Origin of the sequence: Rhodococcus artemisiae (genome assembly GCF_036327795.1) — a bacterium.
Classification (GTDB): domain Bacteria; phylum Actinomycetota; class Actinomycetes; order Mycobacteriales; family Mycobacteriaceae; genus Rhodococcus; species Rhodococcus artemisiae.
This window is the reverse complement of the sequence record NZ_JAUTXY010000005.1, coordinates 56927-113578: the sequence shown is the minus strand read 5'-3', so window position 1 is coordinate 113578 and position 56652 is coordinate 56927. Positions and strand designations below refer to the sequence as shown.

The 56652-nt window shown below is 64.0% G+C and carries 53 protein-coding genes and 2 pseudogenes (2 of these 55 only partly in view); 26 read left to right on the top strand and 29 right to left on the bottom strand.

What is annotated here, in order from left to right; all coding sequences use genetic code 11:
• The 3 genes in view from Q7514_RS12965 to Q7514_RS12955 are tightly spaced (at most 53 nt apart) and all read left to right on the top strand, a layout consistent with a single transcriptional unit that may run on beyond the window.
• Positions 1-134, top strand: the 3' end of a protein-coding gene (locus tag Q7514_RS12965; protein ID WP_330133674.1) for an ABC transporter substrate-binding protein. It extends 913 nt beyond the left edge of the window; the window shows 134 of its 1047 coding nt (coding positions 914-1047); its start codon lies off the left edge, out of view; it ends in the stop codon at positions 132-134.
• 53 nt (positions 135-187) lie between these two features.
• Positions 188-1027, top strand: coding sequence for an ABC transporter ATP-binding protein (locus Q7514_RS12960; protein ID WP_330133673.1), 840 nt, complete (start codon positions 188-190; stop codon positions 1025-1027).
• Between the two features lie 49 nt (positions 1028-1076).
• Positions 1077-1925, top strand: coding sequence for an ABC transporter permease (locus tag Q7514_RS12955; protein WP_330133672.1), 849 nt, complete (start codon positions 1077-1079; stop codon positions 1923-1925).
• A gap of 237 nt (positions 1926-2162) precedes the next feature.
• Here the strand turns inward: Q7514_RS12955 and Q7514_RS12950 are convergent, their stop codons facing one another.
• The 4 genes from Q7514_RS12950 to Q7514_RS12935 all read right to left on the bottom strand — a co-directional run bounded on the left by Q7514_RS12950 (position 2163) and on the right by Q7514_RS12935 (position 6638).
• Positions 2163-3209, bottom strand: a complete 1047-nt coding sequence (locus tag Q7514_RS12950; protein ID WP_330133671.1) for an NAD(P)-dependent alcohol dehydrogenase — start codon at positions 3207-3209, stop codon at positions 2163-2165.
• A 65-nt stretch (positions 3210-3274) separates the two neighbouring features.
• Positions 3275-4303 (bottom strand): zinc-dependent alcohol dehydrogenase family protein, encoded by a 1029-nt coding sequence (locus Q7514_RS12945; RefSeq protein ID WP_330133670.1) that lies wholly within the window; start codon positions 4301-4303, stop codon positions 3275-3277.
• 45 nt (positions 4304-4348) lie between these two features.
• Positions 4349-5536 carry a CaiB/BaiF CoA transferase family protein gene (locus tag Q7514_RS12940; RefSeq protein ID WP_330133669.1) on the bottom strand — a complete coding sequence of 396 codons (1188 nt, stop codon included), beginning with the start codon at positions 5534-5536 and terminating at the stop codon, positions 4349-4351.
• Positions 5537-5612: 76 nt separating this feature from the next.
• Positions 5613-6638 carry an MBL fold metallo-hydrolase gene (locus Q7514_RS12935; RefSeq protein WP_330133668.1) on the bottom strand — a complete coding sequence of 342 codons (1026 nt, stop codon included), beginning with the start codon at positions 6636-6638 and terminating at the stop codon, positions 5613-5615.
• Between the two features lie 205 nt (positions 6639-6843).
• On the opposite strand from Q7514_RS12935, the gene Q7514_RS12930 reads away from it, so the two are divergent.
• Both Q7514_RS12930 and Q7514_RS12925 read left to right on the top strand, forming a co-directional pair.
• On the top strand, positions 6844-8217 hold the full coding sequence (locus Q7514_RS12930; protein ID WP_330133667.1) for an MFS transporter: 1374 nt from the start codon (positions 6844-6846) through the stop codon (positions 8215-8217).
• Positions 8214-8963 carry an N-acyl homoserine lactonase family protein gene (locus tag Q7514_RS12925; protein WP_330133665.1) on the top strand — a complete coding sequence of 250 codons (750 nt, stop codon included), beginning with the start codon at positions 8214-8216 and terminating at the stop codon, positions 8961-8963. Before Q7514_RS12930 ends, Q7514_RS12925 begins: the two co-directional genes overlap by 4 nt.
• A 2-nt stretch (positions 8964-8965) precedes the next feature.
• Here Q7514_RS12925 and Q7514_RS12920 read toward each other — a convergent pair whose 3' ends face one another.
• The 4 genes from Q7514_RS12920 to Q7514_RS12905 all read right to left on the bottom strand — a co-directional run bounded on the left by Q7514_RS12920 (position 8966) and on the right by Q7514_RS12905 (position 14722).
• Complete coding sequence (locus Q7514_RS12920; protein WP_330133664.1) at positions 8966-10714, bottom strand: ABC transporter ATP-binding protein; 1749 nt, start codon at positions 10712-10714, stop codon at positions 8966-8968.
• Entirely contained in the window at positions 10711-13296 is a 2586-nt protein-coding gene (locus tag Q7514_RS12915; protein ID WP_330133663.1) for an ABC transporter ATP-binding protein/permease, read from the bottom strand. The genes Q7514_RS12920 and Q7514_RS12915 overlap by 4 nt, the downstream gene beginning before the upstream one ends.
• Entirely contained in the window at positions 13296-13982 is a 687-nt protein-coding gene (locus tag Q7514_RS12910) for a TetR/AcrR family transcriptional regulator (RefSeq protein WP_330133662.1), read from the bottom strand. The genes Q7514_RS12915 and Q7514_RS12910 overlap by 1 nt, the downstream gene beginning before the upstream one ends.
• A 113-nt stretch (positions 13983-14095) precedes the next feature.
• Positions 14096-14722: a pyridoxamine 5'-phosphate oxidase family protein gene (locus tag Q7514_RS12905; protein ID WP_330133661.1), complete on the bottom strand. Its 627-nt coding sequence runs from the start codon at positions 14720-14722 to the stop codon at positions 14096-14098.
• Between the two features lie 56 nt (positions 14723-14778).
• On the opposite strand from Q7514_RS12905, the gene pdxR reads away from it, so the two are divergent.
• The 3 genes and pseudogenes from pdxR to Q7514_RS12890 form a co-directional block, all read left to right on the top strand.
• Positions 14779-16245: a MocR-like pyridoxine biosynthesis transcription factor PdxR gene (gene pdxR, locus Q7514_RS12900; RefSeq protein ID WP_330133660.1), complete on the top strand. Its 1467-nt coding sequence runs from the start codon at positions 14779-14781 to the stop codon at positions 16243-16245.
• A 198-nt stretch (positions 16246-16443) separates the two neighbouring features.
• Complete coding sequence (locus Q7514_RS12895; protein ID WP_330133659.1) at positions 16444-16773, top strand: hypothetical protein; 330 nt, start codon at positions 16444-16446, stop codon at positions 16771-16773.
• 335 nt (positions 16774-17108) lie between these two features.
• Positions 17109-17717: pseudogene (locus Q7514_RS12890) on the top strand (restriction endonuclease subunit S); the annotation flags it as partial.
• Between the two features lie 255 nt (positions 17718-17972).
• On the opposite strand, the gene Q7514_RS12885 reads toward Q7514_RS12890, so the two are convergent.
• Both Q7514_RS12885 and Q7514_RS12880 read right to left on the bottom strand, forming a co-directional pair.
• A complete protein-coding gene (locus Q7514_RS12885) occupies positions 17973-18419 on the bottom strand; it encodes a GNAT family N-acetyltransferase (RefSeq protein WP_330133928.1) in 447 nt (148 codons plus the stop codon).
• Between the two features lie 729 nt (positions 18420-19148).
• Positions 19149-20339: a Fic family protein gene (locus tag Q7514_RS12880; protein WP_330133658.1), complete on the bottom strand. Its 1191-nt coding sequence runs from the start codon at positions 20337-20339 to the stop codon at positions 19149-19151.
• 198 nt (positions 20340-20537) lie between these two features.
• Between Q7514_RS12880 and Q7514_RS12875 the strand changes: the two genes are divergently transcribed.
• The 3 genes from Q7514_RS12875 (at position 20538) to Q7514_RS12865 (ending at position 22522) form a co-directional block, all read left to right on the top strand.
• The gene (locus Q7514_RS12875; RefSeq protein WP_330133657.1) at positions 20538-21803 is read left to right on the top strand and encodes a vWA domain-containing protein; all 1266 of its coding nucleotides are present in this window, start codon (positions 20538-20540) and stop codon (positions 21801-21803) included.
• A 181-nt stretch (positions 21804-21984) separates the two neighbouring features.
• Positions 21985-22395: a transposase gene (locus Q7514_RS12870; RefSeq protein WP_330133656.1), complete on the top strand. Its 411-nt coding sequence runs from the start codon at positions 21985-21987 to the stop codon at positions 22393-22395.
• The gene (locus Q7514_RS12865) at positions 22382-22522 is read left to right on the top strand and encodes a hypothetical protein (protein WP_330133655.1); all 141 of its coding nucleotides are present in this window, start codon (positions 22382-22384) and stop codon (positions 22520-22522) included. Before Q7514_RS12870 ends, Q7514_RS12865 begins: the two co-directional genes overlap by 14 nt.
• Before the next feature lie 55 nt (positions 22523-22577).
• On the opposite strand, the gene Q7514_RS12860 is transcribed toward Q7514_RS12865, so the two are convergent.
• From Q7514_RS12860 to Q7514_RS12850, 3 genes are all read right to left on the bottom strand, one after another.
• Positions 22578-22964 carry a hypothetical protein gene (locus Q7514_RS12860; protein WP_330133654.1) on the bottom strand — a complete coding sequence of 129 codons (387 nt, stop codon included), beginning with the start codon at positions 22962-22964 and terminating at the stop codon, positions 22578-22580.
• Positions 22964-23605, bottom strand: coding sequence for a nucleotidyltransferase domain-containing protein (locus Q7514_RS12855; protein ID WP_330133653.1), 642 nt, complete (start codon positions 23603-23605; stop codon positions 22964-22966). The genes Q7514_RS12860 and Q7514_RS12855 overlap by 1 nt, the downstream gene beginning before the upstream one ends.
• 465 nt (positions 23606-24070) lie before the next feature.
• Complete coding sequence (locus tag Q7514_RS12850) at positions 24071-25177, bottom strand: ABC transporter permease (RefSeq protein WP_330133652.1); 1107 nt, start codon at positions 25175-25177, stop codon at positions 24071-24073.
• A 90-nt stretch (positions 25178-25267) separates the two neighbouring features.
• On the opposite strand from Q7514_RS12850, the gene Q7514_RS12845 reads away from it, so the two are divergent.
• A complete protein-coding gene (locus Q7514_RS12845) occupies positions 25268-25882 on the top strand; it encodes a TetR/AcrR family transcriptional regulator (protein WP_330133651.1) in 615 nt (204 codons plus the stop codon).
• An 816-nt stretch (positions 25883-26698) separates the two neighbouring features.
• Here the strand turns inward: Q7514_RS12845 and Q7514_RS12840 are convergent.
• Entirely contained in the window at positions 26699-28216 is a 1518-nt protein-coding gene (locus Q7514_RS12840; RefSeq protein WP_330133650.1) for a flavin-containing monooxygenase, read from the bottom strand.
• 276 nt (positions 28217-28492) lie between these two features.
• Between Q7514_RS12840 and Q7514_RS12835 the strand changes: the two genes are divergently transcribed.
• Positions 28493-29536 (top strand): LLM class F420-dependent oxidoreductase, encoded by a 1044-nt coding sequence (locus Q7514_RS12835; protein WP_330133649.1) that lies wholly within the window; start codon positions 28493-28495, stop codon positions 29534-29536.
• An 80-nt stretch (positions 29537-29616) separates the two neighbouring features.
• Positions 29617-30141: a hypothetical protein gene (locus Q7514_RS12830; protein WP_330133648.1), complete on the top strand. Its 525-nt coding sequence runs from the start codon at positions 29617-29619 to the stop codon at positions 30139-30141.
• Positions 30142-30218: 77 nt separating this feature from the next.
• Here Q7514_RS12830 and Q7514_RS12825 read toward each other — a convergent pair whose 3' ends face one another.
• On the bottom strand, positions 30219-31067 hold the full coding sequence (locus tag Q7514_RS12825; protein ID WP_330133647.1) for an aminoglycoside phosphotransferase family protein: 849 nt from the start codon (positions 31065-31067) through the stop codon (positions 30219-30221).
• 115 nt (positions 31068-31182) lie between these two features.
• On the opposite strand from Q7514_RS12825, the gene Q7514_RS12820 reads away from it, so the two are divergent.
• From Q7514_RS12820 to Q7514_RS12805, 4 genes and pseudogenes are all read left to right on the top strand, one after another.
• On the top strand, positions 31183-31767 hold the full coding sequence (locus Q7514_RS12820) for a molybdopterin-binding oxidoreductase (RefSeq protein WP_330133646.1): 585 nt from the start codon (positions 31183-31185) through the stop codon (positions 31765-31767).
• Between the two features lie 50 nt (positions 31768-31817).
• Entirely contained in the window at positions 31818-32612 is a 795-nt protein-coding gene (gene modA / locus Q7514_RS12815) for a molybdate ABC transporter substrate-binding protein (RefSeq protein ID WP_330133645.1), read from the top strand.
• A 174-nt stretch (positions 32613-32786) separates the two neighbouring features.
• Positions 32787-33251 (top strand): annotated as a pseudogene (locus Q7514_RS12810) (MBL fold metallo-hydrolase); the annotation flags it as partial.
• Positions 33234-33398, top strand: coding sequence for an alkyl sulfatase C-terminal domain-containing protein (locus Q7514_RS12805; protein ID WP_330133927.1), 165 nt, complete (start codon positions 33234-33236; stop codon positions 33396-33398). The pseudogene Q7514_RS12810 and the gene Q7514_RS12805, both read left to right, overlap by 18 nt.
• Before the next feature lie 51 nt (positions 33399-33449).
• On the opposite strand, the gene Q7514_RS12800 is transcribed toward Q7514_RS12805, so the two are convergent.
• The 4 genes from Q7514_RS12800 to Q7514_RS12785 form a co-directional block, all read right to left on the bottom strand.
• Positions 33450-34049 carry an Rv1733c family protein gene (locus tag Q7514_RS12800; protein ID WP_456239144.1) on the bottom strand — a complete coding sequence of 200 codons (600 nt, stop codon included), beginning with the start codon at positions 34047-34049 and terminating at the stop codon, positions 33450-33452.
• A gap of 208 nt (positions 34050-34257) precedes the next feature.
• Complete coding sequence (locus Q7514_RS12795) at positions 34258-37020, bottom strand: cation-translocating P-type ATPase (protein ID WP_330133643.1); 2763 nt, start codon at positions 37018-37020, stop codon at positions 34258-34260.
• Positions 37021-37048: 28 nt separating this feature from the next.
• Positions 37049-37912: a polyphosphate kinase 2 gene (gene ppk2, locus Q7514_RS12790; protein ID WP_408016080.1), complete on the bottom strand. Its 864-nt coding sequence runs from the start codon at positions 37910-37912 to the stop codon at positions 37049-37051.
• Positions 37913-37996: 84 nt separating this feature from the next.
• Positions 37997-38416, bottom strand: a complete 420-nt coding sequence (locus Q7514_RS12785; RefSeq protein WP_330133642.1) for a DUF7144 family membrane protein — start codon at positions 38414-38416, stop codon at positions 37997-37999.
• A 216-nt stretch (positions 38417-38632) separates the two neighbouring features.
• Here Q7514_RS12785 and Q7514_RS12780 point away from each other — a divergent pair, with 216 nt between their 5' ends.
• Positions 38633-38875 (top strand): three-helix bundle dimerization domain-containing protein, encoded by a 243-nt coding sequence (locus tag Q7514_RS12780; protein WP_330133641.1) that lies wholly within the window; start codon positions 38633-38635, stop codon positions 38873-38875.
• A gap of 174 nt (positions 38876-39049) precedes the next feature.
• The gene (locus Q7514_RS12775; RefSeq protein WP_330133925.1) at positions 39050-39859 is read left to right on the top strand and encodes an SGNH/GDSL hydrolase family protein; all 810 of its coding nucleotides are present in this window, start codon (positions 39050-39052) and stop codon (positions 39857-39859) included.
• Positions 39860-39877: 18 nt separating this feature from the next.
• Here the strand turns inward: Q7514_RS12775 and Q7514_RS12770 are convergent, their stop codons facing one another.
• From Q7514_RS12770 to Q7514_RS12760, 3 genes are all read right to left on the bottom strand, one after another.
• Positions 39878-40477 carry a DUF2510 domain-containing protein gene (locus tag Q7514_RS12770; RefSeq protein ID WP_330133640.1) on the bottom strand — a complete coding sequence of 200 codons (600 nt, stop codon included), beginning with the start codon at positions 40475-40477 and terminating at the stop codon, positions 39878-39880.
• 84 nt (positions 40478-40561) lie between these two features.
• Positions 40562-41269, bottom strand: a complete 708-nt coding sequence (locus Q7514_RS12765) for a DUF4352 domain-containing protein (RefSeq protein WP_330133639.1) — start codon at positions 41267-41269, stop codon at positions 40562-40564.
• A gap of 33 nt (positions 41270-41302) precedes the next feature.
• Positions 41303-41797, bottom strand: a complete 495-nt coding sequence (locus Q7514_RS12760) for a hypothetical protein (protein WP_330133638.1) — start codon at positions 41795-41797, stop codon at positions 41303-41305.
• Positions 41798-41932: 135 nt separating this feature from the next.
• Between Q7514_RS12760 and Q7514_RS12755 the strand changes: the two genes are divergently transcribed.
• Complete coding sequence (locus Q7514_RS12755) at positions 41933-45127, top strand: type I restriction endonuclease subunit R (protein ID WP_330133637.1); 3195 nt, start codon at positions 41933-41935, stop codon at positions 45125-45127.
• A gap of 113 nt (positions 45128-45240) precedes the next feature.
• On the opposite strand, the gene Q7514_RS12750 is transcribed toward Q7514_RS12755, so the two are convergent.
• Both Q7514_RS12750 and Q7514_RS12745 read right to left on the bottom strand, forming a co-directional pair.
• Positions 45241-46278: an alcohol dehydrogenase catalytic domain-containing protein gene (locus tag Q7514_RS12750; protein ID WP_330133636.1), complete on the bottom strand. Its 1038-nt coding sequence runs from the start codon at positions 46276-46278 to the stop codon at positions 45241-45243.
• A gap of 33 nt (positions 46279-46311) precedes the next feature.
• A complete protein-coding gene (locus tag Q7514_RS12745; RefSeq protein WP_330133635.1) occupies positions 46312-47205 on the bottom strand; it encodes an aldo/keto reductase in 894 nt (297 codons plus the stop codon).
• A 130-nt stretch (positions 47206-47335) separates the two neighbouring features.
• Between Q7514_RS12745 and Q7514_RS12740 the strand changes: the two genes are divergently transcribed.
• Positions 47336-48262, top strand: coding sequence for a helix-turn-helix transcriptional regulator (locus Q7514_RS12740; protein WP_330133634.1), 927 nt, complete (start codon positions 47336-47338; stop codon positions 48260-48262).
• A 198-nt stretch (positions 48263-48460) separates the two neighbouring features.
• A complete protein-coding gene (locus Q7514_RS12735) occupies positions 48461-49984 on the top strand; it encodes an FUSC family protein (RefSeq protein WP_408016090.1) in 1524 nt (507 codons plus the stop codon).
• On the opposite strand, the gene Q7514_RS12730 is transcribed toward Q7514_RS12735, so the two are convergent.
• Positions 49985-50992 carry an ABC transporter substrate-binding protein gene (locus tag Q7514_RS12730; RefSeq protein WP_330133632.1) on the bottom strand — a complete coding sequence of 336 codons (1008 nt, stop codon included), beginning with the start codon at positions 50990-50992 and terminating at the stop codon, positions 49985-49987. It lies immediately after the preceding gene.
• Positions 50993-51144: 152 nt separating this feature from the next.
• On the opposite strand from Q7514_RS12730, the gene Q7514_RS12725 reads away from it, so the two are divergent.
• A complete protein-coding gene (locus Q7514_RS12725; RefSeq protein WP_330133631.1) occupies positions 51145-51489 on the top strand; it encodes a CD225/dispanin family protein in 345 nt (114 codons plus the stop codon).
• On the opposite strand, the gene Q7514_RS12720 is transcribed toward Q7514_RS12725, so the two are convergent.
• The gene (locus tag Q7514_RS12720; RefSeq protein WP_330133630.1) at positions 51376-52557 is read right to left on the bottom strand and encodes a hypothetical protein; all 1182 of its coding nucleotides are present in this window, start codon (positions 52555-52557) and stop codon (positions 51376-51378) included. The genes Q7514_RS12725 and Q7514_RS12720 overlap by 114 nt on opposite strands.
• 83 nt (positions 52558-52640) lie before the next feature.
• Between Q7514_RS12720 and Q7514_RS12715 the strand changes: the two genes are divergently transcribed.
• Positions 52641-53099 carry a helix-turn-helix domain-containing protein gene (locus Q7514_RS12715; protein ID WP_330133629.1) on the top strand — a complete coding sequence of 153 codons (459 nt, stop codon included), beginning with the start codon at positions 52641-52643 and terminating at the stop codon, positions 53097-53099.
• Complete coding sequence (locus Q7514_RS12710; protein ID WP_330133628.1) at positions 53096-53455, top strand: HepT-like ribonuclease domain-containing protein; 360 nt, start codon at positions 53096-53098, stop codon at positions 53453-53455. Before Q7514_RS12715 ends, Q7514_RS12710 begins: the two co-directional genes overlap by 4 nt.
• A gap of 12 nt (positions 53456-53467) precedes the next feature.
• On the opposite strand, the gene Q7514_RS12705 is transcribed toward Q7514_RS12710, so the two are convergent.
• The 3 genes in view from Q7514_RS12705 to Q7514_RS12695 are tightly spaced (at most 42 nt apart) and all read right to left on the bottom strand, a layout consistent with a single transcriptional unit that may run on beyond the window.
• Positions 53468-54079, bottom strand: a complete 612-nt coding sequence (locus tag Q7514_RS12705; RefSeq protein ID WP_330133627.1) for a dihydrofolate reductase family protein — start codon at positions 54077-54079, stop codon at positions 53468-53470.
• A 42-nt stretch (positions 54080-54121) separates the two neighbouring features.
• The gene (locus Q7514_RS12700) at positions 54122-55528 is read right to left on the bottom strand and encodes an amino acid permease (protein WP_330133626.1); all 1407 of its coding nucleotides are present in this window, start codon (positions 55526-55528) and stop codon (positions 54122-54124) included.
• On the bottom strand, positions 55521-56652 hold the 3' portion of the coding sequence (locus Q7514_RS12695; protein WP_330133625.1) for a Glu/Leu/Phe/Val dehydrogenase dimerization domain-containing protein. The gene runs 122 nt beyond the window's last position; the window shows 1132 of its 1254 coding nt (coding positions 123-1254); the start codon falls outside the window, past its right edge; its stop codon occupies positions 55521-55523. The genes Q7514_RS12700 and Q7514_RS12695 overlap by 8 nt, the downstream gene beginning before the upstream one ends.

The window sequence follows — 56652 nt, the reverse complement described above, 5'->3', positions numbered from 1 at the left end:
ATCACGAAGGAAACCTGTACACCTCCGAGGACTGGGACTCGTTCGTCGAGATATTCGACGAGTTCTCTGAAAACGACTACACATCGGTCGAATACGAGAGCCTGGTCAATCCCGTGGCGCGCGGTCAGAGCTGACTGCGGTCACGTGAACGCCCCTCTTCCACACATGTACCCACAGGAGCCCGACCATGACAGATTTTGGACCTGACACAGTTTCGGCCGGTAGCGACGTATCCACCGGTGCCCCACGCAGACCGATCTTCGAGGTGCGAGACCTCGCTATAGGTTTCGACGACCGCGAGGATGTGCTTCACGATGTGACGATGCAGGTGCAGGCAGGGGAGTTCGTCGTTCTGCTCGGACCCAGTGGTTGCGGCAAGACTACGATCCTCAATCTCGCCGCCGGTCTGCTGCGCCCACGCAGTGGATACGTGCGATTCGACGGCGATGAAATCAACGGTGTCAATACCAATGTCGGCTATATGACGCAGGACGACACCCTCTTACCCTGGATGCCGGTCCATGCCAATGTCGGTCTGCCACTGCGTATGCGAGGCATGAGTAAGTCCGAGACCAAGGAGAAGGTCGAATACTATCTGTCGATTCTCGACCTGTCGGAGGCCGGAAGTCTGTTTCCGAGTCAGCTCAGCGGGGGAATGCGCCGCCGCGCCCTGCTCGCGCGAAGCATGATCTACGATCCGCGACTGCTCCTGATGGATGAGCCGTTCGCGGCGCTCGACGCCCAGCTTCGTCACCAGATGCACGTCGAGCTGCGCCGGACCGTGAAGAACCTCAACCAGACGGTCGTGTTCGTCACGCACGACATCGCCGAGGCCGCGAAGCTTGCCGATCGCGTCCTGATCGTCGGCGGAGGCCGCCCCGGCAGGTTGGTCGCCGAGTTCCAGGTCCCCTACGGCGACGACAGGGACCTCGAGAACATCACCTACACAGACGAATATGCCCGGTTCGAGCGTGAACTGAACGAAGGGCTCCGCGGCGCGCGCGGCCCACGCGCGTCAGCTGCGTGACCATCCCAGTTTTCTCGAGCACCGACTGAGACCAAGGCAGGTATCAACCATGACCACAGAAGTTCTCCAGGCGCCGGTAAACCCGGTGTCTCCCACATCGAAACGTAACGGCGCAGCGATCCAAGCACGGAGGGTGCGGCGGGTCAAGATCGTGGGTGTACAGATCGCGATCATCGCCGCCCTGCTCGTATGCTGGGAGTTCGTGTCGGGCCGGCTGATCAACGACATCATGATCAGTGCGCCGTCGAATGTGTTCCCGGTCTTCTGGCAATGGCTCACCGATGGCACCATTCTCGATGCCGCAACCACGACCTTCAGTAACGCGGCTCTGGGTCTGTTCTTCGGTGGTATCGCCGGTATCGCGGTCGGGGTCATCCTCGGTCAATCACAGATGCTCGCCGATGTCTTCGAGCCGTTCATCACTGCGCTCTACACCATGCCGAAGCACGCTCTGATCCCCTTGTTCATCATGTGGGTCGGGATCGGCTCTGTCCTGGGTATTCTGACCTCTGCGGTCATCGCCTTCTTCCTGATCTTCTTCAACACCTTCTTCGGCATTCGGGAAGTCAAGCAGTCGCTGATCAGTTCGGTTCGCATCATGGGCGGATCCACCCTGGACGTGTTGTGGCGTGTCCGTCTTCCTTCGGCCTTGGTCTGGGTGGTTGCCGGACTCAAGCTTGCTGTGCCGCAGGCGATCGTCGGTGTCGTGGTTGCGGAGATGCTCGCCGGCGACCAAGGCCTCGGCAATCTCGTTGCGCGCAACGCGTCGTCGTTCAACTCGGCGGGGACGTACGCAGCGCTGATCACCCTTCTGCTGGCCGGATTCCTGATCGACAGGGTGATGACTGCTCTGACGAAGAAGCCACTCGAATGGAAGAACTCCGGTAGCGCGATGTGATTTCCTGTGGACGGTGTGTGCTGATCGCCCCGCTGTCCGCCAGGACACCCGTCACAGTTCGGGTCACGGTGCCCGCCCACTTCGGGCGGGCACCGATTCGTTGCTTGGTCACGATGGCCGGGACCGTTCGTAGCCGACCACACCGAAATACAGAAACGCGACGCATCCCGGCTTCTTCTCGCGGGAGTTCCGCGTTGGATGGCCGGGGATGCGTCGCGAGAGATCAGCGATCGCAGCTTATTCGGAAGCCATAGTGCTGATGTCGATGACGAAGCGATACTTTACATCACCAGCGGCGACTCGATCGTATGCGCGATCGATGTTGTCGGCGTCGATCACCTCGACCTCGGCGTTGATCCCGTGTTCAGCGCAGAAGTCGAGCATCTCTTGTGTCTCCGCGATTCCACCGACCAGTGTCCCCGCGATCGACCGGCGATTGTGCAGCAGTGAGAATACGTCGACGTTGATCGGTTCGTGCGGGACCCCGAGATTCACGAAGGTCCCGTCGAGGGTGAGCATCTGCAGGAAGGCGTCGTAGTCGAGGTTGGCCGGCACCGTGGACACGATCAGATCGAAGGTGTCGGCGTAGTCGGTGTATACGGTCGGGTCAGTACTCAGTCGGTAGACGTCTGCACCGCGCCGGAGTGCGTCGGCTTCCTTGTCCAGGGTCAGGTCCAGCACTGTGGTGTGGGCGCCGAGTGCCTTGGAGATGGATACACCCACGTGTCCGAGACCCCCGAACCCGACGATCGCGACTTTGGTGCCCGGGCCCGCTTTCCAGTGTCGGAGGGGCGTATACGTGGTAATTCCGGCGCAGAGCAGCGGCGCTGCTTCGTGCAGAGGGAGACCGTCAGGGATGCGGAGGACATAGTTTTCGTCCACCACGATCTTCTCGCTGTATCCACCCTTGGTGATCTTGCCGTCGCGGCCGACAGCGTTGTAGGTCCTGATGTGCTCCACACGGCAATACGGCTCGAGGCCGGCCTTGCATCGGTCGCATTCGCGGCAGGAATCCACGAAGCATCCGATACCGACCCGGTCTCCCTCTGCGAACTTGGTCACTTTGTCGCCGACAGCGGATACGACTCCGGCGATCTCATGTCCGGGAACCAGCGGATAGTGTGTCTTGCCGAATTCGCTGCGGGCTCTGCTGACATCGGTGTGGCAGATCCCTGCATACGCGATATCGATCTGCACATCGTTCGGGCCGACGTCCCGGCGCTCGATCTTGGTCGCTTCGAACGGTGCGCCGGGGGCGGCCGTCGAACGTGCATTGACAAGCATGATGATCCTTTCCCTTCGCCGGTGCCGCCGGCTGTCCGGCCGGGCGGATCGGCTGACAGACTTATTCAGAAGACGAACACGCCTTTGCCCGCATCCTGTTTGTCGAACTTGATGTATGCCTCTTCTGCTTGGTCCAGCGACCATCGATCGCTGAAGAGATCATCGACCGGCAGCGAGTGTCGGTCGATGAAATCTGCGCATTCCAACTGCTGCACGCTCGACATCGACCACGACGTCATGACAGTGAGTTGACGTGAGAGGTAGCGCCGGACATCGAGTTCGACGGTCCCTCCCAGCCCCACGACGCACAGGCGACCCCAGGGTGCGAGTGCCTCCACCGCAGATGCGGCTGCTGCTGTGGCGCCGGAGGTTTCCACGGCGGCCGACGCTCCGGATCCACCGGTGAGTTCTCGGATGGCCGCAACGGCGTCGACGGATCCGGCATCGACGGTGTCGGCAGCGCCGAACCGGGAGGACTGCGCCAGTCGTTCCGGTTCGAGGTCGACGGCGATGACTCGTGCGCCGCGTGCTGCGGCGAGCATGGTCGCGGAGATACCGACCGGTCCTTGTCCGAAGACGACGACATCGGTGCCACCGATGTCGCCGAGTCGTTCCAGGGCGCCCCATGCGGTACCTGTGCCGCACCCGATTGCCGCGCCGGCCTCGAACGACAGTGAATCCGACAGCGGCAGAGCTGATCTTGCGGAAACCTGCATATACGGAGCGTGAGCGCCGTGTGCATTCTTGCCGTACACGAGTGGAGCGCCTGTGGTGCACATCTGAGTCCAGCCGGACCGGCATGGGACGCAGTGGCCGCATCCAGCGTAATGGTGGATCATCACGCGGTCGCCGACCGCCAGGCCGGTGCCTGATCCGGGGCCGAGTTCCTGGACGATGCCGGCAGGTTCGTGCCCGCCGACACACGCGGTCGTCGAATCGGGTGTCGATTCGGCGGATGCGCGGTAGTAGTGCAGGTCGCTTCCGCACATGCCCGACGCGGTCACCCGGATGACGATCTCACCCTCGCCGGGCTTGGGGTCCGGAAAGTCACGGAGTGATACTCGCCGGTCTCCGTCGAACACCAGACCCTGCATTGCAAACCTCCTATTGAAGAATGATTCCACACGTGTCGACCGTGCTCAGATAGCTCCGGTCGCGCGTAGTTGTTCGACTGCCTCGGGCGACATCCCCAGATCCTCGGCGAGAATCTGGTCGGTGTCGGCGCCCAATCCGGGGGCGCGAGTCGGTTCCACGATGGGAGAGTCCGACAGGAAGAGTGGGCTGCCGAGTGTCATCCACGAACCCTTGTCGTCGGATATCCGGCGCAGAACTCCGCGCTCGGCGACGTGGGGGTCGACCATCAGTTCGGCGAGTTCGATGACGGGTGCGGTCGGGATTCCGGTGTTCTGCAACAGATCGGCGATCTCTTGTTTGGTGTGTACGCTCGTCCACCGTTCGACTATCGCGTCCACTGCGTCGACGTCTTCGCATCGGCCGGCCATCGAGTCGAAGCGGGGGTCCTTGGCGTCAGGGTCACCCATGATGTCGCACAGGCGATCCCAGTGAACCTGGGTCGGGCACAACACGGTCACCCAACCGTCGCGGGCGCGATAGGCGTTGTAGGGTACGACGGCGAGGCCGCCGTGTCGGTTGCCCGTTCGCTCCGGCATCGAATTCTCGCTGTGGGCCATGCCCGCGATGTTCGATGTGAGCGACGGGAGGATCGCATCCTGAAGTGCGACTTCCACATGCTGTCCCCGGCCGGTCTGTTCGCGCTGATAGAGCGCCGCGAGGACGCCGCCGACGAGATGGGCTCCTCCCATGAAGTCGACGACGGATGGGCCGGTGCGGGTGGGGGGTCCTTCCATGAATCCGGTGGTGCTCATGATGGCGGTGCGCGCCTGGATGGTCAGGTCCATGGCCGGTTGTCCCGCGTAGGGGCCGAAGGAGCCGAAACCGGTGCCGGAGGCCACGATCAGTCGGGGGTTGATCTCGGAGAGTGCCTCGTAGCCCAATCCGTATCGGTCCATCGCCCCGGGCGCGAGATTCTGGATGACAACATCGGCGGTTTCGGCCAGCCGCCGCAGTACGTCCGCCCCGGCCGGGTTCTTCAGGTCCAGTTTCATGGCGCGCTTGCCGGAGTTCAGCATGCTGAATTGAACCGACGAGCCGTCTTCTGCAGCGGTGGCCAGCCTGCGGTAAGGGTCCCCCGAGGGGGCTTCGATCTTGATCACGTCGGCGCCGAGCCGTGCGAGCAACATCGAGCAGTAGGGGGCGAAATAGAACTGCCCGACGCAGATGACCTTCACACCGTTGAGTGCGGGCATATCATCCACCCTCTCTGATCGTAATTACGGACAAAAGTTTGTTAGTACGGAACACTAGGCGGGTCGACACGGGGTGTCAATGAAATGTTGCGTCCGCTCGAGCGCCGGTCGGGAGCCAGATCAAGCAATCTCCGTCGCGGCATTCGACCCTGCCTTCGCGTTCGAGTCGCACGAGATGGGACAGGGTTTCACCCAACGCGGACCGCGCACCCCGCGGATTGAGCGATTCGAACGGACGTGACCATGTCACTGCGTTCGCAACGTCCCAGACGGTTCGGTGACCGGCGGCAACTGCCCGCTGGATTTCTTCCAATCGTGCGAGGTGGTGTGCTTCCACATCTTGTACACGCCCGTCGATGCCGGTGAACGTCCACTCGTGTCCGGGCGCCGCTGTGGCGTTGCTGAAGGGGCCCAGTCTCGAGAGGGAGGCGTAGTAGTCGCCGAGCGGGTCGTCGGCGGATGTGGGACGCCGCGAGATGTTGGCCGAGACGCGGGGAAGCAAGTGGTCGCCTGTGAACAGAATGTCACGGCCGCGATCGTGGAAGATCATGTGCCCTGGCGTGTGCCCCGGCGTGTGTACTGCAATCAGTTGGCCGTCGGTGCCCGGGATTGCAGCTCCGTCGGTCAACTCGAGGTCCGGCCACTGTGACGACATGTCGAGCAAGAGTTGGTCGCGGTCGGCCAGGAGATCGGTGGACTTCACCGCCGGAACTCCGACGCGATCGAGCCAGGACGCGATCTCGTCGAGGCGGTGCTGCCGGTCTGCGGTGGTGCGCGCGATCTGCGGATGCTCAGCGGGGTGTATTGCAATCCACGCTCCGGTGGACTGATGGACCCGGGCAGCGAGACCGTAGTGGTCGGGATGGCCGTGGGTGACGACCACTCCCGTCAGATCGTCGAGCGATCCGCCCGCGCGATCGAGTGCGGTGGTGAGTGCTGCCCAGCCTTCGTTGCTGTCCCATCCCAGGTCGACGGCGGTGAAGCCGTTATCTGTCCGAAGCAGATAGGAGAAGGAGTGACGGAGGGGGCTAGGGAATGGCATGGCGATCTGCCACAGGCCCGGGGCTATCGATGAGATCTGAGGTTCGGCGGGATTCGACATGGGAGACCTTCCTGATTGTGGGCGAGGGAACCGGGATTTCGCCGGTCGGCCCTGGGCCTGTTGACGCGGGGTGTGAGGTGGACTACATTTCGATCCGTTCCCATTATAGATCACCAGTTCGTATATACGTACGCGAGTTGAGTGAACTACCCCAGAGGTCACCGTGGGTCGTACGACCCCGCCGCGCTCACACAGGAGTACTCGCATGACCGATCACCCATCTTCGTCGCCGGCAGTGCCGGTCGCCGAGCGCCAGGCGGAAGGCTCGGGCTCCGATGCGGCCAAAGTGAACAAAATGCCCAAAGTGGCATTTGCCAGTTTCATGGGCACGGTCATCGAGTTCTACGACTTCGGCATTTTCGGTACGGCGGCGGCGCTGGTGTTCGCTCATGCGTTCTTCCCTGCGCTCGGCACCTACGCCGGAACGATCGTTTCATTTGCCACGCTCGGTGTTGCGTTCGTGGCCCGGCCGATCGGCAGCGTCCTGTTCGGGCACTTCGGCGACCGTCTCGGCCGGAAGCGGACACTTATCTCCACGATGATGCTGATGGGCGTCGCCACCGTCATGATCGGTCTGCTGCCGACCGCCGCGAACGCGGGGATCGTCGCACCGATCCTGCTCATCGTGCTCCGTATCGCCCAGGGCCTGGCTGCCGGTGGTGAGTGGGCCGGTGCTGCACTGTTCACGTCCGAGAATGCCCCAAGCGAGAGCCGCGGCTTCTGGTCGATGTTCACCAACCTCGGCGGAGCAGTTGCCAACATCCTCGCGCTGCTCACCTTCTTCGTGACCGGCATCGCCATGACCAACGAGTCGTTCATCGCGTGGGGATGGCGAATTCCGTTCCTGCTCAGCATTCTTCTTGTCACAGTCGGTCTCTACACCCGGCTCAAGCTCGAGGAGAGTCCCGTCTTCGCGAGTGAGGTCCAGCGTCGGGGCCGGAGCAGCCTTCCGTTCAAAGACGCGTTGAACAATCAGTGGAAAGAGATCCTTCTCGGCGCCGGCGCGCTCGTGACGTGCTTCGCCTTCGGCTACATCGGAATCGCGTATCTGATCAACTACGGGACCGCCACATTGGGCCTGGGGCAGAACGGGGTGCTTGCCGCGGGGATCTTCGGGAACGTCGTCAACGGTCTGTGCATGATCTCCGGCGCGATCCTGTCCGACAGATTCGGTCGTCGACCGGTTCTCCTGGTCGTCAACATCGTCGGAATACCCTGGGCCCTCATTCTTTTCCCGCTTCTGGACACCGGATCTCCGATGGCATTCTGGGTCGGCATCGCAGTCAGTTTCTTCATCGCGGGGCACGGGTGGGGTGTGTGTGGCTCGTTCCTCTCCGAGTTGTTCCATACGCGCTACCGTTTCACCGCCGCCGGGCTCGCCTACAGCCTCGCCGCAATCCTGGGCGGGGGTGTTCCCCCTCTCGTCGCTGCAACCATCATCGGAAGCTACGGTGGATTCACATTCGGAGTCTTCCTCGCGTGCTACAGCGTTGCGGGACTTGCGTGTACCCTCGCCTTACGTGAGACTCGTGCCACCTCGCTGGACGATCTCACCTCCAAGATCGGAGCGAACTCGTGACACTCTCCATTAGCGCATTCTCTGTGGGGCGAGTCTTCGGCCTCCCCAGGTCGTCGTTCACCTACCTGCGGGGCTGGGGTGAGACGATGGACCTTCCCCTCATCATGTTCGTCATCGAAGGCGGAGAGTTCCCGATCGTGGTGGACACCGGCGCCGACCTCGAGCGTGCGTGGGACGCACACCGAATCAAGATGGAACAGACCGTGGAGGAGCGGCCGGAGGTCGCGCTCCGTTCCGCCGGGATCGACCCGGACGACGTTCGGATCGTCGTCAATACCCACCTGCACTGGGACCACAGTTCCAACAACCATCTGTTTCCGAACGCAGAAATCGTCGTCCAGCAACGCGAGCTCGATTTCGCGCGAGAACCGGTGCCGTGGCATCGGCGCCAATTCGAGGTGTTGCCGGATATGGCGGCGGCCTGGCAGCGCGCCGAGAGTAGGATCCGCCCTGTCGACGGCGACGTCGAGCTGGCTCCGGGAGTCACACTGGTGACCCTGCCAGGACACACCCCCGGTTCGCAGGGGGTCCTCGTCGAAACGGCTTCCACGCGATACCTCATCGCCGGTGACTGCATCTACCTGTACGACAACTGGGAAGGCGACGCCGAAGTCGACCATGTCCCTGTCGGCCTCTTCACCGACCTGGTCGCCTACGACGAAAGCCTACGAAAGATCGAGACTCTCGACTGTGAAGTGATCCCGAGTCATGACTTTCGAGTACTCGAGCGAGGGGTTTTCAAGTGAGATCATGGACGGGTTCTCGACGTCTCGAGTTGCCAACCCGACGCTTCGTCACGCTGGCGCCAGAACTCGGCGAACCGGCCTCCGGCGGCAAGTAGATCGTCGACGGTGCCCTCCTCGACAACCCGGCCCCGCTCGAGGAACACGACGCGGTCGGCGGTGCGAATACTCGCCAGACGATGCGCGACGATCACGCGGGTGCGCGGGGTGGGGTCGTCCGTCAGCGCCTGCACGATCGCGGTTTCGTTCTCGGTGTCCAGTGCGCTCGTGGCCTCGTCGACGAGCAGGAGCGGCGCGGGTTTGAGCAGGGCGCGCGCGATGGACACGCGTTGCTTCTCACCGCCCGACAGTGCGGCGCCACCCTCACCGACGCGAGTATTCCACCCGTCGGGGGAGCGCGCGATCACTTCGTCGACTTGCGCGAGTGAGGCAGCGACGGTGAGCGCGTCGTCGTCGGTATTCGGATCGCCGACACGGATGTTCTCGCGGATCGTGCCGTCGAACAGGTAGGGGTGCTGGAAAACCATCCCGGCCAGCGCGCTTCGCGAGATCGGATCCAGGGTATCGGCGTCGACACCGTCGACGAGTATCCGTCCGGTGCGCGGTTCGTGTAGACCGGCAAGAAGCGACAGAATGGTGCTCTTGCCGGAGCCGGACGGGCCGACGATCGCGGTGGTGGTGCCGGCCTCGAACGTGAGGTCGATACCGTCGAGCACGGGTGGCTCCTCGCCGTTGTACCAGAACCGTATGTCCTGCAGATCGATTCGGGGCGCCCTGCCTGTGAGGGTGCAGGTGCCGTCGTTGTTCGTGACAGGTGCGTCGAGGACGGCACGTATACGACGCAGAGTGGTCAAAGACGATTCGACACCGCCCGTGAGATCACCCAAGGTGGTGAACGGGTCGAGGTAGCGGACGATGACGACGATGAAGGCGATCGCCTCGGGCACGTCGAGGTCTCCGCGCACTGTCAGCACCGCGACGGCACCGGCCAGGACCACGAGTGCGAGTTGGGTTGCGAGGCTGAAGACGAGCTGTCCCGGGACCTGCATGAGCAACAGTCGTACGGTGGCCGAATGCTGACGGTCCAGCGCCTCGCCCACGTGACTGCGGCTGGGCTCGGTGCGTCGAGCAGCGCGCAGTGCAGGCTGGGTACGGGCGAATTCGACGATCCGTTCGGTGAGTGCAGCATTGGCGTCGGAAGCGAGGCGGTCGGCGCCGCGGCCGAGCCGGGCCGAGAGCAGGAAGGCGCCCAGCAGGATGGGCACACCGGCGAGCGCCGCAACACCGAGAACCCAACTGATCGGCAGCAACGCAATCGCGATCGCGAGTGGCAGCAGAATGGCGCTGAGGATCGGAGTCACGAGATACACGATGAGTCCGACGAGATCCGGTCCGGTGGCCGCGATGGCCTGCCGGTTGGTGGCGGTGTTCTCACCGGTGAACCACGTCAGCCGGATTCGCGCGGTGCGCTCGGCTGTTTCGTTCTGGGCGTGGTTGAGCAGCCCGAAGCCGAGGTCGAATCCGAGCCGGGATACGATCGTATCGACGATCCAACCCGCGATCGTGACACCGGTGAGCGCGCCCAGCCACGGCCACGCATCGGACGGCGTGGAACCGAACAGAGCCCCGACGAGCGGCACCAGCAACACCACACCGGCAGCGCGAAGCGCGACGCTGACGACGGTGAGGAACACATGGGCGGTGACAGCGCGGCGGCTACCGGGCGGGAGCAGTGCGAGCAGTGTGCGGATCATCGGACCGGCTCCTGGTCTGCGTCAGCGTGGACGAGTTCGTTCGATGTGAACGATCCTGCATCCCACATCTTCTTGTATCGGCCTCCGGCGGCGAGGAGCTCCCTGTGGGTGCCGGTTTCGGCGATGCGGCCGTGGTCGAGCACCACGATCCGGTCGACGTCGACGACGGTGTGCAACCGGTGTGCGATCACCAGCACGGTGCGGCCAGCGGTGAGCCGGCTCAAGGCCTGCTGGACGAAGTACTCCGATTCGGGATCGGCGAAGGCCGTCGCTTCGTCGAGGACGAGGATCGGGGTGTCGGCCAGGATGGCGCGTGCGATCGTGATGCGTTGCCGTTCACCCCCGGACAACTGTGGATTCGCGTCGAGCACGGTGTTGTACCCGTCGGGTAGCTGCAGGATCCGGTCGTGGATATGTGCGGCGCGTGCGGCAGTTTCCACCTGGTCGTCGGTAGCGTCCGGTACGGCGAGCGCAATGTTCTCGCGCACCGTGCCTTGCACGAGTTGGGTGTCCTGGAAGACGAATCCGACCTGCTGATAGAGCGCATCAGCGTCGAATTCGCGGATGTCGCGGCCGAAGACGCGGATAGTGCCATCGTCGATGTCGTGGAATCGAGCCAGCAGCGACGCCAGCGTGGACTTGCCGGAACCGGAGTGACCGACGAGCGCGGTGATCGTACCGGTGTCGGCGGTGAGCGAGATGTCGTCGATCACGGGTGCGCCGGGCCGGTAGGAGAACCGGACACGGTCGAATTCGACGGCAGCGGTGGAATGCCGCGACGTGGCGGGGGTCTTCTCCCGGGTGTCGAGTTCGGGTTCGTCGAGGACGACACCGATCCTGCGTGCCGCGAGCATCCCGTCACGCAGGCCCCCGAGACCATAACCGAGGCCGAGTAGCCTGGCTCCGAACGTGGTGCCCAGGAACAGGAAGGGCAGCAGTGTGGTGGGCTGCATGCTGCCTGAGGTGATGAGTGCGGTGCCTGCGGCCGTGATGAGCAGCAGGAAGGTCGCGGGTCTCGTTGCCAGATCCATGAGCGACTTCTTGCTGCTGAACGGGCGTTGCCAGCCGTCGAGGAACTCGATGTACTCCCGTAGTCTCGCACGGAACGTGGAGGCGGCTGCTCCGCCGAACACACGAATCACCGGTTGTCCCTCGAGGTAGGCGCCTGCTTCGGAGCCCATGCGGTCGGCCCAGCGCATCGCCTGCGCAGTCTTGTTTCCGGACTGGATGAGCATCACCGCCATCGTCACGACATAGACGAGGATCGGCACGAACATCAGAAGTGCCAGACGCCAATCCACGGAGAAGAGATAGATCAGCACCGCAACGGGGGCGATCACGGCAGCGACCGCATCGGTCACCGCGTGGGTCACCAGATAGTGCAGCGACAGCGTGTCGTCCTGCACGATCCGTTTGACCTGTCCGGAGTCGCGGGCAGTGAACCAGCCCAGCGGAAGTCTGGAGAGTTTCCCCAGAAGTTGTTGTCGTAGATCGCGTTCGAATCGAGCGTCGACACTGTGCAGCCACAAGGTGAGGGCGGCCGCGAGCACTGTGCCGATACCCATCAGCCAGACCGCCCAGAGCCCGACGGTCCACAGTCCGGATTCGGTTGCGCCGTCCAGCATTCGACGCGCCAGTTCGGTCAAGAGGACGAACGGTGCGAGCTGAATCAAGGTGATGAGCGCCTGCAGGATTCCGGCGGCGATGAGAGTGCCCCGCAGCGGGGCGATCAATTTGCCTGCCGCATCCGCGTTCCACGAGCCCTGATTGCTCCGAACCGGCTCGGGTGTCGGTGTCTCGTCGGGCTGCGTGGGTTCAGGCTCGGCCGGCTCACTGGATCGGTAGGTGCCCATGGCTCGACCGTGGAACCAGTATGCCTGGGCGTATATCTCGGACTTCGGAAATCCGAAGTCGTCGCGTAGCCGTGTCCGGACATGTTTGAGCGCCTTGGATTCCGGACCGGCCCACACCGTCCAGTTCGACCAGTCGCGGTCTTCGATAGCCGCGGCCAGTGAGGTGGGTCCCTGCCGAGGGATCCAATGTTTGTGCATCAGGGGATGATCGGGCATGGGAATGAGGAGATCGTCGTCGTCGTGCTGCTCGAGGTAGAGCTCGATCGCGACGTCGTCGGGGAGGGTGCGAATGATACTGCTGATCGCGGGAATCGACGCGGAATCGCCGATCAGCAGGTAGCCGGCGGGAAGTTCGTCGGGGACGTCGAAGGGTTTCGATCCGAACGACGTGATGCCGACGGTGTCGCCCGGTACCGCGCGTTTCGCCCACGCAGATGCCGGCCCGGCCGGCTCGTGCAGGACGAAGTCCACGGCGAAATGTCCGGTATCCGGATCGGACTCGGTGAACGTGTATGCGCGCTGGTGTTCTGTATCGGGGTCGTCCGGATCGGGCACCCAGAACCGAAGCCATGCTGTCGGTGTCGGCTCGACCTCATCGAACAACGTCTCGGATGTCATCCGTACGCGCAGGAAATGCGGAGCGAGTTGTTCGGTTCCCGTGACGACGGCGCTGTGGTCGCGGGCTCCGAACCCGCGCATCACCGCCCCCTGGAATCCCCGTTTGGCCATCAGATCCCCATTCCGGTGATTGCCAGATCGGCGACCACCTCTTCCAATGGTCGCCCCGGTGGCGCGACCGACACGAGACCTCGGATTGTTGCTGTAAGAACGAGTTTCACGTATTCCCCGTGTTCGAAATTGGGTAGCTCGCGGTGGGTCTCGCCCAAGTCGGCGTCAACGGCCAGTTGGTTCGTGACGTCGCGTCGTTGATCCTCGAGACCGTCCGACCTGGCGTTCTGGTTGTCCTCGGCCACCGAGTAGTTGATCGAGTTTCCCGCGACTGCGCTGGACAGGGCGATGGCCACATCGGGTGCGTACCCACGCCGTCCCAACGCGACGACCTCATGCGTCATCAGCCGGCGACCCGCTTCTCCGCGTGGGAAGAGGGTCTGCATGTAGGTGCCGAGCCCGGGGTGGGCGAGGACGAACGCCCTGAGCTGCATCCCGAACGACAGCAGATGTCGGGTCGCGTCGTGTTCGGGATTGTCGTGCAGGACGAGGTCGTCCAACAAGCTCTCTCCGACGACCCGTTCGAGCCCCCAGCGGCCGTCGACGTGCCGGTACAGGGCGGTGGTGGACACTCCGAGTTCCGCTGCGACCGCGCTCAGGCTCAGGTGGCGCATGCCGAGTTCACGACCGATGCGGACGATGTCGTCGACGTCGATCCTGCGCGTGCGTTTAACCCGCTGAGCCACTCGCTCATCGCCCCGATCCCTTAAGTTGAACCCCATAACTTAGGGCAGTCTAAGTTCCTCTCCGGTTCGTGACAAGAGCTTGGAACGGACGCGGTACACCGTCGGCATCTGGTTCAGTCGATTGCGGCCAGGCGCTGGACGGACAGGGGGAGCGGGGCATCGTCGGATATCCACGGCGCCGGAACGGGCGTCTCGGCGACGGTGCGTAGCGGTACCACTCCGGACCACGGGCCGGGGATGTCCGTTCTCGTAGGTGGTGCATCCCGCACCTTCGCCGTCCACTGCCCGGGCAGGATGGGCAGAGCCAGTGCCGCGGTCGCCGCGAGTTGCTTGGACGTCGGGGCAGGCACTTCGCTGCTCCGTCCAGGAATCAGTCTGTCGGACAGTATGTTCAGCGCCTCGAGTGCCTCTGCCGCGCCGAGTCGTCCGACGGTACCGCGGACCACGGCCGACCGGTAGTTGGCCGACGAGTGATACAGATCTTCGGCGACGACGATTCCGTCGAGCAGCATCACGCTCACCGCGACGGGTGCCCCGGCCATGACGTGACGCAGTGCGCCGGCCCCCGTGGAACCGTGCAGGAGGATTCGATCCCCGTCGCGGGCGTAGAGCATCGGGACCAGCCATGGTCGCCCGTCGAGCACAGTGGCGAATGTGCAGGTCGAGGCGGAATCGAGCACGCGGTCGAGATCCTCCCGATCGGTGCGGGCGCGTTCGGGGTAGCGAGTGACGGTGTCCATGACGGCGACCCTGCCGGTTATCCGGACCGGAGAACAGATCCAGAATCCGGTCATCCATGGAGACCAGTATCGTGGACGATGTGCCCCGCGTTGCGACTCCTGTGAATCTGCCGTTGACCGTGCCCTCCGGCAGCGCACCGCTCCGGCACCGTATTGCGGAAGCGATCGTCGAACAGATCCGGCTCGGTCGCCTCGGGATCGGCGACGCTCTGCCGTCGTCTCGGACGCTTGCCGCCGAGTTGAGAGTGGCGCGCGGCGGAGTCGTCGAGGCGTACGACGAACTGGCCGCGTCCGGCTTCGTCGTCGCTGTGCCCGGTTCGGCAACCCGTATCGCCCCCGGCGCCGACGTGGCGGCCCGCGCGCACGCACAGTCCCATTCCGTCGAACCCGCTACGGTCGTGCCGCCGCGGCAGCGAACCCGGGTGGAGCCTGTCATCGCAGACCTTCGCCCCGGGCGACCGGACACTTCTCTCATTGCCGAATCCGCGTGGAGGCGCGCGTGGCGTCGTGCCGCGAGCGCGGCACCGGCGGCGGGAGGATCCGACCTGGCGGCCCACCCTGAACTGCGGTCTGCCCTCGCTGTACATCTGCGACGCACTCGCGGAATCGACGTTGTACCAGAAGAGCTGGTGATCCTACCCGGGGTTGCTGCGGCCATGCGCGTCCTTGCTGTGGCGGCCGGGCTCGACGGACGCGACGTCGCCTTCGAAGATCCCGGATATCACCGAGCCCGCCGTGCACTGGTCACTGAGGGAGCCCGCATCAGGCCTGTCCCTGTCGACAGCGACGGACTGCCACCGCGTCTGCTCGTGGACACCGACGCGGCCGTGTATTGCACTCCTGCGCACCAGTACCCGATGGGAGCACGAATGTCTGTCGCGCGCCGCGCCGAACTCGTAGCACGGGCGAACGCGGTGGGCATGCTGGTGATCGAAGACGACTACGACGGCGAGTTCCGGTACGACGTGTCGGCGCTTCCCGCGTTGCGCAGCATCGACGGCGGACGCGAGTGTGTCGCATATATCGGCACCGCATCGAAGATCTTGTCGCCGATGCTGCGACTCGCCTGGCTGATCCCGCCGGATCCGTTGCACCCCCGCGTCGGAGAGGCCATTGCAGAATGTGGAGAGTCGGCCAACGAGATGTCCGCACTCGCGCTCGCCACGTTGATCGACGATGGCTCCCTGACGCGGCATCTCGCTCGGACGGCCCGCACTTATCGGGCGCGCCGCGCAGCGTTCGTCGACGCGCTGCGACTACGGCTCGCGGATCTCGAGGGTGTGCAGGTGGTGGGCATCGAGGCAGGTCTGCACGTGGTGCTGAGGCTGCCCACCGGTATCGACGACACTGCGGTCGTGGCGGCGGCCGAACAGTGCGGTGTCCGGACCACTCCGGTGTCGGCGCAACTCGCGGGTGCGGGTGGGCTACGAGGCCTGGTATGCGGCTATGCATGCCTGCCGGAATCCACGGCGGGAGAGGTGGCCGGGGTGATCGCAGACGCGGTGCGGCAGGTTGTTGACTGACGGGCCTCGAGTTCGGTTGTGTCAACAGCGGACAGCGAGGTTGAACAACCGAACCTCTCAGGTTCGGGTGATTCACAGCAGACTCGGATCATGATCGAAGAGTGATCACAGACTGCACGACGACCATGGTCTCGAACGGACAACGACCACATGGTGGCGTTGTCCTCCCACCGGTCACGTTGCAGGACAGGAGATGACATGCGTTCGAAGATCGTCGGAGGGCTCGTAGGTTTTGTGGTGATGTCGGCAGCAGTGTTCGGAGGCGGGATCGCATCCGCGACAACTGCACCGAATGTTGTGGGGATGAGCGAAGCGAACGCGAACGCAGCGCTGGACACTGCCGGCGCACCGCATTCGATCATCAGCCGTTCAGGTAGCTCCTCACGGGATGAGTGCACCGTCACCGAGCAGCGCGACCTCGGCTACCACACCCAGGCTGCAGGGGCATGGAACACCAGCACCCATTCCAACTACGGCAGCGATACCGAGGTGTGGGACGGCATCGGAGTTGTCCTGCTGTGCCGCTGATCCCTACTGTTCGTATTCTGCGAACGCCGCGGACAGCCGCGCGCAGTTGAGCGCGCGCGGCTGTCTTCACGTCGTGCGGCTGACCACCACACCTCTCGGTATGGCGTAAGGTCAACCGATTGCGAGTCGCTCGGATTCGTTTCAGTCCACACGCTTTTCGTCTCCCGCGGCGACTGCGCGTGGTGCGAGCCCATTGTCGATGACGAACTTCATCAGTCGTGCGAGGGAATCCTTGACCTCCCGCAGCATTGTCAATCGTGGAGTGTTGGGTCCGCTGAACGCCTCGTGAAGTTCCCACCGGAGCGGGACGGGCGCAGCTTCCCGTCGACCAGTTGATGCAGTTCGTCGGCGAGGGGTTGTTGCCCGGCCGCGGCGAGCTCTTCGACCTCAGCGATGATCTGATCCTGACGAAGCTGGAGGGCGCCCTTGTATCTTGCTGCAACCTCTTGGTTCTTGATGCTGCGAGCCTAGCGCATGGCTACTTTCGAGAGCTCATGAGCCGATCGATTCGCTTGGACGATGCCGGGGAAAACTACGACGATGTTGCGGCAATCGGTGGCGGTGGAACCCCGAAGACCGGAATACCCGAATATTGGGATGGCGTGATCCCCTGGGCAACACCGACAGACGTTACCGCGTTGGATGTTCCGTCGATCGGATCGACGGCGAGAACGATCACTGAGCAAGGGCTCGCCAACAGTTCGGCCAAGCTGTATCCAGCGGGTTCCATCTTGATGACCTCACGCGCGACAATTGGTGCATTCGCCATCGCCGAGAGGGATGTCGCTGTGAACCAGGGATTCATCGTAGTCAACGCGAAGGATCCTCGGAATCAGTGGTGGTTGTTCCACGACATGCGTTCGCGCGTCGACGAGTTCATTTCGCACGCAAACGGCGCTACCTTCCTCGAGATTCCGAGGGGACGGTTCAAGACACTTCAGGTCGCCATTCCGGATCATGATGTTGTCGCGGGCTTCTCGGCCAAGGCTGCAGAGTTGCACAAAGTCGCCGTGAGCGCGGCGACCGAGTCGCACACACTGGTCGCGCTTCGAGACACGCTCCTCCCACGCCTGATGTCCGGCGAACTCCGCGTCCGCGACGCTGAGAAGTCCGTCGAGGCCGCGCTGTATCTGGACCGGCAGCGGATTTGGGTGGATTTGTGCCCGCTCCCCGGGCAGAAATCCACCCAACTTCGAGTCCTACCGCGACAGTCGTGGGTTGGCCAGGCGCATGGGCAGATGGTCGATACCTGCCTCGATGTAGTTTGCGCCCGTGCGTGTGAATCCGAATCGCTCATACCAACTTTCGAGGTGAGCTTGTGCCGATATCTCGACCGCAGTCGAATTTGCAGACAAAGCGGCCTCGATGAGGTCGGCCGCGAGCCCGCGGCCACGAGCCGAGCGCGCCGTGGCAACGCGGCCGATATGGGCAGGGTTGCCGTCGTCGATCAAGCGAAGCGTCGCCACCACCGCGTCGTTCTCTTCGATCCAGTACAACTCCGTGAACGGCTCGAGATCGACTCCGTCCAATTCGGGCTCGTCGACGATGCGCTGCTCGTGGACGAACACCTCGGTGCGCAGCATCAGGATCTTGTACAAGGTGACAGGGTCGATGGCCGCGAGTGGTCCATGCTTGATCGCTGACATGCGGCGATCCTACGGCCTCGTCAGTAATACGAAATGCTGAAGGACGAAGAATCGGACGCCCTGCGGGCGGCTGCGCCCAACCGAACGGAGACCCTGCGGGTCCCTGAGCTTGCCTTCGGCCCCTTCCCCAACGCTGCCCGGTCGCCATACCCCGATAGACCATCTCGGCCAACGCCTCTGGCCCCACGTCGGGAGAACGTGCGGCTTGCGCTGGACCCGGTCGTTCGTGTCGACCCTCGCGATCGGGTGCTCCACCGCCAGAGTGGAGACGAAGGTACTGGCGCCCAGTCGGTTTCACGCACGGGAATAGCACCCCTGCGCGCAGCGTCGATGCGCTGACGTCGGACCTCGGGTGATGAGCGACGAATGCCCGACGTGCCGCGGCTACCGGAACGGCCCGCGTACACGTCGAAGCCAAACACCTCGAGCCCCTCGATCAGGAGATCGAGGGGCTCGGGAAGTCAGGACGTCAGGAAAGGCCTCGGCGGAGCGAGAAGGAAGGGATCGGCGTCGAAGGCCGAACCTCGGGGAGCGCCCCATGGGGGCGTGTGGATAGACTCCACCATACGGTGCATGACAGGTCCTATCTGTCGTGTGCCCAGACCCCGGTTCGGTGTTCCACCACCAGCCGGGGTCGACCTGTTCTCAGGTTGGTGAAGGCATGCTCCCACGTGTGGGGATGGGCGTCAACTCGAACGACTGTTCTACTACGTCGCGGTGCGTCCGTTGTCATGCATGATCGGTGGTTCGTTTACCGATTGCAGCGCTGAGGGCATCAAGCTCGGCCAGCACATCCGTCACTGCCCAGATTCGGTTCCGTTTACTCTCCGATAGAACTTCGAGCACGCCTGCCTCGGTGAGTCGGTCCAGCGCCCGATAGGTGCTGACATCGGTTGTGCCGGTAATATGCTGTGCAGCATCGGCATTGAATACGGGAGTGTCGAGCAGGGCCTCGAGTAGTTTCGCGTCGGCGGAGTTGGTGCGTGGTTTCACCATTGCATGCCACCGGTCGGGAAGCTCGGCAAGTGCTCGGGCTGTGTCTTGCGCGGCCTCGCTGGAATGGGTCGCGGCGACAGCAACGTACTCGACGAATCCGTCTGCGTCACCGTCGCGGTAGCGGGTGAGTTTGTCGAAGTAGCGACGAGTATCGGCGAGCATCACCGAGGCCAGCGGAACCGTGACTCGGCGGGTCAGGCCGCGTCGGCGCAGAATTGCGCTGATCAATGCACGGCCGATTCGACCGTTGCCGTCGGTGAAGGGATGGATGGATTCGAACTGTGCGTGCGCCAGCGCTGCCTGCGCGATGATCGGCAGGTCGATGCGGTTGGCAAACGCCAGGAGGTCTGTCATCAACTCCGGGACCAATTCAGGAGGTGGAGGTACGTGCAGAGCATTGATCGGGGTGTAATCGCTGCCGCCGATCCAGTTCTGGACTTGGCGCACCTCACCGGAGTCGATCGCGGTGTAGTAATCGGGGGCCATCAGCAGTCGGTGTGCTGAGAGGAGGCTTTCCAGGGTGAGCGGTCCCTTCCTGGCGGTGTCGACCATCGCGATCAGTGCCTGCACGGCCGCGAGTTGAGACTTGGCCTCATCGCTGGCTTTCCCGCCGGCAGCTGCCTTCCCGAACGCGCGCCACCCCGCGTCGATGTGCTCGATCTTCGACGAGGCCACTGATTCGCTCCGGAGTAAGAAATCAGACAACGGTGCCAGATGGTCACCGCAACCGGCCTCGAGTCGGGCGACGGCGATGACGGCAGACTCCTGAGCCCGAGCGATAGCACCGGTGGCGTCGTACTCGAGGGAGGCGATCATCGAAGGGATGGACACCTCGATACTTTCGAGAGTCCGGTCGTCGCGCGACCCTTGCCGCTGTTGCGGCTTCCATGATCGTGTCTCGATTCGGTGTGATGGCCAGACCATGGAAGCCCCTCAGGAATCGTAACTACGCGTAGCTATACCGTAGTTTAACTAGGATTACCGTAATTATGCGCAGTTATACCGTAATTTTGGCGTACAAACATAGCTAAGAGCGGTGGTACTGTACGAATAGTAATCTGTCAGCATCGACGCAATGGATGCCAGAACCGTCGCAGGCGGAGCTCGAGGTATGAATCATCCATGACGGAATTGACACGCGGACAGAACACCACCATCGGCACCGGGGAAGTGAACGTAGCGGTGTCGGGAGCTCGGCAAGGCACCGTCGACCTGATGGTGTTCCAACTCGGTGCCGACGGAAAAGTCCGCAGCGACAACGACTTCGTGTTCTTCAACCAGCCCGCCTCGCCCGAAGGTGCCGTCCGGCTTGTCGCCGCCGACCGCGTCGCCATCGACCTCACCGCGATCCCACCCGTGATCGAACGGCTCTCGATCGCAGTGGCCCTCGACGACAGCGTCCCCGGCAGTCTCGCGTCCGTACCCGGACTCGGGGTCGACGTCGTTCACCCCGCCGGCGCTGCAACGGCGAAGGCGCTGGAACTGTCCACCGAACGCGCCGCGGTGCTCGTCGAGGTTTATCGGCGCAACGGCGACTGGAAGATCCGCAACGTCTCCGCAGGCTGGGATGCCGGGCTGTCCGCCCTCGTCACCGAACACGGCGTGCAGGTCGACGATGCCCCGCCGGCACCTGCCCCGGGCGCCGCAGATCAGAACGGCGTCCGCACCGTGGCGGGGGAGGAGAAGCTCTCGCTCGAAAAGCGACAGAAGCTCGACCTGCGCAAACGCGAAGTGGCGAAGGTCCTGCTCGACAAGGGTGCACCCGGGGTGCGTGCCCGCGTCGTGCTCGTCATCGACAAGACCGGCAGCATGAACCGTCAGTACACGAAGAAGCGCATCCACGAGGTCGTCGAACGTATGGTTCCGGTCGCGGTGCAACTCGACGACGACGGAACCCTCGAACCCTACCTGTATGCGCAGTCGTTTGCCCGGCTGCCCGACATCACCGTCCACGAAGTGGAGGCATGGTCGGAAACGTACCTGCATCTCAATGGCGTGCACGGCGGCATCGACTACAAACGCATCGGCGGGATCAACGACGAGCTGCCCATCATGGGCGAGATCATCTCCTCGCTTACTCCGGGCACGACGATGCCAACTCTCGTGCTGTTCTTCACCGACGGCGGCTTCCACCAGAAGAAGCAGATCAGCGACCTGATGAAGGAGGCGTCCGGACTCCCGGCGTTCTGGCAGTTCATCGGGCTCGGCAAAGCCAATTACGGTGTCCTCGAACGCCTCGACACCATGAAGGGCCGCGTCGTCGACAACGCCGGATTCTTCAGCGTCGACGACATCGGCAAGGTCAGCGATGCCGAGCTGTATCGTCGTCTTCTCAGCGAGTTTCCGGACTGGCTGCGCGCGGCTCGTGGGAAAGGGATTGTCCGCTGATCTCAGAAACCGTTCCCAGGGTTTCGTCCGGGACGACGGGTGTTGTACCGGTTTTCGAAAGCCACCCGATGTGAGGATCCGTTGTATCTGTGGGCGTAGGTGAAGGCCCTCACGACTCCTCCGCAGCCGCGGCGCGAGAGATGAGTAGCCGCGGATAAAGAATAGCGCGGCGCCGAGGTGCATGGATCTGCTTCCAGGACGAAAGCGGTGTCTCGCTGCTCCCGGTGGTCCGTGCCACCTGGGCGCCGAAAGGCGTCACTCCTGTTCTGCATCATCGTTTCTCCTGGAAACGCATGTCCATGGCCGCAGTCCTGTCTATCGACTCGACCGCAGCGAGAGCGCGTTCGTGTTCTCCATGACCGACGGCGCCTACGACACCGACAAGCTCATCGAGTTCCTCACCGAGCTGCGCACCCACTTCGCCGGCGAGAAGCTCATCCTGATCTGGGACGGGCTCATGGCCCACGGGTCCAAGGCGATGACCGCGTGGCTGGCCACCCAGCGCCACTGGCTCCACGTCGAACGCGTCCCTGTCTATGCACCCGAGCTTGGGTCCGATCGAACAGGCATGGGGAAACATGAAATCCACTGAACTGGCCAACCTGTGCCCCGATGCCCTCGACGAGGTCCGCGTAGCGACCGAGACCGGGCTGACCCGGATCGGCGCGAACTACGACCTGTGTCACAGCTTCCTCGACCACACGGGACTCTCCTTATGATCCGAACTCACTCAATTACCGAAAGGTCTGTAATTCGTGAACCTCAGTCGGCGGACTATCCCCGAGCGGCCATTGCTTGCTTGGCTGCCTCGACCAGGTGCTCTGCCGCGCGGTTCATCTTCTTCAGCTCCGCCGAGGTCAGGTCCTGGTGCAAGTAGGCAGCCTTGTTTTTCAAGTTCAGCAGTGTGTTCAGATGCCGTTCGGATCCACTGTCCGCACGTTTGAGTAGGGCAACGGCCTCGCTGTGGTTGCCGGTGTTCGAGTGCACACCGAGGCGCGCGCAGCAGAGTACGTCCGAGGCGGCGATACCTGCGTCGACGTACAAGTTCCCGGCGGCGTTGGGCATCTCCTCTCCGAGATGGTCAGCCGCGTCGAAGAACTCGTTCGCTTTGGACATGCGCCCCGCGGTGACCACAGAGTCGCAGTCGCGTTGTCCCGCCATCAGTACCTCCTGGTAGCGGGGCGCAGTTGCGCGTTGAACCAGCTCCGTGTCCCCGCTACGGTCAGGCCGTGCTTCGCCACGTCACGGAGCAGGGGTTCGCCGCCGGCGGCCGCGGCACGGAGCTCGTCTTCGGCGTACTCGACGACGCGGCCGTCGTTGCCGGTCCATGCGGTGACCAGTCGGGCGAGTTCGGTTACCCGTTCCTCCCACGCATCGTCCCCGTCGTCCCCGTCGTGGCCGGCGCGCACCAGGAACAGGTCGATGTCGCTGTCGAGCTTCATGCGCCCGGTCGCTGCTGATCCGAACACTGCGGCGTACCGGAGCGTCTTGCGCCACCCGTCCAGGTGCTTTTCGAGGCGCTCGAGGAAGGTGGAGTTCAGCTGTGAAAGCGCCATAATGGGCTCGGCCGCGAGATGCTCGGTGTTGAGGCGGTAGGTGTTGGTCCTACCTATCTGATCGTGCAGCACCACACCCTGCGAGACGAGGCGGGTGAGGACCTTGCGGATGCCTTCGCCCGACCCCGAGGCGAGGATGCGCTGGACTTGGCTGATCGTGAACGTGACCTCCGCGCTCGCCAAGACAGCAAGCACGTCGCCGTCCAGGGTCGGCGTTACCGTGGCGAACGGCCTGTTCAGCTGCATGGCAGGCACCTCCTCAGTTCCAACTAAAGTTGGACTATAGCAACTATAGTTGGAGTAGAGCGAAGAAATCCGGACACGCGAACAGCAGGGCTTGTCCCCGTTCGGCAAGACTGCGGCAAGCGGACCGGGAATCTGCGCCGACGATCCCGGCGACTATGGCTGGGACGTTTTCGCCGCCGATCGTCATTGCCAGTGCAACAATCGGGTAGTTCAGAGACGGAGCCCTTCCCGCTGTCCAGGGCGAGATTCGAGTCTCGCCGCGCGCTGCTCGACCCCGGAAGCGCTCGCTCGGATGACGCGGAGGCGGGCCCGCAGAATGGCTCGGAGCAGCCGCTGGCGAGTGTGCGCCGCGGCAGTGTCGTCACGGATATCGGGCTCTTCCGGCCTGACAGGGTCTGGCATGACCGATCCGGATTGTGCCGGTGATTGATCGAGCAGCGGGTCGCGTTGTTCCAGACGATGGCGTCAGCCGGCGGGCACGAGTTCCGGGTCGTTTGCGGGGGCGGTGGTGCCGCGTTCACGCACAACCGCAATTGCGGTGAGCAGCACACCGACTGCAGTCCACCCGGCCAGCACGGCCCACGGGAAGGCTTTGCTCGCGTCGGGGAAGTACGAGAGTTCCTTCAGCAGTGTCGCGCCTGCGCCCGGCGGGAACCATTGGCCTATCGCACCCCATGGTGAGAGCAGGAATTCGGCTGGCATGGTGGCGGCCGAGATGGGGTTGGCGACGAGCATGATCAGTACGGCGCCGATCCCGATGCCGGGCGTCCCGATCAGGCTGCGCAGCCCGACGATGGGCGCGGTGATCGCCACCAGTGCCAGCCCGATCGCCGCGGCGTTCGTCCAGTAGCTGCCCTGCAGCGCTCCGAACATGCCTTGCAGGATGCCGCCGAGCAGCAGTCCGCCGAACACCCCGTAGGCCACCAATGCCACGATGCGGTGAGCCGATCGTCGAACCCCGAACGAAATGAGCACGGCCCCGGCGATACCACCGAGAACGAGGGGGAACGCGGCAACGCTCAACTTCGCGCCGCGCGGGTCCGACTCGGAGAACGGCACGACATCGGTTACCACGACTTCAGCGTGCGGGATCGTGAACGGCGTCGACGCGGCGGCCGGATCGGCCGAGCGTTGCGCGATCGCGGCTTCGGTGGCCATCCGCATCTGAGCGTCGATCTGCTGCTGCATCCCGTCCGCGACACCCTGAAGCATCTGTGCAACTTGGGCATTCGCTGCTGTTGCGACGACAACCTCGGGCACTTCGGCAGGATTGTCGCCCAGGACGATCGCGCCGTAGATCTCGCGTCGTTCGATAGCGGCGACCGCTGCGTCGCGGTCGTCCTCTCGAGTGAGGAGCAGCGCGTCGCCCGCTTGGGTCTCGAGCATTTCGGTGGTCTGCGCGACCGAGGCGTCGGGGCCTACGACACCGACGGGCAGGCCCTGCGGTTCGGAGGTGACAGCCGGCCATGCGAAGGCGAGGAGGACGACGCCGACGATGGCGGCTGCCCCGGCGGCGAGGGCTACGGCGCGTGCGATAGGCGGCATGCCGGTCGCCGGTGGGGTGGCAGTCATGGATTCTCTCCTAAAACGAATATTCGTTCTTTATAGTGAGGTCGGTTAGAGTTGCTTGTCAACAACGTGGCTGTGAGCAGGAGGAACGTAGTGCCGAGGGTGAGTGACGCGCATCGTGTCGCACGACGGGCAGAGATCATCGGCGCCGCCCTGCGATGCTTCACCCGCGCGGGCTACCAACGCACGTCGATGGCCGACATCATCACCGAATCGGGACTGTCGGCCGGCGCCATCTACAGCTACTTCGGTGGAAAACAACAGCTGCTCGTCGCGGTCGCCGACCACGTCCTCGGTGATCGACAGACCGCGCTGGCGGCCGGCGGCACTTTTGAAGGCGCGCGGAGCCCGGGGGGCGTCGCTGCGAATATCATGAGGGCACTCGCCGAAAAGTTGCGCGGCATCGCGGGAGACGGCTACGCCAAGGCGATCCTGCAGGTGTGGGCTGAAGCCACCATCGACCCCGAGATCCGCGAACTCGCCCACTCCGTGATCGGCCAACTTCTGGGCGCTGTCACCGACGCGCTCGTGGCGTGCACGGAAGCCGATCCGGATGTTCTCCCTGCCGGCGAGACCGACGCTCGCGCCTGGGCCGTCGGGTACGCGCCGGTGGTCCTCGGGGTAGTCCAGGGCTTCATCGTGCAGCAGTCCCTGTTCGATGACTTCGACGTCGACGCATACATCGCCGCGGCGGCGGATACGTTGTGAAGCGGCCGGGATCGTCCTGGTACTCGGTCATGATGAACACAGGACGCCCTGCAGGCGGCTGCGCCTGACCGTACGGAGACCCTACGGGTCCCTGTGCTTGCCTTCGGCCCCTTCCCCAACGCTGCCCGGTCGCCATACCCCGATAGACCGTCTCGGCCAGCGCATCTGGCCCCACGTCGCTGGTGACGTGCGGCTTGCGCTGAACCCGAACGCTCGTGTCGACCCGCGCGATCAGATGCTCCACCACCAGCTGTGGAGACGAAGGTACTGGTGCCCAGTCGGTTTCGAGCCCCTGTCTTCGATGCAGGTTGCTCGCAGCGTCGATGCGCTGACGTCGGACCTCGGGGGATGAGCGACGTTGGCCGGCGTGCCTTGGTTACCGAAACGGCCCTTGCGTACGCCGATGCTGAGAAACGACTCGAGCCCCTCGACACCGCATCATGCGGGGTCGAGGGGCCGGGAAGTTACGACGTCGGGAGTGGGTCCGGTGGGGTGAAAGAGTGGCGACCGCGGATCGCGTCCGGTCGCTGGTGCACGCCTCTGAAGGGCGTATGGATAGACTCCACCGTACGGTGCATGACAGGTCCGTTCTGTTGTGTACCCAGACCCCGGTGTGGTGTTGGCGCACCTGCCGGGGTCGACCTATTTCAAGGTCAGTTCAGGGATGGTCCCACGAGTCACGGTCGCCGTCAACTCGCACGGGTGTTCTACCAGCCCACGATGTCGGCGGTGTCGTGAGCGGACAGGCCGCGCCGCGCTCGAAGACTCGCGGAGGACTCGTAGCTCACCCGTCGGGATTCGCTCCAGAGCGGCGGATCATGACGACACGCGCTCTGTTGCCTCAGCGGAGGTGATCCGGTAGTCCGTGAGCGGGAAGGCTGCGGCCTCCTTGAATGCGTTCGCGGTCGACGTGGGCCGGAGCAACGCGGCCTCGCCGTGCTGGTTGAAGTAGTAGCTGCGGGAGGTGCTGCAACTGCCCCGGTAGAACACCGAGTCGTCGAGGTTGTCGGTCATCCGGTCGAGGAAACGGGTATTGGCGTCTTCGGTCACCTCGAACACGTCGGCACCCCGGCTGTGCATCGCACCGAAGAGGCGTGACATATGGGCCATCTGCGACTCGATGGTGGTGAAATACGACAGGCCGCTGTACGAGTAGGGGCTGGCCAGGGTGAGGAAGTTCGGGAACTGCGGCACCGCGACACCCTCGTATGCCTGGAATCGGTTGTCGCGCCACCACTTGCCGAGGTTGCGTCCTTCGCGTCCGATGATCTCGATCGCGGGGAAGTTGGCATCCCACAGGCTGAATCCGGTCGCCAGAATCAGGGTGTCGACCTCGGTCTTGCGGCCGTCAGCGGTGACGATGCCGTCGGCCTCGACCCGTACGATCGAGGTCGTTTCCAGGTCGACGTTGTCGCGGGTGAACGTGCGGTAGTAGCTGTTGGAGAACGTCGGTCGCTTGCAGCCGAAGTCGTAGTCGGGCGTGAGCTTGCGGCGCAGCGACCGATCGCGGACCTGGGTGCGGAGAAACAGCCGGGATGCCGCCGCGGCGCCCTTGTTCAGCAACTTGGCCTGCCGATAGTGCAGTACCGCGCTCACCATGATGCCTTCGAGCAGTCCGTCGCTGACCGCGCGGGCGAAGCGCTGCGTGGCGGGCTTCCGTGCGAACAGTCGCTGCACGATATTCGGAATGGGTGCGTCGAGCTTCGGCACCACCCAGATCGGGGTGCGTTGGTAGACGGTGAGCGCGGCGGCCTCGCGTGCCACTTCGGGGATCAGCTGCACGGCAGTGGCGCCGGTACCGATGATCGCGGCTCGTGTTCCGCGCAGATCGATGGTGTCGTCCCAGGCGGTGGTGTGCAGGACTTGTCCCGCGAAGGTGTCGATGCCGTCGATGTCGGGCATTTTCGGCTGAGACAGGAACCCGGTTGCGGTGAGCAGGTATCGGGCGGTGACCGGGTCGGCGCCGTCGATCGACACCGTCCACACGTGCGCGTCGTCGTCCCACTGGGCGCCGGTGACGGCGCTGCCGAACCGCATGTGGCGGCGGAGGTCGTATTTGTCGGCGACGTGCTCGGCGTAGCGTTTGAGCTCGGTGCCCGGCGCGAAGAGACGTGACCAGTACGGATTCGGTTCGAACGAGTACGAGTAGGTGACCGACGCGATGTCCACGGCGAGGCCGGGGTAGCGGTTGACGTGCCATGTTCCGCCGAGATCGTCTTCGCGCTCGAGGATGAGTAGGTTGTCGAACCCGAGGCGGTTCAGGGCGATGGCCGCACCCATGCCGCCGAATCCGGCTCCGACGATCACTGCGTCGAACTGTGTGCTCGAATTCATCACTCCACCCTCGCCAGATTACACGTCACTGCAAGTATCATATAATTTGCGATCGTTGGCTACCCCCGCCGCGGTTCCGAAGGAAGCGTTGCGAACGGCGTAGGCTGCTGCGATCACATTGTGCTGGAGCCGATGTCGCTCATTGGTTTTGCTGATTGATCGGATCGGTGATGGGTCTTTGCGTCGTGTGTCGCGCAATGTTGAACTGCGCAAGTCCTCAGTTACGCGAACTCGGGTCCGTCATCGATGCCGGGTACCTCGATTGGAGCAATGCCGATGCGCATCGGAACGATGATCACCTATAGCGGTGGGTTCACCGAGACCGTCGCCGAGGTCGCCGACCTCGAGCGTGCCGGGCTCGACATCATCTTCATGGCGGAGGCGTACTCGTTCGACGCCGTCAGCCAGCTCGGCTATCTCGCGGCGAAGACTTCGCGGGTGCAGCTCGCATCCGGGATCTTCCAGATCTACACCCGCACCCCGTCGCTGATGGCGATGACCGCTGCCGGGCTCGACTACGTGTCGGACGGCCGGTTCGTCCTCGGGATCGGCGCGTCGGGGCCTCAGGTGATCGAAGGTTTCCACGGCGTTCCGTACGACTCCCCGTTGGGCCGCACCCGCGAACTCGTCGACATCTGCAGGCAGGTGTGGCGGCGCGAACCGGTGCGCCACGACGGGAAGCACTACCAGATTCCGCTTCCACTCGAAAAGGGCACTGGCCTCGGCAAGCCACTGAAGCTCATCAATCATCCGGTACGCGACCGAATCCCGATCGTCATCGCTGCGCTCGGGCCGAAGAATGTCGCCCTGACGGCGGAGATCGCGGAGGGATGGCAGCCGATCTTCTACCATCCCGAACGGGCGAACGACGCGTGGGGCGACGCGCTCGCGAAAGGCAAGGCGGCGCGCGACCCGTCCCTCGGTGAGCTCGAGGTCTACGCCGGACCGGCACTCGCCATCGGGGACGACGTCGATCACCTCCTCGACACCGTCAAACCGCACCTGGCCCTCTACATCGGTGGCATGGGTGCGCGCGGCAAGAACTTCTACAACGATCTGGCGTGCCGATACGGATACGAAGCAGAAGCCAAGACCATCCAGGACCTGTACCTGGACGGCAAGAAAGACGAGGCCGCTGCCGCCGTGCCCGACGAGCTGGTGCGGGCAATCTCGCTGATCGGCCCCGAGGGGTACGTCCGGGAGCGGGTCGCCGCATTCAGGGAGTCGGGTGCGACGACATTGAACGTCAAAGCGCTCGCCCCTGACTCAGCGGGGCGTGTCGCGCAGATCGAGAGGCTCCGCGCCATCGTGGATGCGTAACGGTCGGGTGCCCTGATCCGAACAAAGCTCATGAGACAGACGTGCGCTGTCGTGACCGCGTTTGTTCTAAAAGGAGCATCATGAGGTTCGCCGTGCCTTACCTGCGGGTTCTGGCGGGAATGTTTGCCGGTGTCACGATGTGGCTGGCGATTGTCGAGATCGTCAACGGCAACGTCCCGGAGGCGCTCATTCAGCTGCTGTTCACGGTCGGACTCGGATATCTGGCTGTCGGTAAGCCGCTGCGGGACCGGCGGGCGCGGATCAAGGCGGAGGAGGATGCCCTCGCGGCTCGCGCCGAAGCCGGGCATCGCGCATTCCTCGCCGGCGACCCGTCCGCCGCATTTGCACCTCCGCCGGAGCCGCCGCAGCCTCCGAGGATTCGGCGCGGTGTCGTGATTGCGGCAATGATCGCCGCCGCCTTCGTGCTCATCGGGATCATCGGAGATCTCTCGGATGGACTCGACGCGCCGTCCGACGACAACGCCACTACTACACCGCAGACCTCCACGGAGGTCACGGCAACACCGACCGTGTCTACCGCGACGAGCGCGCCGACCACCGCTGCGACCGTCACGCCCTCGGCCAGCATGGGTACGCAACGCTGACGTGAGGTTCGCAACCCCAGTGGCGAACCACTGGGGTTGCGAACCTCATCTCTGCGTTGCGAGCCTTGATGACCACACTATCGAGTCAGCAGGTCGGCGAGCATCCGGTGCCCCTCGGCTTCGTATGCGTAGTCACCGACCTGAAAAGCCCATACGGCCGTTGCCACCGCGGCGCGGATACGCTGCCGGAACCACGCTTCCGGTTCGCGCGGGTCGCTGCCGTAGCCATCCAGGAACGCGTTCTCGGATCCTGAGACGCTGAGGAACTCGCGCGCGGCGAGTCGTTCGAAGTCTTCTGCGGCGTGTCGCAGGTCTGCCCGCCCGAAGTCGATCACCCTGAGGGTGTTGTCGCTGTCGATGAGCCAGTTGCGGGTGTGCCAGTCTCCGTGAGTGGGGACCAACGTCGTGGTCGGTGTGGCCCAGGATCGAATCATCGCGCGTAGTTGCTCGACGAGATCGGGCTCGACGCGATGCGGTCCGTCGAGCCAACGCAGTGCCTTGTTGTTGACGCGCCGCTCATAGTCTTCGTCTTCGACGCTGTGCTGCGCATGAAACACTGCGAGCAGTCGTCCCGCCTGCTCGTATGTGTCCGGATCCGACATTGAGGGGTGATCCTGGGCGAGTCGTCCGGGGAGGTATTCGGTCACGATCAGCTTGGCCTCGCGATCGGAGTGGAACATCCGTGCGGCGTGGCCACTTGCGACCCATGGGCCCGTCCAGTTCTCGTGTGCGCGAATTTCGCGGGCGATGTGGTGGTCGGATGCGCCGCCTGCTTTGACGACGAGTTGTCCATCGGGTGAGTCGATGTGCAGGACGGTGGTCTCGACAAGATTCCAGCTCATGTCGGCGATGACGTCGAACCTCGGGAACTGCCGCTGCAGCGAGTCCCGCTGGTGCGGGGTGAGGCGATAGAGAGCGTCGGACACGGGTGTACACCATACGGAATCGAGCGTTCTGCGGTCGAACGCGATCACAACGAAAACCGTGTTTGCGGAAGTACTGGCGGATACGAACCGTGAATGCTGATCTATTATTCCCGTCATGACGCGTTTGCGAAGTTATGGGACGGCGACCCTGATCGCCGCGTCGCTCGCCCTGACGGGGGCATGCTCCTCATCGAGCAGCGATACCGACACTGCACCCGCTGCCGCGACGACGGAGGTGTCCGCGCCGGCCACGACGCCCACAGCGGCGCTTCCCGCAGGATCGGTCCGGCTCGGCGGTGCTATCGAGAACCACGTGACTCTGTCCGGTGATCAACTCCGCGCCTACCCTGTGCAGACACAGGTAGTGACGTACGACAGCAGCAAAGGTGCCCAGTCGCACACCTATGACGGAGCTGCGCTCTCGGATATCCTCGCCGCTGCGGTTCTCGCCGGCGACGCCGAGGCGCACAATCCCGACCTGACATTTGCGATCCTCGCGACCGGATCGGATGGCTACCAGGCGACCGTGTCGTTCGGTGAACTCTCGCCGAACTTCGGCGCCACGCCGATCCTCGTTGCCTACACCGAAGACGGCCAACCCCTGGATTCACCACGATTGGTCGTACCAGGGGACGTGAAGGGCGGGCGGTATGTCAGCGACTTGACCGACCTCGAGGTGGTCGATCTCCGGAACAATTGAGCGCCAACGTATCTGCTTGTTTCAACATCGACCACTAGAGGAGAGCTTCAGTGAACAATCTTTACGGCAGGGCCGCCGCGGTATTGGCAGCAGCAACACTGATTCTTACGGGGTGTTCGACCTCGGATTCGACCGATACCTCCACCACCACCGACGCGTCCTCGGAGATCAGCGGCGACATCACTGTCTTCGCCGCGGCATCATTGACAGCGACATTCACCGAACTCGGGGAAATCTTCGAAGCTGCCCACCCCGGCACGAGCGTGTCGTTCAACTTCGCCGGATCCTCGGACCTCGTCGCCCAGTTGACCCAGGGCGCGCCCGGGGATGTCTTCGCTTCCGCCGACACAACCAACATGACCAAGGCCGTGGACGCCGATCTGCTCGCCGGTGAACCGACGAACTTCGCGACCAACACCCTCACGATCGTCACTCCGCCCGGAAATCCGAAGAACATCACTTCGTTCGCCGATCTCGCGAACCCGGACAACCTCGTCGTCATCTGCGCACCGCAGGTGCCGTGCGGCGCCGCGACGGTGAAGGTCGAAGAGGCCGCGGGCGTCGACATCGCCCCGGTCAGTGAAGAATCTGCCGTCACCGACGTGCTGGGCAAAGTCATCTCGGGTCAGGCCGACGCAGGCCTGGTCTATGTCACCGATGCCGCCGGTGCGGGCGACCAGGTCACGACCGTGGCATTCCCCGAGTCGTCGGAAGCCGTCAACACGTACCCGATCGCGGTGCTGAGCGATTCCGCGAACACCGCCGCAGCCGAGGCGTTCGAAGAACTCGTCACCAGTCCCGAAGGCCGGCAGGTCCTCAGCGCTGCGGGTTTCGAGGCACCCTGACGCGGTCACTGCCGAAACGAGGCTCGCGTCCGCTCACGGTTCGGCATAGTGAGCGGACGCGTTGTCGGGGTTGTCGTTCGGGGAATTCATTCGTGAATCGAATGCGCGGAATCGCATCCTGAAGTTCTGAATCAGGGATAGCGTTGCAGCGCTACCATCCTACGAGGAGCGCCGATGCCCGCCGATTTCGCCGGCCGTACCGATTTCGACAGCGCCAATCGCGGTCTTGTCGCCGTGCTCGAGCCCGCGCAGATCCGAGCGGGCGACGGCCGTGTCGTATATGACGCCGCGGGCTTTGCCGCGGCGACCACCGGCGACTGTCCCGACACCGTGAACCCGAGCCTCTGGCGTCAAGCGCAGCTGACTGCGATCCACGGGTTGTTCGAGGTCACGGCGGGCATCTATCAGATCCGCGGCTACGACCTGTCGAACATGACGCTCGTCGAGGGCGACACCGGAGTGGTGGTGATCGACCCGCTGGTGTCCGCCGAGTGCGCCGCGGCAGGTCTCGCGCTGTATCGCGAGCATCGCGGTGATCGCCCGGTCACGACTGTCATCTACACGCACTCCCACATCGACCACTTCGGCGGCGTACTCGGCGTCGTCGACGCCGACACCACGGTGCCGATAGTCGCTCCGGTGACACTGACGAAGCCGCAGTTGCTCGGCCTTCTTGCTGGGGCCGGAACCGACGACATCACGATGGACGGCGATGCGGCGGCCATCAGCAGGATCGTCGAGCTGACCGACGATGCGGATCCGGCCTTCCCAATTGTCACGCCGTAGCCGCACCTGAGATAGGCCCTCCGACACCGGCTGGGGAATATGGCGCCGCAGTTACCTCGACGGCCTGTGATCGGCCGCTTCCCACTCCCGGTCCCATTGCGCCATCCTTCGTCGTAGGCCGATCCGGTGCAAGACGTACAACGCTGCGATGGCGGCTCCCGCCGAGAGGAACCACACCGTGACCGCGAGCGCGACGCCGTCTAGCCCGGCATGAATCCCGGACTGCGGCGCGGTCGTGGGCAGTGCGTCTGCGTCGACCCACACGGTGATCTCCTGACCGGCCACCGCACCGGAGGGAGTCTGGAGCGGGCCGATGTGTTCGACGCCGTCGACGAACCAGCGTGCGGGCGCGTAGTCACTCTCACGTGGAATTCGCGGATCGTCATCGGGAGCGGAGGGACGGGAATCCTCGAGGAGCACCGCGACCACCTGCTGCCGGGTGTCGCGCTCGCTCTGGGCCCGTTCGCTCGAATTGGCGTAATACACGGTGCCGATCGCCGCAGCGATCGGCACCATCAGCAGTACGAATGTCAGGGTCACTGCGACGGCCACGATTTCGAGTCGATGGAATCCGCCCATCAGAGGGTTGCGGCTCCAAGGAGCGCCCCGCCACAGCCGCCGTATGAGGCCTACCCGTGCGCTCGTTGCCATATCGCCCTGCCCTTCATCTCCCGAGGTCCGGTCGACTCCCGGCGGTGAGGTCGGGGCGCAGCCGTTCGCGGCGGTACTGGCGGGCAGTGGCGCTCTCGGCCGGTCGCCGGATACTGCTTGTCCAGGACATTCATGAATTATCGCCCTGTCTCCATACGGTGGTGTGGGGAATCGGCCAGGTCGTCGGAGCGAACCTGCCAGTATGGATTCAGTGTGTACGGGCGCGGCGCGGGTCGACGGCGTCGGCGGTGGGTATCGGCGGTGCCGAGGGGCGGCTGCGATTCCGGCGCAGTGCCTTCTCTGCCTCGATGACGATCGGAATGAGCAGTGACCACGCGAGGCAGGCGAGCCACTGGCCACCTGTGAGCGACGTGGTCATGAGGAGATCCTGGAGAAAGCCGATCTCGACCGCGCACACGGTGACGATGGCCGGAATCGACAGGATCTTCAGCGCGCCGAGGATCGGTGCGGCGAGGCCGGATTCAGGATCGCGCCGCATGACGAGTCCGGCGAGGATGGAACCGAACGACAACACGACGAACGCCGTCGTCATCGGGACACTCGCCTCGCTCGTACTCATGATGCCCGGTGCAAGGAGCATCGCGGCGAGTGTGACTGCGAACTGCAGCACTCCGTATGCCAGCCATTGAGTGAACGCCGTTCGGTTGGCGATCGGAATCTTCGGGTCGCGCGGCGGCTTCTTCATCAGATCTGGGGGCGGTGGATCGAGCATGATGACGGCGACCGGGAACAGCGTGATGAAGAAGTGCTGGAACAGCACCATCAGCGGCGTGAGCGCGACTCCGTCGTTGATGTCGAAAATGCTTGCGGCGAGAAACAGCAGAACCAACGAGAAGAGCTTTGCCATCTGATACCGGATGTACGACACGATCTTCTCGTAGATGTTGCGACCCAGCCGGATCGCGGTGATCAAGGTCCCGAAGTTGTCGTCGGTGAGAACCATCTTGCCGGCTTGTTTGGTGACTTCGCTACCCGAGCCCATGGCGACGCCGATGTCGGCCTTCTTCAGTGCGGCCGCGTCGTTGACGGCATCACCTGTCATCGCCACGATCTCGCCGCTCTTCTGCATGATGTCGGCCAGGCGCAGCTTGTCCTGTGGCGTGACGCGACCGAACACGTGCAAACGTGGAAGTGCCGCAGTGAGTTCCTCGTCGGTCATCGCTTGTAACTCGGAACCACCGATGGCGCCCGGCCCGAGGCCGAGTTCGGCGCCGATCGCGGCTGCAGTGATCGCATGGTCGCCGGTGATCATGCGGACGTCGATGCCGGCGCTGTGCGCGGTACGCACGGCGCTGACCGCTTCCGGGCGGAGCGGGTCGACGATACCGACCATGCCGACGAACGTGAGGTCCTCGACGAACGACATCGGGTCTGCGACGACCGTGGCCTCTTCCTGCGCGTCGATCCGGCGGGCGGCGAACGCCAGAACGCGCAGACCCTTCTCCGACATGACCCGGTTCGCTTCGGTCAGTTCCTTCCGCACCTCGTCGAGGGGTACCACCTGCCTGCCCGGCCGGTAGGCGGCGGCGCATCGGTCGAGGACCACGTCGGGTCCGCCCTTGACGAGTTCGACGAACTGGGTGCTGCCATCGACCTGGAGGTGGTGGAACGTCGCCATGAACTTGTAGGCGGAGTCGAACGGCACCTCGGCGATGCGGGGGTACGTCCGTCGGGTGAGTGGGGCATCGACGCCGGCCTTGGCGGCCAGCACGACCAGGGCAGCCTCGGTCGGGTCTCCGACGATCTCGCCGGTGTCGGAGACGGTGGCGTCGCTGTCGAGGCACAGTCCGTATGCAAGGAGAGTGAGGTCCGGGGCCACCTCGCCCGCGGCGTGGGTGATCTTCCCCGACTTGTTGTATCCCTCGCCGTCGACGGTGTACCAACGGCAGTGGAAGTAGAGCGACCGCACGGTCATCTGATTCATCGTGAGCGTGCCGGTCTTGTCGGAGTTGATCGCGCTGGTGGCACCCAGGGTCTCGACATCGGTCAGGTTCTTCACAACGGCCTTCGCGTCGGCGAGCTGGCGGGCCCCGAACGCCAGCATCGCCTGCACGAACGTCGGCAGGCCCGTCGGGATCGCGGAAACACCCATGGCAATGCCCAGCAGCAGGACCGTGGTCAGGCTCTGTCCGCGTATCACTCCGATGGCCACGATGAGAGCGACCGCCGACCACGCGATGATGCCGAGGATCTTGGTGAGCGAATCCAGTTCCCGCTGGAGCGGGGACTTGCTGGGCGCGACGGCCGAGAGCATCGACGCGATCCGGCCCATCTGGGTGTGCATGCCGGTCTCCGTAACCACCATCGTGGCGGTACCGCGGGTTACGGAGGTGTTCTGGAATACCATGTTGTTGCGGTCGCCGAGGGGAACGTCGCCGGCGCCGAGAGTCCGAGGGTCTTTGGGGACGGGTGCGCTTTCACCCGTCAGCGCGGCCTCCTGGGTCTCGAGTGTTGCTGTTGCGAGCAGCCGGCCGTCAGCGGGGACGATGTCGCCGGCTTCCACTCGCACGATGTCGCCCGGTACGAGGCCGGTGGCGTCGAGCTGAATCAATGTCCCGTCCCGGATCACCCTGGCCTGCGGGGTCTGCATCTCCGCGAGCGCATCCACACTGGCGCGTGCCTTCAATTCTTGTCGTGTGCCGAGTACGACGTTCAGCACGACGAGCACAACGACCACGATCGCCGTCGGAACCTCGCCGATGACGACGCTCACGGCAGCGACCGCGACCAGCATCAGGTTCATGAGATCCCTCAGCTGATTCAGCGCGATTGCCCACGTCGACGGGCGAGGCTCGGAGACGATCCGGTTCGGTCCGTGCCGACGGTAGCGTTCGTCTGCTGCGTCGGCCGTCAGCCCGGACTGCCGGTCGGACTGCATTGCAGAGACGACGGCGTCGGCGTCCTGTGCATGCCATTGCGTCTGCGCCCGCGCGGGTTCGGTGGAGACCATGACGCTCGTCCTTTCCTGCAGGAACCACTCAATAGTGGATAGGGATCCAGTGCAGGGGCTGTCTCGGTTCTTGGTAGCCGTGCGGGCCCTGCCGCTTCGGCAACGTGATCTCGGGGTGCTCCAGCGGTTCGTAGGGAATTTGGCTCAGGAGATGACTGATGATGTTGAGCCGGCCGCGCTTCTTGTCGTCATTGATCGCGACGTACCAGGGAGCCCAGCCGGTGTCGGTGAGGTGCAACATCTCATCCCGTGCCCGCGAGTAGTCGTACCAGCGGTGGTACGACTTCAGGTCGAGGTCCGACAGTTTCCAGATCTTCCGCGGGTCGTCGATACGGCTCTGCAGGCGCAACGTCTGTTGCTCCTGACTCACCTCCAGCCAGTACTTCAGCAGGAGGACACCGGAATCGACCATCGCACGTTCGACCGCAGGGACGAGTTGCAGGAAGTGCTGTGCTTCCTCCTCGGTGCAGAAACCCATGACACGTTCGACACCTGCTCGGTTGTACCAACTGCGGTCGAAGATGACGACCTCCCCGTCCGCCGGAAGGTGCGTCAGATATCGCTGTATGTACATCTGCGATTTCTCACGCTCGGTCGGGGCCGGAAGCGCCACGACACGGAACACCCGCGGACTGACCCGCTCGGTGATCGCCTTGATGACCCCGCCCTTCCCGGCGGTGTCGCGACCCTCGAACACGATGCAGATCTTCGTGCCCGACGTCTTGACCCACTCCTGGAGTGAGACGAGTTCAGCGTGCAGTGATTTGAGGTGCCGCCGGTATTCCTTGTTCTTCATCGGTGGGGCCTCCACCGCGGAAGATCCGGGCAGCTCGCCGGTAGCGGGAAGGCGTGATCCTCCCGCAGAGGCTTTCCCCTCGGATTTCTTGCCCACCTTGTTCTCCTCGTCCGGCCGGCACACGGCCACCGTGAAAGGCGCTCCGCATCAACATCGCTCGTTCACGCCGTCGTGTACGGATCACCGCACGTGAGCATGTGATTCGGACGGAGTGGTGTGCCACGTCGAGACGGCCCAGATCACCACGACGCTGAGGGCGATGATCAGTATCGACCACCAGGGGTAGTAAGGCAGCCACAGGAAGTTGGCCAGAATCACGAGAGCGCCGATCACGATCGCTGCCATTCTCGCCCATCCTGCCCCGGTGAGCAGTGCGAGACCGACCACGATGACCAGCACACCGAGCACGATGTGTATCCAACCCCACGCGCTGAGATCGAACTTGTAGATGTACTCCACGCCGACAACGAACATCTCGTTCTCTGCGACCGCGGCGATTCCCTGGAAGAGTTGGATGACGCCGACAGTCACCATCACGATGGCGGCGGTCATCGAGGTGACTGCCGCAATTCCCTGCTTGGCTGATGAGTCCTCGGACATGGCGGTGCCCCTTCTGACAGCGGTCCGAACGGATTTCCTCCTTATTCTTCGTCTCGAGTCGTCATGTTGGTGGGGAAATCCGCATTTCCGACGTATCCGGCCCGGAATGCTCTTCCCGAAATGGGGAATGCTGACGGAGTCGAGACCGCGAAAACGTTGTTCTCGAGTCCATTTCGATCCTTGACCGGAGTGCGATTGCAGGCGGATCATGGGTCGATGACCGGCGAGGACGAACTACTCCAGGTCGAACAGATCATCGAGAGGTTGCTCGCTCAGTACCGGGCGGTGCAACCTGAGGTGGTGGAGAACACCGTGCGTTCGATCCACAAACGGTTTGCGGACGCCTCGATTCGGGACTTTGTACCCCTGCTGGTGGAAAAGGCGTCCCGCCGGGCCATCATCGAAGGGGCTCAGACGCTGGGCAAGGTATCGGGACCGGTGACCATCCATGTGACGTGACCCAGGGCGCATCCGAAGCCCGCAGGTCGGGTAGTTGATCCGTTACGCTGCCGTGACAGCGACCGTAACGGATAATCGCTTCTCGTGAGTGTCGGCGAATTCGAAGCAACCGTGGAGCGAGACCCGGTTCCTGCGGTGCGTGCGTTGGTGGTGGCGGCGATCACTGCTGCCATCATGGTGTTGTCGAGTCCGGCACTGGGCTCGGCGGATCCTCAGATCCGATATGTCGCCCTCGGCGATTCCCGTGCGGCCGGGCCGTATCTCGACGCGGGGGCCCTACTGGACGGGTGCTCTCGGTCGAACCTGGGATACCCGGCGGTCGTCGCGCAGGTGTTGCGCCCGCAGTCGTTCACGAACGTCTCGTGCACAGGTGCACGCACCGATCACGTCACGTCGGTGCCGCAACCGACTCCGACCGGGCCCGTGCCACCTCAGGTCGAGGCACTCGCGCCGGACACAACGCTGGTCACTCTCAGCATCGGTGGAAACGACATCGGCTGGTCCGGATTGGTTTCCGCGTGCTACACGAGCGCGCCCTCGGTCGATGCCAACTGCCGCACCGATCCGGCGGTGGCGTCGCGAATGGACGCTGCCCTCGGTACCCTCGGCGCGAAGGTGACGGCGACCCTCGGAGCGATCGCCAGGAGAGCACCGAATGCTCGAGTCCTGCTCGTCGGTCACGGCGGTATCTTCGGCGCCCGCGGATGCTGGCCCAACATCCCCACCAGCGACGCCGACGCCGCCTTCGTCAGCGGATTCTTCACCAGGATGAACCGGGTGCTGGCCGGCGCGGCAGCGACCTCCGGGGCGCAGTTCGTGGATGTCACCGTCGGAGCAGAAGGCCACGATGCATGCGCGCTGCCGGGCAACAACTTCTTCGAAGGACGGCACTCGTCGTCGCTTGCGCGGCAGTTGCATCCCACCGAATCCGGGATGCGACACATGGCACGACGCGTGGTGGATGTGCTTCAACGGGCCGGTTGACCCGCCCTTGGGCGAGCACTACGGCGCCCCGAACCCATAGGTGAACTCACCGCTGGTCCAGTTCATCGTCGCGTGGTACTTGTAGCCGCGCATGCGTCCACCACCGAGCTCCTCGGTACCCACGAAACATTCGAAGACGGTGGTGGTTTCGTTCAGGTTGTCGGTGGATCCGCCGTTGACGGGCGAACAGGTCGCCGACAACACCGGCCCGTCATACATACCCTCGCCGACGTGTTCGTTCGCCATCTCCTCGACGCTCGATTCGATGTTCGCCACGCTGAGCATGCGTGATGCCCGCTCCGCCTCGTCTCGCCGCTCTTGGGCGGCCACCTCCTCCGCAATGCGCTCGGCTTCTCGGTCGGCGGCCTCCTCGGCTGCCGCGACCTGTGCGGCGACCTGGGCGTCATGGTTGACCTTCCACGACACGGTCCCGCCCACGACGGCAAGCACGAGGATGACCAGCGCCACGATGATCGGCTTCTTACGGAACTTACGCTTCGGCGCGGAGCTCTGATCGGGGTCGGGTAGGTCCAGCCAGGCCCGTCCGTCCCAGTAGCGCTGTCCGCCGTCGGGGTTCGGGTACCAACCGGCAGGCGCCGGAGAATTCTCGGTCGACATCGAAAGGTCCTTCCAGGAAAAGACAGGTGGGGAGCGCCGGTACGCCCGACCCCTCATCGGGCGCACCGGCAGCGGAGGGCGGAACTACCGCAAGGAAACGGTGGCTCCACCGGAGAACATGGAGTCGTGCAATTCGACCGCGGTGGGAACGGCGTCGACGGGCATGTCGAACACAAGGGGCATCGAGACGGTGTTGCCGGGATTGATTTCGTCCCAGAAGGTCACGTCCGATTCGAGATTCAACGCGGCAGCAGTGTCGGGCTTGAAGGTGCGACCCTGGTCGTCGACCAGCTTCTGGTCGCTGGGACTCAGTCCTTTCGGCGCATCGGAGATGTTGCTGACCGTCATCGTGACGATCACGAACTGGCCCTGGGCGTCTTCTGCAAGGAACGGGTTGTCGCCCAAAGTGGTAATGCCTGTCTCGATCCCGGTGACAACGAACTCGAACTTGCCGTCGCGTACGGGCATGTTCATCGATGCGTCCGAGTCCTCGACTGCAGGAGCCTCCGCCTGTGGAGCTTCAGCGGCGGGAACGTCGGCCAGAGGTGCCGCGACGCCTGAGTCCGCATCGCCCGAGGCCGCCTCATCGTCGTTTCCCGCCACCGACACGATGACGAAGAGTGCGACGAACACGCCGACGACCCACGGCCACTTCCTACGCTTCTTCGGCTGCGCAGGCGCAGGCTGCAGGTTCGGCGCGAATCCTCCGGACTGTTGCCATCCGGTCGGCTGCGCCTGACGCTGCTCGGTGGGCGGCTGGATACGCGGATCAGGCTGGTTGGGCATCGTCATGACGGTCTCGTTTCGTAGGAGGAGAGAGTTGGATCAGCTGCCGAGAGCGAGATGCACTCCGGATGCGGCTTCGGCCTCGTCGTACGAGACGGATCCGCGATGAGAGATCTCCACGTCGTAACGCGACGCGCCACGCGGCAGATCGGGGACAGTGAAGAAGAATGTGCAGAAGTCGCCTTCGAGCACGCTGTACGCGAGTGAACCGGTTGCGAGCAGCATCCCGGATTCGTCGGACACCCGGACAGCGGTGGAGGAGGAGATGTCGTTGTAGCCGCGGTCGCCTTCGCAGGCGAATCCCGGCGTGCTGCTGGAGGCAGCGCCGTCGATGAGCGTGACGGTGCCCGCGATCTCGAACAGAGGTGCGCCCGACATCCGATCGGAGACGAGTGACTCCGTGGCGATGAGCGCCCCGATCATCGTCGCTGCGCACACGCCGACCGAGAAGCCCGGCCAGAAGCGGGTGCCGGCGAGGTGGTCATCGGCGCGGTGGTCGGAATCTGTCGTCTCGGGAGCGAACTGAATGGTCACGGCGATCTCCTGATCAGCAATCGGAACGCTCGAATCGTGCGTCCGAACTGCGCCCGTGAACCACTTTCTTCCCGATAACCCCTATTATCGGATGTCTGTCTCGCTCCCGCCCAGAGAAGCTTCTAAGTTGTGTGCATGGCAGACATTCTGGATTTTCCCGGCGGACTCAACGAGTCGGCATGGGAGCAGATGGCACTCGAGACTCTGGGCGAACTCGGCTGGCGGTACATCCACGGTAGCGACATCGCTCCCGGATCGGGTGAACGTACTTCGTGGGACGACCTTCTCGTACCCTCGCGCCTGCGCACAGCCATCGCAACACTGAATCCCACGCTACCTGCCAGCACCGTGGACGATGCGGTCGTGTTCGTTGCGACGGCCGGATCCACCGATGCAATCGCGGAGAACCGAACCATCCACGAGTACCTCACCGAGGGCCTGCGCGAGATCTCGTACACCGACGACGACGGCGTCGAGGTCACACCCACGATCCGGTTGGTCTCCGTCGAACCCGACGACAATGACTGGTTCGTCTCCAACCAGGTCACCGTAATTCGAGGGGACTATGAGCGCCGCTTCGACCTGGTGCTGTACATGAACGGAATGCCGGTAGCCGTGGTCGAGCTGAAGAACGCCGGCAGCGAATACGCAGGCCACACGGATGCCCACGCTCAACTGCAGACCTACCTGCGCGAATTCCCTCTGGCCTTCCGGTATGCCGTGATGGCCCTGGTGTCGGACGGGATCACGGCGTCCTATGGCACCCCGTTCACACCCTTCGAGCACTTCTCGCCGTGGAGCGTCGACGACGACGGCGCGCCAGTGGAACCCAGCGGTGAACGTCATCCGCTCGATACCGCCCTGGACGGATTGTTCAACCAGGAACGATTCCTGCAGCTTCTTCGTCACTACACTGCATTCGACGAGAGCGAGAACGGCCTGGTCAAGCGAATTGCGAAGCCGCACCAGTACTTCGCCGTCGCAAAAGCTGTGGGGTCGACCGTGATCGCAGTCGGCTCCGGAGGCAAGGCGGGCGTGGTGTGGCACACGCAGGGCTCGGGCAAGTCCATGGAGATGGAGCTCTATGCGAACCAGGTGATCCGTCACAAGGAGCTGGCCAACCCGACGGTCGTGGTGATCACCGACCGCAACGAGCTCGACGGCCAGCTCTACGAATCCTTCGCTCGGTCGCAGCTGCTACCTGAACAGCCCAAACAGATTCGCCGTCGTGAAGAGTTGCGTCAGGAGCTTTCCGGTCGTACCACCGGCGGCATCTACTTCACGACCCTGCAGAAGTTCGGCAAGAGTCGTGAGGAACGAGAGGCCGGACTCAATCACCCCGAGCTCTCCGCTCGTCGCAACATCATCGTGGTCGTCGACGAAGCTCACCGCAGCCACTACGACGATCTCGACGGATACGCTCGACATCTGCGCGATGCGCTCCCCAACGCAACTCTCATCGCATTCACCGGAACGCCTATCTCGTTCGAAGATCGCAATACTCGGGCCGTCTTCGGCGACTACATCGACGTCTACGACCTCACTCGCGCGGTCGACGACGGCGCAACTGTCCCCGTCCATTTCGAGAGTCGTCTCGTCAAGGTGTCGTTCGCCGGAGAGATCACCGAAGAGCAGATCGACGCGTCCGCAGACGAACTCACCGCCGGCCTCGACGACACCGAACGGACTCGGATCGAGAAGTCCGTTGCCGTCATCAACGCCGTCTACGGCACACCCGCACGCCTACAGATGCTCGCGGCAGATCTCGTCGAACACTGGGAGAATCGACGCTCCCAGATGGCGAAATTCGTGGGTTCGGAGGAAAATCCGACCGCGCCCGGTAAAGCGATGATCGTCGGCGCGACACGCGAGATCTGCGCAAACCTCTATGGCGAGATCGTCAAGCTGCGGCCGGATTGGCACTCCGACGACCTCTCGTCCGGGCGCATCAAGGTCGTGTACTCCGGCGACGCCACCGATCAGCCGCCCATCAGCAACCACGTGCGCCGTGACTCCGAGAACGCAGCGATCAAGAAGCGACTCAAGGACATCGACGACGAACTCGAACTCGTGATCGTCAAAGACATGATGCTCACCGGCTTCGATGCGCCACCCCTGCACACCCTGTATCTCGACCGCCCGCTCAAGGGGGCGCTGTTGATGCAGACGCTTGCCCGCGTCAACCGCACGTTCCGTGGCAAGAGCGACGGCCTGCTGGTCGCCTACGCGCCGGTCGCCGATAACCTCGCAGACGCCCTGGCGGAGTACACGGCGTCGGATCGCACGACCAAACCGCTGGGACGGCCTGTCGAAGAAGCGGTCGACGGGGTCAAGAACCTCATGACGATCCTGGGCAATATGCTCCACGGATTCGACTGGCGTGAGCGCCGCCGTGCTCCCGGACCGCGAGGCTGGCTGGATGCTGTTTTCGCGACCGTCGCGTTCTTGCGGGATCCGAAGAACCCCGAAAACCGGGCCGAGGAAGGTCAGAAGACTCTCGCCACCCGGTACCGGGAGAATGCGTCGCAGCTGTCTCGGGTGTGGGCGATCTGCGGCACGCACGAGGAGGTGCGCCCACTCGCCGCGGATGCCCGCTTCTTCGAAGAAGTACGCGTGTACATGGCGAAGTTCGACGCCGCCGACAGGCAGGCGAGCGGTGTCGCGGTGCCCGAGGACGTCAAACGTGCGTTGCGCGCATTGATGGCGGCGTCGGTGGAATCCGGTGAGGTGCTGGACATCTACGATGCGGCGGGCATGCCGAGACCATCGCTCGCCGATCTCAACGCGGACTTTCTCGAACGGACCCTGCAGGCGAAGAATCCGACCCTGGCAATCGAGGCGTTGCGCAAACTGGTGTCGGAAGAATCCCGCAAGGTTGCGCGCCACAACCTGGTTCGGCAGCGCGCATTCTCGCAGAAACTGCAAGAGCTGATGATCAAGTACACCAACAGTCAGCTCACCTCGGCCGAGGTGATCGCAGCACTCGTCGAAGTCGCGAAAGAGGTGCAGGCCGAATCGCAGCGTGGGCAGCGATTCGACCCGCCTCTCGGCGATCACGAGTTGTCGTTCTACGACGCGGTCTCCCAGAACGAGTCGGCGTTGGAAGGGATGGGCGACGACGTTCTTGCGCAGATCGCCCGGGAGCTCGTCGGTGTGATGCGGCGTGACGTCAAGACCGACTGGAAGGTCCGCGAGGACGTCAAAGCCAAGCTGCGGTCGCAGGTGAAGCGTCTGCTGACTCGATACAAGTACCCGCCGGACCGGCAGACCGGAGCAATCAAACTCGTGCTCGAGCAGATGGAGGCGATCGCACCCACCATGGCGGCCTGAACAGACGCCCCAGTGTGAGCGAATGTATCCTTCGCTACGTTGATCGAGACGGGTGTGCCATTCGTTCGGGGTGGGGGATGCTCGGAGCAAGGTCCGGACCGCGTCGCGAAACGTTACGGCCGGACGAGCACCTTGAGCGCTGTGCGGGAGTCCATCAGCCGATAGGCCTCGGCGACGTCGTCGAGAGTGGTCTCGGAGTCGAACACCCGGCCCGGGTCGATCTCCCCGCTGAGCACCTGCGGGATCGCCGCTTCGATGTACGCGCGAACGGGGGCCGGCCCGCCGTTGAGCGTGACGTTCTTACCGAACAGCGACCCGAAACCGACGGGCGCATCCTCGTATTGCGGTACCCCGACGCGGGATATGACGCCACCGGGCCGCACGACTCCGTATGCCTGTTCGTAGGCGGGCATGTGTCCGACTGCTTCGAGTACGACGTGGGAGCCCTCGCCACCGGTGAGCTCGAGCACCTTTGCGATGCCCTCGTCGCCACGCTCGGCGACCACGTCGGTGGCGCCGAAACGACGGCCGAGGCCTGTGCGGTCGACGTGACGACCCATGAGGATGATCTTGTCTGCACCCATCTGCTTCGACGCAAGCACTGCGGACAGACCCACTGCGCCGTCGCCGATGACGGTGACTGTCTTGCCCGGGCCGACGTTGCCCATGTGCGCGGCATGGTATCCGGTGAGGTAGACGTCGGACAGGGCGAGTAGCGACGGGAGTAATTTCTCGTCGACGTCGCCCGGGATCGGGACGAGAGTGCCCGAGGCCTGCGGTACGCGGATCATCTCGGCCTGCGCTCCACCGACACCGCCCGCGCCGTACCAGCCGCCGTGCTTGCACGCGGTGTGGAAACCCTCACGGCAGAACTCGCAGGTGTTGTCGGAGAAGGCGAATGGTGAGATCACGAGGTCGCCGACCTTCAGTCCGGTCACCTCGGATCCGAGTTCCTCGACGAGGCCGATGAACTCATGCCCCATCGGAGTGCCCTCCTCGCCCGTGGGCATCGAGTGGTAGGGGTGTAGATCGGATCCGCACACACAGGCCAGAGTGATTCGGACGAGTGCGTCGGTCGGCTGCACGATCGTGGGGTCGGGAACTTCCTCGACTCGCACGTCGCCGGCGCCGTACATGAATGTTGCTCGCATGAAGAAGAATTCCTGCTTGTGTAGTCGGGTTGATCAGGCTTCGGGAATCGCTCTTCCGAAGGATTCCAGGGTGATGGCCTCGGGTTCCGGGCCTCCGCGCACGCCGGTGTCGAGAGCGTCGATCGATGCCAGTTCGGCGTCGGTGAGCTCGAAGTCGGTGACAGCGAAGTTCTCGGCGATGCGGCTCGGGGTGACCGACTTGGGAATCGCGGACCGGCCCTGCTGCAGGTGCCAGCGCAACATCACCTGGGCGGCGGTCTTGTTGTGTGCGTCGCCGATCGCGCGGATGGTCGGGTCGTCGAGGGTGCTGCTGTTCTTTCCGTCGCGGTAGAAGGTGATGCCACCGATCGGCGACCAGGCCTGGGTGAGGGTTTCGTGTGCCTTGTCTGCGGCGAGTACTGCGGGCTGCTGGAAGTACGGATGCACCTCGATCTGATTGACGGCAGGTGTCACGGTGGCGGTTTCGAGCAATTGGTCGAGGTGCTCGACCATGAAGTTGCTGACGCCGATAGCGCGGACCTTGCCGTCGGCGAGCAGCGTTTCGAGCGCGCGGTAGGCCTCGCGCGTGAGGTCGAACCGCGAGGGGAGTGCCTGGTGAAGGATCAGCAGATCGAGTTGGTCGACGCCGAGTTTGCCCACGGCCTTGTCGAAGGCGTGCAGGGTGGCGTCGTAGCCGTAGTCGCTGATCCAGACTTTGGTCTCGATGAAGATGTCGGCGCGGTCCAGTCCGGATCGGCGAATCGCCTCGCCGACCTCCCGTTCGTTGCCGTAGGCGGCCGCGGTATCGATGTGCCGGTAACCGGTCTGCAGCGCGGCATCGACGGCGGCGATCGTCTCGGCCGGAGGCGTCTGGAATACGCCGAAGCCGAGCGCGGGCATGGTGACCCCATTGTTGAGCGTCAGGTCAGGAAGCGTGTTCGCAGGCATGGCCACCACGATAAGAGCGATTCGCAGAGTGTGGGAGGGTCTGACGGAACCCCCATTCGCCTGCCTGGGCTGTGCTGGGAGTAATGCCAGTACCTCCCACACGCTGATTTCCGGACGTACCGTCGATGACATGGACCTCAAGGCAGAGACGGCGGAGTTTCTCGCCTCACGACGTGCCCGGATCACTCCGGACAAGGCGGGGCTGCCCGCATACGGAGGGAGTAAACGGCGGGTGCCTGGATTGCGACGCGAAGAGGTGGCGATGCTCGCCGGTGTGAGCGTCGACTATTACACCCGCCTCGAACGAGGAAACCTCAACGGTGTGTCCGAATCGGTACTCGAGGCGTTGGCAGAGGCGCTGCAACTCGACGAAGCCGAGCGCACTCACCTGTTCGACCTCGCTCGCGCGGCGAACGCATCCGGCGTGGCGCGGTCGAGGGCCCGTCGTACGCCGCCTGCGAGTGTTCGCCCGGCTGTGCAGCGCATCCTCGACTCGATGGAGAGCGCGCCCGCTCTGGTGCGCAACGGTCGGCTCGATGTCCTGGCGACGAACCTCACGGCCAGGGCCTTGTATTCGCCGATGTACGATTCGCCGGAGCGAATCGCGAACAAACCGGTGAACTCTGCCCGATTCCACTTCCTCGATCTCGATGCTGCGCAGCAGTATTGGGGAGACAGGTGGGAGAAGATCGCCCACGATGCCGTCGCAATACTGCGAGCGGAGGCCGGGAAGAATCCCTACGACTCTGCGCTCATCGCGTTGGTCGGCGAACTGTCCACGCGTAGTGAGGATTTCCGTCGGATGTGGGCCTCTCACGACGTGCGTCTCCATCGCAGCGGCACCAAGGTCTTCCACCATCCGGTGGTAGGCCGACTCGAACTCGCCTACGAGGCGCTGGACCTTCCTGCCGATACCGGGTTGCAGCTCAACGTGTACACCGCTGTGCCGGGTTCGCCGTCCGACGACGGACTCAAGCTGCTCACCTCGTGGGCGGCCACGACTCCGGCCGCGCCCGAACCGTCGGCAGCGGTGACCCGATCTCGGAAGGACCTTTGACGGACAAGCCCGACGACGTCGCGTGCATAGCTCGCATATCAGGCATATCGGCGTGAATTGTGCCTCATAGGTCCGTCTGGATTGGCGCACCCGTCCGGTCCCTTCCTAGCCTGGGTGGTTGTGTCGAACGGAACGGGATCGCAGCAGGTGGTGGGCGCCGACCTGCCGATTCCCGCTCCGGCTGCCCCTTGGTCGGCGATGCTGGCGGTGCCGCGCCACGGACACCGGTGGTCCGGCGTCGCACGGGCGGCGCTGACGGTCGCATTGCCCGGGCTCGTGGGTGTCGCGGCGGGGTTCGGATCGATTGCCGCCATCGCAGCCCTCGGCGCGTTCGCCGTGGTCTACGGCGAGGGCCGGCCCTACCGGGTGCGCTGGCGAGTGGTCGCGATAATCGGGGCCGTGCTCGTCGCCTTGGCGGGTGTCGGTGCCGCCGTCGGGTCGGAGGTCCACCGAGCCGTGGTCGCGGGAGGCTCGGAGTGGTGGTCGATGGCGGTGGTCTTGACCATGACGGTGGTGGTCGCGTCATGCGCGTTCGTCGTCGATGCGCTACGACTCGGCGCGCCCGGCGCATTCCTTCTGTTGTTCACCTTGGAAATCGCCTCCGTCCTGCCCGCGGCCGGAGCCTCGGTTGCGTCGATCGTGGCGTGGACGGCGATCGGTGCGGGCACTGCGCTCATCGTCGCCATGTCCGGCGTCCTGGCTCGGCCCCGCACCCCGGAGAACATGATGGTGGGTGCTGCGATCGCCGCCGTGGATGCGGTGGTCGCGGATAATTCGCCGGCCCACCGCCGCACCGCTATGCACGACCTGCATGCGGCGTGGCAATGCCTGCATGATGCGGGTATCGCCGATTCCGGGCATCCGTTGGCGCGGACGCTGTACGCGGCTCACGTGCGTTGCGCGGCCGTCGTGGGCGGTCGCGACCGCGGTGAGGCCGGGCCCGCGGACGATCTACGTCCGGAGGTTCCGCTGCGTCGGCCGTCGGTGCGTTACCGCCTCGCTCGGGCGGCGCACCTGCGAGCTCGGTCGACGACCATCGTGGTGCGGTTGCTCGTGGCCTGCCCGGTGGCCGGGGCGATCGCAATTGCACTGGGAGTGGGTAGAGCGGATTGGGCGGTGATCACGGCCGCGATGATCCTGCATCAGGGACCGGACCGGATCCTCGGCACCTACCGAGCGGCCCACCGGTTCGTCGGCACCGTGCTCGGTCTCGCATTGCTGTCCGGTCTGGTGTTCTTCGAACTCCAGGGTGCCGCTCTCGTCGTGGTGCTGGCGTTGATGATGGCGGGGACCGAGAGTTTCCTGGTCCGGAACTACGGACTCGCGATGGTGTTCATCACCCCGCTTGCGGTGATCCTCGGGTCGCTCGGAACCATGGCAGACCTGACCACGGTCGCCCGAGACCGCTTCCTCGAAACCATCGTGGGTGTGGCCGTCGCGTTGGTCGTCATGTGGTGTGTGCTGCCCCGCGCTCATCGCCGGACTCTCACGTTTGCGGATGGCCGTATCCGCGACGCCATCTCGCGGATCACCCATGCGACCGACGGCAGAGAACTCTCCGAGCTTCGTCGCGATCTCGAATTCGACCTGCATGCCTCTACCGCGGCGGCCATCACGGCTGCGCACAGCGACCCTGCCTGGGCTCGCGACCACTGGCCGGAGCACCGTCGTCTGCACGAACTCGGCTACCGGATCCTGGCGTCGCCCGATTCGAAGTCCTGATCAGGAACCGAGCAGCTCCTGGAGATCGTCGAGCACGAGCATGGCGCCGGTCGGGCCGAGTCCGAGGAACCAGGTTTCATCGCTGACCCGCTCCACTCGTCCGTCCTGGACTGCCTCGATCTGGTTCCAGAGCGGTCCGGAAACGACCGCGGCTTCGCCGGTGTCCTCGGGTCGGCCGTAACTGGTGTAGAAGATCCGGTCGCCTGCAGCTTCCGTGATGGTTTCGGGACCGATCTCGACTGCCAGTTCCTCGATGTCCTGGATTTCGGGCCGGGGGAGCCCGACGTCCTGCAGGATCACACCGATGAACGACAGGTTCCCGTAGAGCCGGAGCCGTCCCGACATGAATCGGACGAGGGAGATCGTGGGAGACCCGTCGATCGACGCGCGCACTTCGTCGGCGCGTGCCTGGTATTCGTTCAGGGTTTCTACCGCGGTGTCCTCTTCACCCAGAGCATCGCCGACGAGGAGGAAGTTCTCCTTCCACGGAAATCCGGGCCTGATACTGAATACCGTCGGTGCGATCTCCGAGAGCTGAGGATAGAGCGTGTCCGCTCGGAGTTTGCTGCCGAGAATCAGATCGGGTTGGAGCGCGCTGATCGCTTCGAGATTGAGGTTGTTGACCGTTCCGACGTCGGTGATGCCGTCGAGTTGGTCGGCAAGGTAGGACGGTTGCCCCGACGCGCTTTCCGGGCTGGCCAAGCCGACCGGAGTGATGCCGAGCGACAGGACGTCGTCGAGTTCGCCGCTGTCGAGCACGACCACTCGTTCGGGCTTGCTGTCGATGACGGTGTCGCCGAGAGCGTGTGTGACTGTGCGCGGGAACACTCCGGGTTCGGCGTCACTGCCCAGCTTCGCCGTTTCGGTGTCGGCGGTGCTGAACTGCGCACCACCGGTCGCGACATCGGCGTTCCCTGCGCCTTGGCTCGGCGTTTCTGTTGTACCGCAGGAGGCAAGGAAGACGGTCGCAAGGGCTGCGACGCCGACGCGTGACCAGATTCTCGACATGAAGGTGAGGCTAACTTGTCGGTGTTCGGTGACCATGCGGTGCCCCTGACCAATTTCCCGGGTGAGGGAACCAAACCGCCCTTCGATGCATCCAAGTATGTGACGGGGGAGCTTGCCTCCGTGCACACAGCGAAATCGCAATCGGAGGAAGAATGACCCAGCAGTTCCAGCAGCATGGCTTCCAGCACGGCGCGGCGCCGGAATATTCACGGCCGCCGCTGCCTGCGCAGAACACAGGCTGGGCGGTTGCCGCGATGCTCTTCTTCTGGCCGCTCGCGTTCTCGGCCTTCAGCAACTCGGCCAAGGTTTTCCCGCTGTGGACGATGGGTGATTACGAAGGTGCGCATCGCGCGTCGGCGCAGGCGAAGAAGCTCGGCAAGATCTCACTGATGATCTGGGTGGTCTTCATGGTTCTGCTCGTCGTCCTGTACGTTGTCATCTTTGCGGTGGCTATGGCCAGTGTCGAAGCGGTGACCGACTACCCGTCCTATCGCTGAGTCGGGAGGTTCGGCCGACCGGGCGGACTCTTCGGTGCGCATGGAAATATGGTGCGACAGAACAGCCATGGTGAACAGGCCGAGCGCAAGAGTGGGGAGCGCACCGAATCCGGACGTGGCGAAGTTCGCCAACGCATTCAGCGCGGTGAAGATCAGTGCGGCGGTCCGAACAGTGCGCAGGGCCCGCAGTGAGTCCCTGCGGTGGACGGCGATCATTGCGGGGAGGGCCATCAACAGCGTGATCGACGCGCTCACGAACAGGATTCCGCCGGTGATTCCCATCCTGTCGATCTCGATCCGAACGTCGTCGGTGTCGACATGCACGCCACCGGATACGAGCTGTACGACACCGAACACCACGCCGACCGCCGCGGCCAGGACCATGAGCCACCCGACGATCGGAACCCATCGGGGACTGCGGAAGAAACCGGGGATGAGGCCTACTGCGAATCGCTTACCGGACTCGATGCGGTCGTCGCGGTGACCCGCGGAATCGAGAATCATGCGTATCCCGGCGACTGCGTTAGGGGCGCTGCCGAGTTTCTGCGCTTCGTCGAGCATGCGTGCGGCGGCCTCGCGTCGGTGCGGAGGAATCCCACCCGCGAGGCCGTCCGCGGCGATGGCCGCAGCGTTCGCGAGATACTCGGCCGCCGTGGGAGGCCGGGCGATGCGAATGAGCCGATTCGCCACCAGGACGAGGACGATGAGCACGTACATGATCTCCGCGGACGGACCGTAAAAGTAGTCGTTGTCCTTGGTGACGAACTTGCCGATCTCGTCGAGGAGCAGGCCGAATCCGATGCCGCCGACCACCACCGCGAGCACCCGCGGCCCGAAACCGAGAAACAACCAACCGATCAGAAGGGCTGCCATCATCGCGGCCCCGCCGTAAAGGGCGTGCGCAATATGCAGTGTCGCCCCGCCCACTTGGGGATAGCCGGTCAGCGCCAGATACAGCCGAGTGACGAGGATCGTGATGATGGCGATGACCAAGAACGCTTCGGCATACGAACTGCCGTAAGCGGTGCGCAGGACACGGCCCTGGGGGTTCTTGGAACTGGCTGCCACGAATCCTGATTCAACAGGATGGGCAGAGGTTTCATGCCAGGTTTGCGGGCACAGTGATAACAAATATTGTTATCATGGCAATCGTGACTGCTGCATTCGGCGACTTCGTGCGGGCTCGCAGGGGCATTCTGGGGCTCACCCAGCGTGATCTTGCGACTCGTTCCGGCGTTAAACAGCCATTGATCGCCGCGGTCGAGAGCGGGCGGCGGGTGCCGTCCGAAGCGGCACGGACAGCGCTGATGGAAGCGCTTGTGCTGCGACCGTCAGTAGCGTTGGCGATGCGGCGTGACGAGGTGAAAAAGCTCTTCGCGCGAGCGAATCTACCCGAGCCGCAGATATTCGGGTCGGTGGCGCGCGGCGACGACGAACCGTCGTCCGACCTCGATCTGATCGTGGACTTCACCGACGGGCATGACATCGTGGATCTGCTGACGCTTCAGGACGACCTCGAAGACCTACTGACTGTGCGTGTGGAGGTCATCGATGGCAGGGGCGCAGGAAAAGTCATGGGAAGCGCGCGAGCGGACTCTGTTGCGCTGTGAATGAACCCGAATCAGTGCGCGACGCACGAGTACGCCGCAGACTGGAGGATCTCTCGGATTTCGCAGCTGATGCCGCCTATACCGTCGGCCTCGGATTGGATGCATATCTCGAGGACAGTGCGCCGGGAAGAGTTCTCCGCAACAACGGTCGGCATATTCTGATTCAGGTGGCCACCGTCGTCGAGAAGCTGCCGGACGCATACAAGTCAGCACACTCGGATATCGAGTGGGTGGCGATCGGCCGGATGCGGAACCTCATCGCACATCACTATGACAAGGTCAACGATCGTCTCGTCTACACCACCCTGGCGACACGGATCCCTGATCTCGTCGACAAACTCGGTCTGGTCGACTGATCGGTCCGGCGATCACTCAACTTCTGCAAGCCCGTACTCGGGCCGACCGGCCGGCACATACGAGCAGATGGTCACACCCGACTTGGTGGTGCGGGACTCGACGAGCGTCAGTGCGGTGTCGAGTCCCTGGTCGAACAGCCGCCGACCCTGTCCGACGACGACCGGGAAGGTGAGCAACCGGTATTCGTCCACCAGGTCGTGGTCGTGAAGGACGCGGACGAGTTCGATGCTTCCGTGCACCTGTAGTTCGCGACCGGGTTGCTTCTTCAGTGCGGCCACTGCAGACGGGATGTCGTGGTCGAGCACGGTCGTCGGACCCCACGCCGGCTCGGTGAGCGTGCGCGACGCGACGTACTTGGGGAGGGTGTTGAGCGCGTGGGCGACCGGGTCCTCGGGGTCGGTCGAGTTGGGCCACGACGCGGCGAAGATGTCGAACGTCTTCCGCCCGAGCAGAAACGCGTCGACCAGCGCGAACACTTCGTCGATGAATTCGCCGGTGTCTTCGTCGAACAGTGGAACGACCCAGCCGCCCCGGGTGAAGCCTCCGCTGAGGTCTTCCTCGGGGCCGCCGGGCCCTTGTGCCACTCCGTCGACCGATACGAACGTCGTCACTGTGAGCTTCATGGTCTCCTCTTCCGGACGGTGTCCCGAAGGTAGACCCGGGAGCTACTGGAAACTCATCGCCTTGGCCTTGCGACGGTGGAGAACGGTGCACGTACCGGCGATGGCGGCGGTGAGCGCACCGGTCGCGAGCAATTGCGTGCGGGCGGCACCGTCGAACAGGGCAAGCACCACGATGCCGGCGAGCAGACCGAGCGTCGCGTACGACAGATACGGGAAGCCCCACATCTTCAGCGGCAGTGTGTCCTCGGTACCGTTGCGTCGAGCTCGACGTCGCAACACCATGTGCGACACGGCGACGAACGTCCACAGCACCAGGATCGTGGAGCCGACGGCGTTGAGCAGCAGCGGCAGCACCTTGTCGGGATAGGCGTAGTTCAGCCCGACAGTGACGAATCCGAACGCCACCGACGCGAGCACCGCATTGCGGGGGACGCCGTTCTTCGCGGTGCGCCCGAATGCGGGATGCGCCGAGCCCCGGTGCGACAGCGAGAAGATCATCCGCGACGCACTGAACAGCATCGCGTTGAGCGACGACAGTAGCGCCACCACCACGATCACCGTCATCACCGCCGCTGCCCCCGGCACCGCGCCGGCCTGCAGCACTGCGACGAACGGTCCCGTGGCGAGGTCTTCCGACGTCCACGGCAGAATCGTCACCATCACCAGCACGGAACCGATGTAGAACACCAGGATCCGCCAGACGAGGGTGCGCACGGCGCGGCCGACATTGCGTCGCGGATCGGACGTTTCGGCAGCGGCGATCGCGATGATCTCGGTGCCACCGAATGCGAAGATCACGATCAGCAGGCCGGCAGCAATACCCGCGATACCGGTGGGTGCGAAACCGCCGTGAGCCGTGAGGTTGGCGAACCCGGTGGTGTCGAAGGTGGGCATCCAGCCCGCGATCATGGCGACACCGATCGCGAGGAACGCAACAATCGCTGTGATCTTGATTGCGGCGAACCAGAATTCGACCTCACCGAATCGTTTGACACCCACGAGGTTCACGCCGGTGAGGACGACCATGTAGAACAGCGCCGACGCCCACTGCGGGATCCCCGGCAGCGCCACCGCGGTGATCGCTGCTGCGCCTGTCGCCTCGGCGGCGATCACGATGATGACCTGAATCCAGTACAGCCAGCCGATGGTGCGTCCAGCGACCGGACCCAGCGCCGCTTCGGTGTGTGTGGAGAACGCGCCGCTGGCCGGATTCGCCGCCGCCATCTCGCCCATCATCCGCATGATGAACACCACGAGCACGGCCGCGACCAGGAACGAAATCAGGATCGCCGGGCCGGCGACCGCGATACCCGCGCCGGACCCGACGAACAGACCCGCTCCGATCGCGCCGCCGAGGCTCATCATCACGAGCTGGCGCGGTTTCATCGCGCGATGTAGCCCCGCGGGTTCGGCCGTGGTGGCCGGTGCGGCGACCAGGGTGTCAGTCATCGATGCGCTCCCCTGCCGGGACGAGCTGGTCGAGGGCGATCTCGAACGCCGTAGCAGCGAGGCCGGTGCGCTCGGGTGAGCGGCCGTGGCAGCGCCGCAGCGCGGTCGCGATGGTGTCGGAGACGTCTCCGAAGATCGCGGCGTCGGACACCTCCACTTCGCCCTCCATGAGCTGGGCGAATGCACGGGCCATGCCGCAGTTGGCGATGAAATCCGGGATGACGGCAACAGACTTGTCGGCGTGTTCGTAGGTCGGGCCGTAGAAGATCTCGTCGTCGGCGAACGGAACATTGGCACCGCTCGCGATCACCTCGAGCCCCGCGGCGACCATCCGGTCGACCTGCTCGCGGGTGACGAGACGGCTTGCAGCGCAGGGGAGGAAGATCTCGGCGCCGAGATCCCAGATCTGTTCGTTCACCTCGGCGAAGGGCATCATGCGGTCGCTGTGCAACGCGTTGCCGTTGCGGGTGAGCAGCAAGGTGCGGATCTCGTCGAACGACAGGCCCTCAGGCTCGAGGATTCCACCGTCGCGGTCGATGATGCCGACGATCCGGGCACCGGCCTGCGCGAGATAGTAGGCAGCTGCTGCGCCTACGTTGCCCCAACCCTGGACGATGACGCGCTTGCCTGCGAGATCGTCTCCGGGGTAGAGGCTTCGGTGGTGGCGCACCGATTCTGCGACGCCCCATCCGGTGATCAGGTCGGCGACGGTGTATTTCGAGTCGAGGGCCGGAGTGAACCGCGAATCCTCGACCACTTTCGCGACGCCGAGTCGCAACTGGCCGACGCGCTGGATGCGCTGGCGTTCGTCGTTGCCGAAATGTCCTGTGACGACCCCTTCCTGCGGATGCCACAGGCCGTTGGCCTCGGTGATCGGGACGACCTCGGCCATCTCGTCGACATTGAGGTCGCCGCCGGTGCCGTAGTAGGCGCGCAGCAACGGTGCGACGGCGGCGAACCAGCGTCGGAGAACCTCGTCCTTGCGAGGGTCGGACGGATCGAAGTCGATGCCGGACTTGGCGCCGCCGATCGCCGGTCCCGATACGGTGAACTTGATTTCCATGGTCTTCGCGAGGGATTCGACTTCGCGGCGGTCCAGTCCACGCCGCATGCGGGTACCGCCG

What these genes read in the sequence shown, in the direction of transcription:
- Q7514_RS12960 (WP_330133673.1), top strand. Translation starts at nt 188, where the DNA reads ATGACAGATTTTGGACCTGACACAGTTTCGGCCGGTAGCGACGTATCC.
- Q7514_RS12955 (WP_330133672.1), top strand. Translation starts at nt 1,077, where the DNA reads ATGACCACAGAAGTTCTCCAGGCGCCGGTAAACCCGGTGTCTCCCACA.
- Q7514_RS12950 (WP_330133671.1), bottom strand. Translation starts at nt 3,209, where the DNA reads ATGCTTGTCAATGCACGTTCGACGGCCGCCCCCGGCGCACCGTTCGAA.
- Q7514_RS12945 (WP_330133670.1), bottom strand. Translation starts at nt 4,303, where the DNA reads ATGCAGGGTCTGGTGTTCGACGGAGACCGGCGAGTATCACTCCGTGAC.
- Q7514_RS12940 (WP_330133669.1), bottom strand. Translation starts at nt 5,536, where the DNA reads ATGCCCGCACTCAACGGTGTGAAGGTCATCTGCGTCGGGCAGTTCTAT.
- Q7514_RS12935 (WP_330133668.1), bottom strand. Translation starts at nt 6,638, where the DNA reads ATGTCGAATCCCGCCGAACCTCAGATCTCATCGATAGCCCCGGGCCTG.
- Q7514_RS12930 (WP_330133667.1), top strand. Translation starts at nt 6,844, where the DNA reads ATGACCGATCACCCATCTTCGTCGCCGGCAGTGCCGGTCGCCGAGCGC.
- Q7514_RS12920 (WP_330133664.1), bottom strand. Translation starts at nt 10,714, where the DNA reads ATGATCCGCACACTGCTCGCACTGCTCCCGCCCGGTAGCCGCCGCGCT.
- Q7514_RS12915 (WP_330133663.1), bottom strand. Translation starts at nt 13,296, where the DNA reads ATGGCCAAACGGGGATTCCAGGGGGCGGTGATGCGCGGGTTCGGAGCC.
- Q7514_RS12905 (WP_330133661.1), bottom strand. Translation starts at nt 14,722, where the DNA reads ATGGACACCGTCACTCGCTACCCCGAACGCGCCCGCACCGATCGGGAG.
- pdxR (WP_330133660.1), top strand. Translation starts at nt 14,779, where the DNA reads ATGGAGACCAGTATCGTGGACGATGTGCCCCGCGTTGCGACTCCTGTG.
- Q7514_RS12895 (WP_330133659.1), top strand. Translation starts at nt 16,444, where the DNA reads ATGCGTTCGAAGATCGTCGGAGGGCTCGTAGGTTTTGTGGTGATGTCG.
- Q7514_RS12885 (WP_330133928.1), bottom strand. Translation starts at nt 18,419, where the DNA reads ATGTCAGCGATCAAGCATGGACCACTCGCGGCCATCGACCCTGTCACC.
- Q7514_RS12880 (WP_330133658.1), bottom strand. Translation starts at nt 20,339, where the DNA reads ATGGTCTGGCCATCACACCGAATCGAGACACGATCATGGAAGCCGCAA.
- Q7514_RS12875 (WP_330133657.1), top strand. Translation starts at nt 20,538, where the DNA reads ATGACGGAATTGACACGCGGACAGAACACCACCATCGGCACCGGGGAA.
- Q7514_RS12870 (WP_330133656.1), top strand. Translation starts at nt 21,985, where the DNA reads ATGGATCTGCTTCCAGGACGAAAGCGGTGTCTCGCTGCTCCCGGTGGT.
- Q7514_RS12865 (WP_330133655.1), top strand. Translation starts at nt 22,382, where the DNA reads ATGAAATCCACTGAACTGGCCAACCTGTGCCCCGATGCCCTCGACGAG.
- Q7514_RS12860 (WP_330133654.1), bottom strand. Translation starts at nt 22,964, where the DNA reads ATGGCGGGACAACGCGACTGCGACTCTGTGGTCACCGCGGGGCGCATG.
- Q7514_RS12855 (WP_330133653.1), bottom strand. Translation starts at nt 23,605, where the DNA reads ATGCAGCTGAACAGGCCGTTCGCCACGGTAACGCCGACCCTGGACGGC.
- Q7514_RS12850 (WP_330133652.1), bottom strand. Translation starts at nt 25,177, where the DNA reads ATGACTGCCACCCCACCGGCGACCGGCATGCCGCCTATCGCACGCGCC.
- Q7514_RS12840 (WP_330133650.1), bottom strand. Translation starts at nt 28,216, where the DNA reads ATGAATTCGAGCACACAGTTCGACGCAGTGATCGTCGGAGCCGGATTC.
- Q7514_RS12835 (WP_330133649.1), top strand. Translation starts at nt 28,493, where the DNA reads ATGCGCATCGGAACGATGATCACCTATAGCGGTGGGTTCACCGAGACC.
- Q7514_RS12830 (WP_330133648.1), top strand. Translation starts at nt 29,617, where the DNA reads ATGAGGTTCGCCGTGCCTTACCTGCGGGTTCTGGCGGGAATGTTTGCC.
- Q7514_RS12820 (WP_330133646.1), top strand. Translation starts at nt 31,183, where the DNA reads ATGACGCGTTTGCGAAGTTATGGGACGGCGACCCTGATCGCCGCGTCG.
- Q7514_RS12800 (WP_456239144.1), bottom strand. Translation starts at nt 34,049, where the DNA reads ATGGCAACGAGCGCACGGGTAGGCCTCATACGGCGGCTGTGGCGGGGC.
- Q7514_RS12795 (WP_330133643.1), bottom strand. Translation starts at nt 37,020, where the DNA reads ATGGTCTCCACCGAACCCGCGCGGGCGCAGACGCAATGGCATGCACAG.
- Q7514_RS12785 (WP_330133642.1), bottom strand. Translation starts at nt 38,416, where the DNA reads ATGTCCGAGGACTCATCAGCCAAGCAGGGAATTGCGGCAGTCACCTCG.
- Q7514_RS12780 (WP_330133641.1), top strand. Translation starts at nt 38,633, where the DNA reads ATGACCGGCGAGGACGAACTACTCCAGGTCGAACAGATCATCGAGAGG.
- Q7514_RS12775 (WP_330133925.1), top strand. Translation starts at nt 39,050, where the DNA reads ATGGTGTTGTCGAGTCCGGCACTGGGCTCGGCGGATCCTCAGATCCGA.
- Q7514_RS12770 (WP_330133640.1), bottom strand. Translation starts at nt 40,477, where the DNA reads ATGTCGACCGAGAATTCTCCGGCGCCTGCCGGTTGGTACCCGAACCCC.
- Q7514_RS12765 (WP_330133639.1), bottom strand. Translation starts at nt 41,269, where the DNA reads ATGACGATGCCCAACCAGCCTGATCCGCGTATCCAGCCGCCCACCGAG.
- Q7514_RS12755 (WP_330133637.1), top strand. Translation starts at nt 41,933, where the DNA reads ATGGCAGACATTCTGGATTTTCCCGGCGGACTCAACGAGTCGGCATGG.
- Q7514_RS12750 (WP_330133636.1), bottom strand. Translation starts at nt 46,278, where the DNA reads ATGCGAGCAACATTCATGTACGGCGCCGGCGACGTGCGAGTCGAGGAA.
- Q7514_RS12745 (WP_330133635.1), bottom strand. Translation starts at nt 47,205, where the DNA reads ATGCCTGCGAACACGCTTCCTGACCTGACGCTCAACAATGGGGTCACC.
- Q7514_RS12740 (WP_330133634.1), top strand. Translation starts at nt 47,336, where the DNA reads ATGGACCTCAAGGCAGAGACGGCGGAGTTTCTCGCCTCACGACGTGCC.
- Q7514_RS12735 (WP_408016090.1), top strand. Translation starts at nt 48,461, where the DNA reads ATGCTGGCGGTGCCGCGCCACGGACACCGGTGGTCCGGCGTCGCACGG.
- Q7514_RS12730 (WP_330133632.1), bottom strand. Translation starts at nt 50,992, where the DNA reads ATGTCGAGAATCTGGTCACGCGTCGGCGTCGCAGCCCTTGCGACCGTC.
- Q7514_RS12725 (WP_330133631.1), top strand. Translation starts at nt 51,145, where the DNA reads ATGACCCAGCAGTTCCAGCAGCATGGCTTCCAGCACGGCGCGGCGCCG.
- Q7514_RS12705 (WP_330133627.1), bottom strand. Translation starts at nt 54,079, where the DNA reads ATGAAGCTCACAGTGACGACGTTCGTATCGGTCGACGGAGTGGCACAA.
- Q7514_RS12700 (WP_330133626.1), bottom strand. Translation starts at nt 55,528, where the DNA reads ATGACTGACACCCTGGTCGCCGCACCGGCCACCACGGCCGAACCCGCG.